This window comes from Streptomyces thermoalcalitolerans, assembly GCF_039525155.1.
GTDB classification, from domain to species: domain Bacteria; phylum Actinomycetota; class Actinomycetes; order Streptomycetales; family Streptomycetaceae; genus Streptomyces; species Streptomyces thermovulgaris.
In genome coordinates, this window is sequence record NZ_BAAAHG010000047.1 from 1 (window position 1) to 49,631 (window position 49,631).

At 72.1% G+C, this 49,631-nt stretch carries 42 protein-coding genes, 1 tRNA gene and 1 pseudogene; 29 read left to right on the forward strand and 15 right to left on the reverse strand.

The genetic code is table 11. The annotated features are described in order from the left end of the window. Positions 1–180 precede the first annotated feature (180 nt). The 5 genes from paaA to paaE are packed head-to-tail and all read left to right on the forward strand — an operon-like array spanning position 181 to position 4,009. The gene (gene paaA / locus ABD224_RS22755) at positions 181–1,194 is read left to right on the forward strand and encodes a 1,2-phenylacetyl-CoA epoxidase subunit PaaA (protein WP_344052839.1); all 1,014 of its coding nucleotides are present in this window, start codon (positions 181–183) and stop codon (positions 1,192–1,194) included. Beyond that, entirely contained in the window at positions 1,191–1,493 is a 303-nt protein-coding gene (paaB, locus tag ABD224_RS22760; protein ID WP_344052841.1) for a 1,2-phenylacetyl-CoA epoxidase subunit PaaB, read from the forward strand. Before paaA ends, paaB begins: the two co-directional genes overlap by 4 nt. Positions 1,494–1,515: 22 nt before the next feature. After that, complete coding sequence (gene paaC, locus ABD224_RS22765) at positions 1,516–2,382, forward strand: 1,2-phenylacetyl-CoA epoxidase subunit PaaC (protein WP_344052843.1); 867 nt, start codon at positions 1,516–1,518, stop codon at positions 2,380–2,382. Beyond that, complete coding sequence (paaD, locus tag ABD224_RS22770; RefSeq protein WP_067390987.1) at positions 2,376–2,888, forward strand: 1,2-phenylacetyl-CoA epoxidase subunit PaaD; 513 nt, start codon at positions 2,376–2,378, stop codon at positions 2,886–2,888. The genes paaC and paaD overlap by 7 nt, the downstream gene beginning before the upstream one ends. Then, positions 2,888–4,009 (forward strand): 1,2-phenylacetyl-CoA epoxidase subunit PaaE, encoded by a 1,122-nt coding sequence (gene paaE / locus ABD224_RS22775; RefSeq protein ID WP_344052849.1) that lies wholly within the window; start codon positions 2,888–2,890, stop codon positions 4,007–4,009. Before paaD ends, paaE begins: the two co-directional genes overlap by 1 nt. A 112-nt stretch (positions 4,010–4,121) precedes the next feature. On the opposite strand, the gene ABD224_RS22780 is transcribed toward paaE, so the two are convergent. After that, a complete protein-coding gene (locus tag ABD224_RS22780; RefSeq protein ID WP_344052852.1) occupies positions 4,122–5,765 on the reverse strand; it encodes an adenosine deaminase family protein in 1,644 nt (547 codons plus the stop codon). A gap of 213 nt (positions 5,766–5,978) precedes the next feature. Here ABD224_RS22780 and ABD224_RS22785 point away from each other — a divergent pair, with 213 nt between their 5' ends. Then, positions 5,979–6,536: a DoxX family membrane protein gene (locus ABD224_RS22785; protein WP_344052854.1), complete on the forward strand. Its 558-nt coding sequence runs from the start codon at positions 5,979–5,981 to the stop codon at positions 6,534–6,536. A 42-nt stretch (positions 6,537–6,578) separates the two neighbouring features. On the opposite strand, the gene ABD224_RS22790 is transcribed toward ABD224_RS22785, so the two are convergent. Then, entirely contained in the window at positions 6,579–7,976 is a 1,398-nt protein-coding gene (locus ABD224_RS22790) for an FAD-binding oxidoreductase (RefSeq protein ID WP_201450828.1), read from the reverse strand. A gap of 438 nt (positions 7,977–8,414) precedes the next feature. Here ABD224_RS22790 and ABD224_RS22795 point away from each other — a divergent pair, with 438 nt between their 5' ends. The 9 genes from ABD224_RS22795 (at position 8,415) to ABD224_RS22835 (ending at position 17,712) form a co-directional block, all read left to right on the forward strand. Further along, positions 8,415–9,893 carry a glutamate-cysteine ligase family protein gene (locus ABD224_RS22795; protein ID WP_344052858.1) on the forward strand — a complete coding sequence of 493 codons (1,479 nt, stop codon included), beginning with the start codon at positions 8,415–8,417 and terminating at the stop codon, positions 9,891–9,893. A 247-nt stretch (positions 9,894–10,140) separates the two neighbouring features. After that, positions 10,141–10,446, forward strand: coding sequence for a hypothetical protein (locus tag ABD224_RS22800; RefSeq protein ID WP_344052860.1), 306 nt, complete (start codon positions 10,141–10,143; stop codon positions 10,444–10,446). A 771-nt stretch (positions 10,447–11,217) separates the two neighbouring features. Further along, entirely contained in the window at positions 11,218–12,399 is a 1,182-nt protein-coding gene (locus ABD224_RS22805; protein ID WP_344052862.1) for an ATP-binding protein, read from the forward strand. Further along, on the forward strand, positions 12,396–13,241 hold the full coding sequence (locus ABD224_RS22810) for a roadblock/LC7 domain-containing protein (RefSeq protein ID WP_344052864.1): 846 nt from the start codon (positions 12,396–12,398) through the stop codon (positions 13,239–13,241). The genes ABD224_RS22805 and ABD224_RS22810 overlap by 4 nt, the downstream gene beginning before the upstream one ends. Continuing rightward, complete coding sequence (locus ABD224_RS22815; protein ID WP_344052866.1) at positions 13,238–13,621, forward strand: DUF742 domain-containing protein; 384 nt, start codon at positions 13,238–13,240, stop codon at positions 13,619–13,621. The genes ABD224_RS22810 and ABD224_RS22815 overlap by 4 nt, the downstream gene beginning before the upstream one ends. Before the next feature lie 3 nt (positions 13,622–13,624). Beyond that, complete coding sequence (locus ABD224_RS22820) at positions 13,625–14,185, forward strand: GTP-binding protein (RefSeq protein WP_344052868.1); 561 nt, start codon at positions 13,625–13,627, stop codon at positions 14,183–14,185. A gap of 12 nt (positions 14,186–14,197) precedes the next feature. Next, on the forward strand, positions 14,198–15,571 hold the full coding sequence (locus ABD224_RS22825) for a cytochrome P450 family protein (RefSeq protein ID WP_344052870.1): 1,374 nt from the start codon (positions 14,198–14,200) through the stop codon (positions 15,569–15,571). Positions 15,572–15,676: 105 nt separating this feature from the next. Continuing rightward, complete coding sequence (locus tag ABD224_RS22830) at positions 15,677–16,909, forward strand: cytochrome P450 (protein WP_344052921.1); 1,233 nt, start codon at positions 15,677–15,679, stop codon at positions 16,907–16,909. Continuing rightward, positions 16,906–17,712 carry an enoyl-CoA hydratase/isomerase family protein gene (locus tag ABD224_RS22835; protein ID WP_425581035.1) on the forward strand — a complete coding sequence of 269 codons (807 nt, stop codon included), beginning with the start codon at positions 16,906–16,908 and terminating at the stop codon, positions 17,710–17,712. Before ABD224_RS22830 ends, ABD224_RS22835 begins: the two co-directional genes overlap by 4 nt. A gap of 264 nt (positions 17,713–17,976) precedes the next feature. On the opposite strand, the gene ABD224_RS22840 is transcribed toward ABD224_RS22835, so the two are convergent. The 3 genes from ABD224_RS22840 to pgm form a co-directional block, all read right to left on the reverse strand. Continuing rightward, entirely contained in the window at positions 17,977–18,660 is a 684-nt protein-coding gene (locus tag ABD224_RS22840; protein ID WP_344052874.1) for an adenosylcobinamide amidohydrolase, read from the reverse strand. A gap of 302 nt (positions 18,661–18,962) precedes the next feature. Further along, positions 18,963–22,337 carry a pyruvate carboxylase gene (locus tag ABD224_RS22845; protein WP_344052876.1) on the reverse strand — a complete coding sequence of 1,125 codons (3,375 nt, stop codon included), beginning with the start codon at positions 22,335–22,337 and terminating at the stop codon, positions 18,963–18,965. A 255-nt stretch (positions 22,338–22,592) separates the two neighbouring features. Next, positions 22,593–24,233, reverse strand: a complete 1,641-nt coding sequence (pgm, locus tag ABD224_RS22850) for a phosphoglucomutase (alpha-D-glucose-1,6-bisphosphate-dependent) (protein WP_344052878.1) — start codon at positions 24,231–24,233, stop codon at positions 22,593–22,595. Positions 24,234–24,611: 378 nt separating this feature from the next. Between pgm and ABD224_RS22855 the strand changes: the two genes are divergently transcribed. Continuing rightward, positions 24,612–24,806: an antitoxin gene (locus tag ABD224_RS22855; protein ID WP_344052880.1), complete on the forward strand. Its 195-nt coding sequence runs from the start codon at positions 24,612–24,614 to the stop codon at positions 24,804–24,806. Between the two features lie 100 nt (positions 24,807–24,906). Here ABD224_RS22855 and ABD224_RS22860 read toward each other — a convergent pair whose 3' ends face one another. From ABD224_RS22860 to ABD224_RS22890, 7 genes are all read right to left on the reverse strand, one after another. Beyond that, complete coding sequence (locus tag ABD224_RS22860; RefSeq protein ID WP_344052882.1) at positions 24,907–25,275, reverse strand: cytochrome C oxidase subunit I; 369 nt, start codon at positions 25,273–25,275, stop codon at positions 24,907–24,909. Next, a complete protein-coding gene (locus ABD224_RS22865) occupies positions 25,272–25,394 on the reverse strand; it encodes a hypothetical protein (protein WP_344052884.1) in 123 nt (40 codons plus the stop codon). Before ABD224_RS22865 ends, ABD224_RS22860 begins: the two co-directional genes overlap by 4 nt. 209 nt (positions 25,395–25,603) lie before the next feature. Further along, complete coding sequence (locus ABD224_RS22870) at positions 25,604–28,294, reverse strand: SpoIIE family protein phosphatase (protein WP_344052886.1); 2,691 nt, start codon at positions 28,292–28,294, stop codon at positions 25,604–25,606. Between the two features lie 47 nt (positions 28,295–28,341). After that, complete coding sequence (locus ABD224_RS22875) at positions 28,342–29,574, reverse strand: GDSL-type esterase/lipase family protein (RefSeq protein WP_344052888.1); 1,233 nt, start codon at positions 29,572–29,574, stop codon at positions 28,342–28,344. A 4-nt stretch (positions 29,575–29,578) separates the two neighbouring features. Further along, the gene (locus ABD224_RS22880; protein ID WP_344052890.1) at positions 29,579–30,181 is read right to left on the reverse strand and encodes a TetR/AcrR family transcriptional regulator; all 603 of its coding nucleotides are present in this window, start codon (positions 30,179–30,181) and stop codon (positions 29,579–29,581) included. Positions 30,182–30,626: 445 nt separating this feature from the next. Next, positions 30,627–31,835, reverse strand: a complete 1,209-nt coding sequence (locus ABD224_RS22885; RefSeq protein WP_344052923.1) for an FAD-dependent oxidoreductase — start codon at positions 31,833–31,835, stop codon at positions 30,627–30,629. A 302-nt stretch (positions 31,836–32,137) separates the two neighbouring features. Then, positions 32,138–32,359 (reverse strand): hypothetical protein, encoded by a 222-nt coding sequence (locus ABD224_RS22890; protein ID WP_344052892.1) that lies wholly within the window; start codon positions 32,357–32,359, stop codon positions 32,138–32,140. A gap of 546 nt (positions 32,360–32,905) precedes the next feature. Between ABD224_RS22890 and ABD224_RS22895 the strand changes: the two genes are divergently transcribed. After that, complete coding sequence (locus ABD224_RS22895; protein ID WP_344052894.1) at positions 32,906–33,067, forward strand: hypothetical protein; 162 nt, start codon at positions 32,906–32,908, stop codon at positions 33,065–33,067. A 134-nt stretch (positions 33,068–33,201) separates the two neighbouring features. On the opposite strand, the gene ABD224_RS22900 is transcribed toward ABD224_RS22895, so the two are convergent. Further along, positions 33,202–35,187, reverse strand: a complete 1,986-nt coding sequence (locus tag ABD224_RS22900; RefSeq protein ID WP_344052896.1) for a DUF1996 domain-containing protein — start codon at positions 35,185–35,187, stop codon at positions 33,202–33,204. A gap of 538 nt (positions 35,188–35,725) precedes the next feature. On the opposite strand from ABD224_RS22900, the gene ABD224_RS22905 reads away from it, so the two are divergent. The 11 genes from ABD224_RS22905 (at position 35,726) to ABD224_RS22955 (ending at position 47,669) form a co-directional block, all read left to right on the forward strand. Further along, positions 35,726–37,393: a multicopper oxidase family protein gene (locus tag ABD224_RS22905; protein WP_344052898.1), complete on the forward strand. Its 1,668-nt coding sequence runs from the start codon at positions 35,726–35,728 to the stop codon at positions 37,391–37,393. 178 nt (positions 37,394–37,571) lie between these two features. Further along, entirely contained in the window at positions 37,572–37,784 is a 213-nt protein-coding gene (locus ABD224_RS22910) for a ferredoxin (protein ID WP_344052900.1), read from the forward strand. Then, positions 37,774–39,168, forward strand: a complete 1,395-nt coding sequence (locus tag ABD224_RS22915; RefSeq protein WP_344052902.1) for an NAD(P)/FAD-dependent oxidoreductase — start codon at positions 37,774–37,776, stop codon at positions 39,166–39,168. Before ABD224_RS22910 ends, ABD224_RS22915 begins: the two co-directional genes overlap by 11 nt. Before the next feature lie 54 nt (positions 39,169–39,222). Next, the gene (locus ABD224_RS22920) at positions 39,223–40,479 is read left to right on the forward strand and encodes a cytochrome P450 (protein ID WP_344052903.1); all 1,257 of its coding nucleotides are present in this window, start codon (positions 39,223–39,225) and stop codon (positions 40,477–40,479) included. Positions 40,480–40,706: 227 nt separating this feature from the next. Then, the gene (locus ABD224_RS22925; protein ID WP_344052904.1) at positions 40,707–40,901 is read left to right on the forward strand and encodes a hypothetical protein; all 195 of its coding nucleotides are present in this window, start codon (positions 40,707–40,709) and stop codon (positions 40,899–40,901) included. A gap of 40 nt (positions 40,902–40,941) precedes the next feature. Next, positions 40,942–41,415, forward strand: coding sequence for a hypothetical protein (locus ABD224_RS22930; protein ID WP_344052906.1), 474 nt, complete (start codon positions 40,942–40,944; stop codon positions 41,413–41,415). Between the two features lie 126 nt (positions 41,416–41,541). Further along, positions 41,542–41,823: a hypothetical protein gene (locus ABD224_RS22935; protein ID WP_344052908.1), complete on the forward strand. Its 282-nt coding sequence runs from the start codon at positions 41,542–41,544 to the stop codon at positions 41,821–41,823. 30 nt (positions 41,824–41,853) lie between these two features. After that, complete coding sequence (locus tag ABD224_RS22940) at positions 41,854–43,017, forward strand: carboxylate-amine ligase (protein WP_344052910.1); 1,164 nt, start codon at positions 41,854–41,856, stop codon at positions 43,015–43,017. A 255-nt stretch (positions 43,018–43,272) separates the two neighbouring features. Continuing rightward, positions 43,273–45,057, forward strand: coding sequence for an N-acetylglutaminylglutamine amidotransferase (locus ABD224_RS22945; protein WP_344052913.1), 1,785 nt, complete (start codon positions 43,273–43,275; stop codon positions 45,055–45,057). Continuing rightward, positions 45,030–47,192 (forward strand): S9 family peptidase, encoded by a 2,163-nt coding sequence (locus ABD224_RS22950; RefSeq protein WP_344052915.1) that lies wholly within the window; start codon positions 45,030–45,032, stop codon positions 47,190–47,192. Before ABD224_RS22945 ends, ABD224_RS22950 begins: the two co-directional genes overlap by 28 nt. 87 nt (positions 47,193–47,279) lie before the next feature. Then, positions 47,280–47,669, forward strand: a complete 390-nt coding sequence (locus ABD224_RS22955; RefSeq protein WP_344052917.1) for a hypothetical protein — start codon at positions 47,280–47,282, stop codon at positions 47,667–47,669. Between the two features lie 260 nt (positions 47,670–47,929). Here ABD224_RS22955 and selD read toward each other — a convergent pair whose 3' ends face one another. Continuing rightward, the gene (gene selD / locus ABD224_RS22960) at positions 47,930–48,952 is read right to left on the reverse strand and encodes a selenide, water dikinase SelD (protein ID WP_344052919.1); all 1,023 of its coding nucleotides are present in this window, start codon (positions 48,950–48,952) and stop codon (positions 47,930–47,932) included. Positions 48,953–49,124: 172 nt separating this feature from the next. Between selD and ABD224_RS22965 the strand changes: the two genes are divergently transcribed. Further along, positions 49,125–49,217: transfer RNA gene (locus ABD224_RS22965), tRNA-Sec, on the forward strand. Positions 49,218–49,264: 47 nt separating this feature from the next. Here the strand turns inward: ABD224_RS22965 and ABD224_RS22970 are convergent. Next, positions 49,265–49,549 (reverse strand): annotated as a pseudogene (locus tag ABD224_RS22970) (SelB domain-containing protein); the annotation flags it as partial. Between the last annotated feature and the right edge of the window lie 82 nt (positions 49,550–49,631).

Below are 49,631 nucleotides of genomic sequence, written 5' to 3' on the forward strand. Positions count from 1 at the left end.
CGGGACCTGTGCGGCGGCTTTCGGGGCCGGGCGGCGCGTCGGCCACGGGCCGGCGCCGGAAGGCCGGGCCGGGGACGGCGGCCGGGCGGCTCGGGCGGGCCCGGACCAGGGGTTGCCGGAGCGGCAGGAATCAGACACACTAAGTACCGAACGAACGGTCGGTTGGGGAGCTGGTTATCGATGACCACGTCACAGGGCGTCCGGTCGGACGGCGGGAGCGCGGAGCCGGGGCTCCAGGAGCAGTTCGACGCGACGATCGCGAAGGACCAGCGGATCGAGCCCCGGGACTGGATGCCCGAGGGCTACCGCAGGACGCTGATCCGGCAGATCGCGCAGCACGCCCACTCGGAGATCATCGGCATGCAGCCGGAGGGCGAGTGGATCACCAAGGCGCCCTCGCTGCGCCGCAAGGCCATCCTCTTCGCGAAGGTCCAGGACGAGGCCGGACACGGTCTGTACCTGTACTCGGCGGCCGAGACCCTGGGAGCCGACCGCGCGGACCTCACCGAGCGTCTCATCGAGGGCCGGCAGAAGTATTCGTCGATCTTCAACTACCCGACGCTGACCTTCGCCGACGTCGGTGTGATCGGCTGGCTCGTCGACGGGGCGGCGATCTGCAACCAGGTGCCGCTGTGCCGTACCTCGTACGGCCCGTACGCCCGCGCCATGGTGCGGATCTGCAAGGAGGAGTCGTTCCACCAGCGCCAGGGCTACGAGCTGCTGATGACGATGATGCGCGGCACCGACGCCCAGCGCGAGATGGTGCAGGACGCGGTGAACCGCTGGTGGTGGCCGTCCCTGATGATGTTCGGCCCGCCCGACCACGACTCCCCCAACTCCGCGGCCTCGATGGCCTGGAAGATCAAGCGGCACAGCAACGACGAACTGCGCCAGCGCTTCGTCGACATGACCGTCCCTCAGGCGGAGAAGCTGGGCGTCACCCTGCCCGACCCCGAGCTGCGCTGGAACGAGGAGCGCGGCCACTACGACTTCGGCACCCCCGACTGGGCCGAGTTCAAGTGTGTGATCAGCGGCGACGGACCCTGCAACGCACAGCGCATCGCGCGGCGGCGGGCGGCCCACGAGGAGGGCGCCTGGGTGCGCGAGGCGGCGCTCGCCCACGCGGCCAAGCAGGCCGCCCGGGCCGGGCGGACCCGCGGGGACCGGAGCCCCCAGGAAGGAGCGGCGGCATGAGCACCACCGGGAGCACGAGGAACGACTGGCCGCTGTACGAGGTGTTCGTCCGCGGCAAGCGCGGCCTGAACCACGTCCATGTGGGCTCGCTGCACGCCGCCGACGACGCGATGGCGCTCAGCCACGCCCGCGACCTGTACACCCGGCGCAACGAGGGCGTGAGCATCTGGGTGGTGCGCTCGGAGCACATAGCCGCCTCCACCCGCGACGAGAAGGACCCCTTCTTCGCTCCCAGCGCCGACAAGGTCTACCGCCACCCCACCTTCTACGGCATCCCCGACGACGTCCCCCACATCTAGAAGCAGGTAGGAGCAGAACGGCATGAGCGACGTCACCGACGACCACGTCTTTCTGTCCCTGACCGCGGACCACGGGGACGCGGACGCCCGCTGGGCCTTCGGCACCGGGTTCGAGGACCCGCTGCACGGCGTCGACACCACCGTGCCGGCCACGGTCGACGCCGCCGAGCTGGCCGCGTGCTGCCTGGCCCTCGGTGACGACGCCCTGGTCGGTGCGCAGCGCCTGGCCCAGTGGTGCACCCGGGCGCCGGAGCTGGAGGAGGAGATGGCCCTGGCCAACATCGGCCTGGACCTGCTCGGCCAGGCACGGCTGCTGTACTCCCGCACCGGGCAGGTGGACGGCAGCGGCCGGGACGAGGACGCCTACGCCTACTTCCGTGACGCCGAGGACTTCCGCAACGTCCGGCTCGCCGAACTCCCCAACGGGGACTTCGCGTTCTCCATCACCCGGCTGCTGGTCCTGTCCTGCTGGCGCCTGGCCGTCTTCCAGCGGCTCGCGGCCGGCGCACCGGACCCGGTCCTGAAGGCCGTCGCGGCCAAGGGGGTCAACGAGCTCGCCTATCACCGCCAGTTCGCGGCCGACTGGGCGGTGCGTCTGGGCGACGGCACCGAGGAGTCGCACCGGCGGATGTGTGCGGCCCTGGCCGGCGTCGCCCCGTACCTGGCCGAACTCTTCGCCTCCCGGCCGGGGTTCGGCATCGACCCGGCGGAGGTGCGGGAGGAGGCGACGACCGTGCTCCGGCAGGTCCTCGACGCCGCCGGGCTGGAGCTGCCCGAGGCCGAGGCCCTGCCCGGACAGGGCCGGGAGGGCGACCACACCGAGCACCTGGCCCCTCTGCTGGCCGAGCTGCAGAGCGTGGCCCGCGCCCATCCGGAGGCGACATGGTGACCACTCTGGACGAGCGGCGTGCCCGGCATGTGGCCGGACAGGTCCCGGACCCGGAGCTGCCGATGCTCACCCTGGCCGACCTCGGCGTCCTGCGCGGGGTCGAGCTGCTGCCGGACGGCACGGTCGTCGCGAGCCTGACCCCCACCTACTCGGGCTGTCCCGCGATGGCGGAGATGCGCGCCGACGTCGCCGCGCGGCTGCGGGCGGCCGGCTTCGCCCGGGTGGAGATCCGCACGGTGCTCGATCCGCCGTGGACGTCGGACTGGATCACGCCCGAGGGCCGCCGCAAGCTCGCCGAGGCGGGCATCGCGCCGCCCCTCGCCGCACCCCGGCGCACCGGCGGGCCGGTGCCGCTCAGGCTGTCGGCCACGCGCCGCGCCGTGGCCTGCCCCCGCTGCGGGTCCTCGGACACCGAGGAGACCTCCCGCTTCTCCGCCACCTCCTGCAAGGCGCTGTGGCGCTGCCGCGGCTGTCTGGAGCCGTTCGAGTACGTCAAGGAGATCTGATGGGCCCGACTCCCACGACGACGGACACCTCCGTGTCCGCCGCCCCCGCGCGTCCGCGGCGCCGTCCGGCCTTCCATCCGCTGCGGGTCGCCGCGGTGCAGCCGCTGTGCGCCGACGCGGCCGCCATCACCTTCGACATACCCGACGAGCTGGCGGAGGAGTTCGCCCACCGGCCCGGCCAGACGCTCACCCTGCGCCGCGAGATCGACGGCCGTGACGAACGCCGCTCGTACTCCATCTGCTCCCCCGTCGGCGCCCGCCCCCGCATCGGTGTGCGGGTCGTGCCCGGCGGCCTGTTCTCCTCCTGGCTGGTCCACGAGGTGCGCCCCGGGGACGTCATCGAGGTGATGGCGCCCACCGGTGCCTTCACCCCCGATCTCACCGAGCCGGGCCACCACGTCCTGATCGCCGCCGGCTCCGGCATCACCCCGATGATGTCCATAGCCGAGTCCGTGCTGGCCGCCGACACCCGCTCCCGGGTCACGCTCTTCTACGGCAACCGCCGCGCCGACACGGTGATGTTCGCCGACGAACTCGCGGACCTGAAGGACCTCTACCCCACCCGCTTCCAGCTCGGGCACGTGCTGTCGCGGGAGCCGCGCGAGGCCGAGCTGCTGTCGGGGCGCCTGGACGCCGAGCGTCTCGCCGCGCTCATCGACGGGTTCGTGGACGTGCGCGGCGTGGACCACTGGTGGCTGTGCGGTCCGCACGAGATGGTCCAGGGCGCGCAGAAGCTCCTCGGGGACCTCGGTGTGCCCGAGGACCGCGTCCACCGGGAGCTGTTCTTCGCCGACGACGAGCCGGTCCGCACCGTCCGTCACGAGGACTCCGCCGTGGAGGGTCCGGTCAGCCAGGTCACCGTCACCCTCGACGGCCGCTCCACCACCTCGCCGCTGCCCCGCGGGACGACGATCCTGGACGGGGCGAGCCGGGTGCGCCCCGACCTGCCGTTCGCCTGCAAGGGCGGCGTGTGCGGCACCTGCCGTGCCCTGGTCACCGACGGCGAGGCCGACATGCGCCGCAACTACGCGCTCGAGCCCTCCGAGGTCGCCGCCGGTTATGTGCTGACCTGTCAGACGTTCCCCGTCTCCGAGACGCTGACCGTCGACTTCGACAGCTGAGGGCCGCAGCCGGAACGGTGTCCGGACCGGGACGGCGGTCCGGAGCAGAACCGGAGCAAAGGGTGTGCCCGGCGCCCCCTGCGGGGTGCCGGGCACGACAGGCGGCAGGGCTTCAGCGCACCGCGCGTGTGTACCTGCGCTCGAAGGCGTCGAAGGCGGCCTCCTGCTGCCACTGCGCCTTTGCCTTCGGGCTGTCCTCCAGCAGGCGCCGGCAGGCCGGTGCCCGGACGGGTTCGCCGGGGCGTTCACCGCGGCAAGCCGCGGCGAAGCGGTAGCCCTGGGCCGTGGGATTGCCCTGCCACAGGCTCCGGCCCGGCAGGAACGCGTACTCCAGCGAGGCGCGGGCCAGGTCCTTCAGCTCGGGATAGCCCAGGCCGTAGGTGGTGGCCGCGTACGCGTACTCGTGGCTGATGTCGGTCCGGGACACACCGGGGTCGTCGGTGGCCAGGACCACCGGGACGCCGTAGCGGCGGTAGACGGGGAAGGGGTGGTCGGCCCCCTTGACCCCGAGGATCTGGGCGTTGCTGGTGAACGGCACCTCGACGGCGATCCGGCGGGCGGCCATCGCACGGGCCGTCCGCTCCCAGTCGTCCTCGTGGACGAGGTCGACCCCGTGCCCGACGCGCTCGGTGCGGGCGACGCCGACGGCCTCCTCGATGTGGAACCTCAGGTCCTCCGGCTTGACCAGCCCGGGCCACAACTCGCCCGCGTGCAGGGTGACATGGGCCTTCGGGTACTGGGTGCGCAGATAGCCGACCATGCGCATCTGCAGGCTGTAGTCGCGCAGGGCGGCCTCGGAGTCCTCGGGCTGGACGAGGTTGACCGCGACGAACCGCGAATCCTTCTCGGCCAGCCGCATCCCCAGCGCCAGCTGCGTGAAGACCCGCTCCGGGGCGTTGCCGCGGGACGCCTGGGAGATCCAGCGGACGGTGAGCCGGCAGGCCGGCCGCGGCCGTTCGGTGCCGCAGCGCGCGGCGGCCCGGAACTCGGCGTCGCCGTCGTCGGCCTCCTTGCGGGCCTCGGCCACCAGCTTGTCCAGCTTCCCGCCGGCCACCAGCTTCCGGTGCAGGGCGGCGAGGTCGTCGTCCCAGCCGACTTCGCCGGCCAGCCGCCGGGCTCCGTCGGACGCCGGTGTGACCATGGTCTCCAGATAGAACTGGTTCTGGCGTACGACGCCGTCGGCGACCTCGGCGAGCAGTTTGCCCCGGTGCCGCCCGGTCACCGCACCGAACTTCCCGAAGGTGGCGAAGAAGTGGTCGTGGCCGCTCTGGCCGGGCGGGAAGCCTTCCATGGACCAGGCGCGTACCAGCGCGTCGTGGAAGGCGCGGTCGGTACGGGCGTCGGCGGCGGGGCGCGTACCGGGGCCGCACGGCGGGGTGACGGCGGTCGTCGTCGCGGTGTCGATGCACAGCCCGTCCTCGGCGGCCAGCTCGACGAGGTACTCCGTGGACACCGCGCCGGAGAGGTGGTTGTGCAGGTCACCGCCCTTGGGCAGCCGCACGAAGAAGTCCCGCAGCGGCCCGGGGCGGTTGCGCACCGAGTTCAGGTACGCGTCCGTCCTGGCCTCGGCGGCCGTCACTTCCCTCGGTGCGGGGGCGCCCTGCCCGGCGGCCGGCTGTGCGGCGGCGGGTACCGCGGCCCCCGCGGCCAGCGCGGCCAGCGCGGCCAGCGCGGCCAGCGGGGACAAGGCACCGGCGGCGCCCAGGGTGGCCGGAACGAACCGGCGGCGTACGGTGTTGCGGCGATTCGGATTCACCCGCGCATGATCCCGGGGCGATCATGCGCGGAATCGATTTTCTCGAGTGAACCTCCTCGGCGCTTCACCCGTTCGGCCGGTGCGAACCCGGCGTCGTGCCACCGGCCGCTCCGGCCGCCGCGCGCCGGGATGCAGGGGCGGCACCCTTGCGAAAGCCTGACAGAGGGGACAGGCGCGGCTGCCGCGTCTTCCGGCGTTCTTCGGAGTATTCACATGGTTGGAAAAAACATTCTGCACCGGACGTCGGTCGCCCCGGAACCGACGGTGCGGCCCACTGCCGCTCCCTGGTCGTCGGCCTCGGACTGGGGGCTTCTGCTCCTCAGGCTGACCTTCGGCCTGCTGATGGCCGGCCACGGCGCCCAGAAACTGTTCGGCCTGTTCGGCGGTGGCGGCCTGTCGGCCACCGGCAGGGGGTTCGAGGCCCTGGGCTATCGCCCGGGGGAGGTCTACGCCGTGTTCGGCGGCCTGTCCGAGCTGCTCGGCGGCCTCGGCCTGGCCCTGGGACTGCTCACCCCGCTGGCGTCCGCCGCCCTGATCGGCGTGATGATCAACGCCATGGTGACCGTGACCGGGAGCCGCGGTCTGTGGGCGGCCGACGGCGGCCTGGAGTACAACGTCTCCATCGCCGTCGTCGCCCTGGCGATCGCCGCCATCGGCCCCGGCCGGCTCGCCGTCGACCGGATCTTCCCCTGGGGCAAGGGGGGATGGCCGGAGGCCGGTCTCGCCCTCGGCCTCGGCGGTCTGGGCGCCGCCGTCACCCTGAGTCTGTGACCGGCCGCCGTCGCGGGAGCGGGGCGGCCCCGCCCGCCGCCGTCATCCGGCCGCGGGCGGGATGTTCTGGTTGGCGCGGAAGAAGTTGCCGGGGTCGTAGGTGCGTTTGACCGAGGCCAGACGGTCGTAGTTGCCGCGGTAGGTGGTGCGGACGCGTTCCGCGCCCTCCTGCCGGCCCAGGAAGTTGATGTAGGAGCCGCCCATCGAGTGGGGGTGCAGATCGCTCCAGTAGTCGACGCACCACTGCCGGATGAGGCCGGCACGGTCCGGTTCGGGGTCGACGCCGACGATCACCCCCGACCAGACGGCGTCCCGGTACGCCCAGGCGGTGTCGTCCGCTCCGAGCCGGTGGGCGGCGCCGTCCACCGGGTACAGGTGCATCGTCGACAGGCCGGTGGGGAGGCTCTGCCCGTACCGGAGATGGACGTCGATCGCGGCGTCGGAGATCGTGTCGAAGAAGGCGCCGCGCCAGTACCACTGCAGCCCCTTCGGATACAGGGGGTCGAACATGCTCTGCAGGGCGGTGTAGGGCATGGGGGCGGAGAAGTGGAAGGCGGGCGGGGCCGGGTCGTTCACGACGGTCAGCGTCTCGGCCAGCCGGTCCTCGTCCGGGCCGCCGGTGTGGCACCACAGCACGCCGCACATCCGCTGCCCGTGGAGGGGCTCGGGGAACGGCGGTCCGGGCGGCACGACCAGCAGGGCGAAGAACCCGTAGAGGTCCTCCGGCGCGGCGGGCAGGAACTCCCGGTACCAGCGGAGCACCTCGGGCGTGCGGTCGACGGGCCACACCGTGACGGCGAAGCCGACCGTGTGCACCGGATGCAGCCGGAAGGTGAACGAGGTGACCACGCCGAAGTTGCCGCCGCCGCCCCGCAGGGCCCAGAACAGGTCCGGGTGGTCCGTCTCGGAGGCGGTGACGAAGGTGCCGTCGGCGAGGACGACGTCGGCGGACAGCAGGCTGTCGATCGTGAGTCCGTACGTGCGGGTCAGGTATCCGTGGCCGCCGCCGAGCGTGAGACCGCCCACGCCGGTGGTGGAGTTGATGCCCGTCGGGATCCCGAGGGAGAAGGTGTGGGTCGCGTGATCGAGGTCGCCGAGCCGGCAGCCGCCGCCCACCTGTGCTGTGGCGGTCGCCGGGTCGGCCCGCACCCAGCGCATCGGGGACAGGTCGAGGACGAGGCCGTCGTCCACGAGGCACAGTCCCGGTCCGCTGTGGCCGCCGCCCCGCACCGCGAGGTCCACGCCCCTGTCCTGGGCGAAGGAGATCGCGGTCCTGACGTCCGCGGCGTCGACACAGCGTGCGAGGACGGCGGGACGCCGGTCGATCATCGCGTTGTAGATGCTGCGGACCTCGTCGTAGCCGGGGTCCTGGGGCGCGACCACTGGTCCGCGCAGCGCCTCGCGCAGGCCCTCCAAGGCCGTTCCGTTGATGCCGCCCATGGCCGGACACCTCTGTGGGATGGGGGACGTTCGGTGGTCCGCGGACGGGCGGGAGGTGTCATGAGCGACGCGCAGAAGACCGCTGCGGACGCCGTGCCGGATCCGTCCGCGCTGAGCCGGGAACCGGCCGGCCGGGGCCGGTTCGACGGGCTTCGGTCGCGGTGCGGCGGGCCTGACCCACCAGCCTCAGTCTGCTGCCGGCCACCACCTGCCGCAACCGGGCACCGCGCCCGGCCCGCGGCGGCCGGTCGCCGGTCCTTCCGTGTTCTTCCGGGCCGACGGGCGGCGTCGCGGGCCGTCCTGGCCTTTCCCGGGCTCCTCCACGGGGCCGTCGCGTGCCGTGCCGCCGCCGGCCCCGCCTCGCCCGCCTGGTCAGGTTCGCCCGGTGGTGCGACGCTGGGGAGATGAGGTGTCCCCGGGAGGAATCCGGGAGGGCCGATGGGACGTGACGTCCCGGCGATGGTCTTCACCCGTGAGGACCGCCGCCGGTACCGGATCAAGATGCAGGAGTGCCTCGAGGTGCTCGCGCAGATGCTGCGCGAGTCGCGGTTCGAGTCCGAGCGGCCCCAGGTGGGACTGGAGATCGAACTGAACCTGGTCGACGACGAGGCGGAGCCGGCGATGCGCAACAGCGATGTGCTCGAGGCGATCGCGGACCCCGCCTGGTCCACGGAGCTGGGCCGGTTCAACCTCGAGATCAACATTCCGCCCCGCCTGCTGACGGCGGGCGGCCCCGACGCCTGGGAGTCGGAGATCCGCGCCGCGCTGAACCACGCGGAGGAGCGCGCACGGTCGGTCGGCGCGCATCTGATCATGATCGGCATCCTTCCCACCCTGCGGCAGGAGGACGTCGGCGAGGCGGCGCTGTCGGAGAATCCGCGCTACCGGCTGCTCAACGACCAGGTGTTCGCGGCCCGGGGCGAGGACCTGCGCATCGAGGTGGACGGCGAGGACCGGCTGCGCACCTACACGGACACGATCACTCCGGAGGCCGCGTGCACCAGCACCCAGTTCCACCTCCAGGTGTCCCCGGAGGAGTTCGCCGACTACTGGAACGCGGCGCAGGCGATCGCCGGCGTCCAGGTCGCGCTGGCGGCGAACGCGCCGTTCCTGTTCGGCAAGGAGCTGTGGCACGAGACCCGTATCCCGCTGTTCGAGCAGACCACCGACACCCGCCCGGAGGAGATCAAGGTGCAGGGGGTACGGCCCCGGGTGTGGTTCGGGGAGCGGTGGATCAACAGCGTCTTCGACCTCTTCGAGGAGAATCTGCGCTACTTCCCGGCGCTGCTGCCCCTGTGCGACGAGCAGAGCCCGACGGAGACGCTGGACCGCGGCGACGTCCCCGAGCTGGCCGAGCTGACCCTGCACAACGGCACCATCTACCGCTGGAACCGCCCGGTCTACGCCATCGCCAACGACAAACCGCACCTGCGGGTGGAGAACCGTGTACTGCCCGCCGGTCCGACCGTCGCCGACATCCTCGCCAGTGGAGCCTTCTACTACGGCCTCACCCGCGCCCTGGTGGAGGAGGACCGGCCGGTGTGGTCCCGGATGTCCTTCTCGGCCGCCGAGGAGAACCTGCACACGGCGGCCCGGCACGGCATCGAGGCACGGCTGTACTGGCCCGGGATGGGCGAGGTGCCGGTGTCCGAACTCGTCCTGCGGCGGCTGCTGCCGCTGGCGCACCGGGGGCTGGAGCTCTCCGGGATGGACGCCGCCTGGCGGGAGCCCCTGCTGGGCATCATCGAGCAGCGGTGCGTCACCGGCCGCAACGGAGCGGTCTGGCAGAAGGAGATGCTCCACCACCTCGACGACACCCTCCACTGCGGCCGTCACGAGGCACTGCGGCGCATGACGCAGGTGTACAGCGACTACATGCATCTCAACGCCCCGGTCCACACCTGGCCCGTCGAATGACGGGACCGGCGGCCACGGCGGTCTTCTCAGCCGCGGAAAAACACAACTATGATGAGGGGTTCGCTGCCGGCACGGAGGAGGTGAGTGACATGGATTCCAGTAGTAGTAGTCCGGGCCCCGTCGGGTCCCGCGCTCCCATGTCCCCCTGCTCCCCGGGCATCCGGTAGCCCTCTTCCCGGCCTCCCGCCGCGTCGACGGCTGCCGTGCCCCCGGTCCGCCCCGCCCTGCGCGGGGCGAGGAGGTTCCCATGGCGAACGTGACCAGCCGCAGCGACGTGAACACCCTCGCCCAACTGCGCGCCCGCCGCGCCGTCCGCCTGGCGGCCCGGCAGTTGACCGAGGACGCCCCCAAGCTCGCCCGTGCCTCCGCGGCCGCGTACCAGGCCGGCCTCGCCGCCCGTGCCGCCGAACTGCGCAGAGCGGCTCTGGTCGCCTGGCGCGCCGGTGTACCCGCCGAGGTCATCGCCGCCGACGGGCGTCTGCCGCAGGCCGTCGTGCACCGGTGGATCACGGGCCGGTGCGCGCCCAAGCGCCCGTGCGAGAGGCGGCCCTGACCTTCGGCGCCGCCCTTCGGCCCCGGCCGTTGGCGGTTCTCGGCCGGAACGCCCCGGGGCGCTCATGTCACGGTGCTCGTCCCGGTGGCGCTTTGCAGCACCTCCCGCCCCTCGGAACGCCCGCCCGGCCGGTGGGACCGCCGAGGAGCGGAGGCACTCTCCCCTGGGAGGGCACTCTCCCTGTACCTCCCTGTACGTCTCCCCCTGTACGGTCACGCCCCTCGTGCCGCCGCGCTCTCACCGGTCGGCACGGGCACGGCGGCAGGGCGTGCGCGACGGCGACGGCGCCTGCCCGGCGTGACGCCGGCTCCCTGCCCCGACCGTGAGGTCACGGCCCCGCCCGGACGCACGGCGTCCGGGCGGCAGACCCGGCCGGAGACCTTCCGCGCCGCGCCGGCTCCCGGCGGACGGAGGCCGCCCTCGGCCACGGGATTGTGAAAAAGCAGCCAGCGGTTGTGAAGCTCGTGCACTCTTCAAGCAATGATCATCGTCGCTGCCCTAGACAAAATGACCGTATAAGTAGCGTATGCCGCACGGTCAGGGGAGGCTTACGGGGGCGATCGAGAGCGATCCCACACACTTGCGAATGGATGCCCTATGTGAGTGATAGCATCCCCCACGTCTGTGACCTCGGCCCACTCGGCCGGGCGCTGCATTGAAGTCGGCTCGCGCTCGGCGCAACGGCGGCGAGTCGTTCCGAGTGGTTGTGCCGCGGAATCCCGCGAGGTACATCCGCCGACGGCGGCAGGCAACACGCCAGGAAAGGTTTCCATGAATCAAGACGCACTTGTTTGGTGCCTGGCTGCAGCGGTGGTGGTCGCCGTTGCGGCGGCCCTGGTGCTCAACCACCGCAACAGAGCCATAACGGCGAAAAAGAACCAGATCGAGGCCGAACTGATACAGAAGCTCAGCGAGGCCGAGGGACAACTCGCCAATTTAAGGGGTGAGTTGCAGCAGCACAAGGCCCAGCAGGCCGAGGCCATCCGGCAAGCCGAGGAGGCTGCGGAGGAGAGCACCAAGGCCGTCCTCAAGGGTTCCGCACGCTTTTTGCAGAGCCTTGCCGCGGAACAGCTGACACTCCTCGAGGAAATCCAGCGCAAATACGGTGGACACGCGGTCCTGGGCGATCTGCTGGAAGTCAACCACGCCAATGCGCAAATGGCGCGCAAGGCCCAGGGCATTGCGGTGATGTGTGGTGCGCCGCTGGGTCGCCGCACCAAAGCCGCAAGCGTATATGACGTCGTGCGCAGCGCACAGTCGCAGATTCGCAATTTCCGGCGTGTTGAGATCATGCAGCAGACCGGTTTTGCGTTGAAGGCGTCCGCTGTTTCTCCTGTTGCGCTCGCCGTGGCGGAGCTTCTCGACAATGCCGCCAGTTTTTCCCAGCAGGGGTCGCCGATCGAGGTGACTTTCCAGCGGGTGCAGAACAACCTGTGCATCGTGATCGACGACGCCGGTGTCGGCATGAGCGACGAGGACCGGCAGAAGGCGACCGCGCTGCTCTCCGGTGAGCACCTCCCCCGTCTGTCGCAGCTGGGCACCCAGCCGAAGTTCGGCTTCCCCGTGATCGGTCTGCTGGCACGGCAGTACGGCTTCCGTGTGGACGTCACCGGCGTCTCCCGCTACGGCGGTGTCCGGGCGGTCGTGCTGCTGCCCGAGGAGCTGTGGACCGAGGAGGAGATCACGCCGTCCGAGACGACCCCGCTCAGCACCGTCCGCAGTACCTCGGCCCGGTCGGAGTCCGTCGCGCGCACCGCGCACGGTCTGCCCAGGCGAGGGGCACGCCAGGTGCCCATCGCAAGTGTTCCCGATCCCGAGGACACCTCGGAGCCGCCCGCCGCGTCGTCGGAAGAGGCCGGCCGCGCCGGCCGCAGTCTGGGGGCCTTCCAGCGCGGCACGCTCTCGGGCCGGAACCTCGCCTCGGCACCGTTCGAAGGGTCCGAAGACTCATGACCACAGACCTGTCGTGGATGCTCGATGACATCGTGAACAACGTGCCGAAGGCCCGGCACGCCGTTCTGCTGTCCGCGGACGGCCTTCCCCGCGGGGCGACCGAGGGCATGTCCCGGAAGGACGTGAGCACCATCGCCGCCGCCATGGCGGGGATGCAGTCGCTCAGCCGGGCGACCGCCCACTTCGCCGGGCCGGGGGAGGACAGGCAGTGGAACCAGACGATCATCGAGTTCTCGCACGGCTGGATCTTCCTGATCGGTGCGGGGCAGGGGGCGTACCTGGCCGCGGCGGCTGAGCCCGACGTCGACATGCAGCAGATCTCCTTCCGCATGCACCGGCTCGTCGCCCGGCTCGGCAACAACCTCACCTCGCCTCCCCGCGTGGACGCCCCGGCCCCGGCCGAGCGGCCCGACCGGGACGAGGGCAGGCAGAAGGCCGCCGGCGGGACAGGGGTCGCCATCGCCGAGCTCGACGAGGCGGTCAAGGACGTACGGGGGGCCCGTCACGCCGTGCTGCTGGGCTCCGACGGACTTCCCCGGGGCACGACCACGGGGATGAGCCAGGACCTCGCGGACACGATCTCCGCGGCGATGACGGGAATCCACGCCTACAGCCGTGCCACCTCGCAGTTCGCCGGTGTGCAGGAGGGCGCGCGCTGGAAGCAGACCGTGATCGAGTTCCAGCACGGCTGGATCTTCCTCATCTCGGCGGGCCGTGGCGCCTTCCTCGCCGCGGCGGCCGAACAGGACGCCGACATCGAGGAGTTCACGACCCGCCTGCATCAGGCGGTACCCCGGCTGGACGCATACCTGGCACCCCGTGGGACGGTGAGCAGCAAGTGAAGGACGAGTCGGACCAGGACCTGGAGCTGACCTCCCCCTTAGTCCCTCTCTTCGTGATCACGAATGGGCGTTCCCTGCCCCCGGACCACGCGTATGAGCGCACCACCCTCGTGTCCGCGCACGAGGGTGCCTCCGCCAGGGCTCGCACGCTTTCCCCGGAGGCCCGCCAGGTTCTGGACTTGGTCTCGGACGGTTTTCTGTCCGTCGCCGAGGTGGCCGCCCATACGCACCTGCCTCTGGGGATCGTCCGGATTCTTCTGGCGGAGCTGGAGGAGAACGGTCTCGTCCTCACGAGGAAGCCCGTCCCCCGTGCCGAACGTGTCGATCGAGAACTCCTCAGCGCGGTACTCGACGGCCTCAAAGCCCGATTCGGAGCGTGATTCGTGTACCTGGATTCAGGCGTCTCCACCGCAGTGAAGATCCTCGTGGTGGGGCACTTCGGGGTCGGGAAGACCACGTTCATCGGAAGCATCTCCGAGATCGAGCCGCTGCGGACCGAAGAGGAAATCACCGAAGCCAGCATAGGATTTGACGATCTTTCTGGAACTCCGGACAAGACCACCACGACGGTGGCGATGGACTTCGGCCGGCTGACTCTCAGCGACGAGATCGTGCTCTACCTCTTCGGCACGCCCGGCCAGGAGCGCTTCAAGGAGATGTGGGAGGAGCTGTCCCGGGGCGCGCTGGGAGCTCTGGTCCTCGTCGACCCCGAGCGGCTGTCCGAGTCCTTCCCCGTCCTGGACCTGGTCGAACGGTTCGGCCTGACGTACGCCATCGGCGTCAACCACTTCGACGGCACCCCCGTCTACCCCCTCTCGGAGGTGCGCGAGGCGTTGAACCTGCCGGCGAACACGCCCGTCGTCTCCTGCGACGTACGGGACCGGCGTTCCTCGGCGCAGGCTCTCATCACCCTCGTGAACCACCTTCTGTCCCTCACCGACTAGGAGCCACCCACCATGCAGCAGCCCCCCGACATAAAAGAGCCACCGCCCGGCTGCCCCGCGCACGGAAACATCCAGCTCTACGGCCCCCGGTTCGGCTCCGACCCCGACAGCCACTACGAGCAGCTGCGCGCCCTGGGCCCGAGCGCGCCGGTCGACATCGCCCCCGGGGTACAGGTCGAGCTGGTCACCAGCTATGACGCCGCCCTGTACATCCTGCAGAACCCCGCTACGTTCGTCAGGGACTCGCGGCGCTGGAACGCGCTGAACGAAGGGCGCGTTCCCAAGGACAGTCCGGCCCTGCCGATGATGGGCTACCGGCCCAACGCGCTGTTCAGCGACGGTGCCGCGCACGCCCGGCTGCGTCAGGCGGTCACCGACAGCCTGGCCAGTGTCAACGAGCTTCAGCTGGTGCGGCAGACCCAGCAGTCCGCCGACTATCTGATCAGCCGGTTCAGCACCGACCGCCTCGGTCAGGCCGAGCTGATGGCCGACTACGCCCGTCCCCTGCCGCTGCTGGTCTTCAGCGACCTGTTCGGGTGCCCGCCCGAGATCGGCGACCGCGTCATCATGGGAATCAGCGGCATCTTCGACGGCACCCCCGACGCCGACCAGGTGCTGGGCAGTGCGCTCGCCGAGCTGATCGCCCTCAAGCGGCGCCGTCCCGGACAGGACCTGACGACCCGTCTGATGGAGCACTCGGCGCAACTGACCGACGAGGAGGTGCTGCACCAGCTCGTGACGCTGCTCTCCGGCGGCACCGCGCCGTTGACGGCGACCATCGGCACCAGCAGCGCCCTGATCCTGGACGACGACTGGCAGCCCGGGCTGCCGGTGGAGGACGCGGTCACCCGGGTCCTGTGGAACTACGCGCCGATCGCCAACTACGCGGCCCACTACCCCACGCATGACGTGGAGTTGGGGGACAGGACGCTCAAGGCGAACGACCCGGTGCTGATCTCCTTCGCGGCGGCCAACACCGACCCCCGGCTGGCCGAGCACCGCGAGCAGCTCAGCGCCAAGGCCCATCTGGCCTTCGGGGCCGGTCCGCACGCCTGTCCCGCCAGGGACGCCGCGTTCATGATCGCCGTCACCGCCGTCGAGTCACTGCTCAACCGGCTGCCGGACATCGAAGTGCGCGTGCCGTTCAAGGACCTGAGCTGGGTTCCGGCTCCGTGGAGCCGCTCCCTGGTGTCCCTCCCGGTCCGGTTCACCCCTCGTCAGGTGACGCCGATGCCCCCGCAGCCGCAGCCCCGGGTGCCGGAGACGGCCGCGTCCCCCGCCCCGGCACCCGCGCCGGCGCCCGCGCCGAGGCCTGCGACGACGTCCGCGTCCAAGCCCAAGGCGGGATTGTTCAGCCGATTCCTGGCATGGACCCGAGGGGAGTGACGTAGGCAACTCTCAAACGGAATAGTCACCTTGTATGTTCCGGCCATCGTCAGGGTAAGCATGGCGGCTGGTACTCAGGAAGGAGCCGTCGTGGAGACTGCGGTCATGCCGCCGCCCGACAGACGATTCGCCGTTTCGCTGTTCTCACGTCTACGGACGGCGAAAGGCCAGGCCAACCCCTTTCCGATCTACGAGGAGCTGAGATCGAGGGGTGATGTCGTAGCAGCGCCCTGGGGCGGGTATCTGGTCACCGGATTCGACCTGTGCGACCGGATCCTGCGCAGCCGTGACTGGCTGGAGCCCGATGCACGGTGGCGGGAACAACAAGGAAGCGGAACGCGCTGGACAGCACCGTCCTCGCGCGAGATGAGCCGGACCCTGCCCGCGCTCAACCCGCCCGAGCACACCCGGGTACGCCGGTCGGCAGGCATGTTCGACCGCAGCACTCTGCGGGAGATCGGCGGGACGGTCGAACGCATCACGACCGGACTCCTCGACAACCTCGGCGAGCGTCTGCGCGACGGCGAGGCCGACTTCAACGCCCTGGTCAGCGAGGAACTGCCGATCGCCACCATCGGACAATGGCTCGGCCTGCCGACGGCGGACTTCCCCCGGTTGCGGAAACTGACCCACGACCAGGTCTTCACCCAGGAGTTGCTGCCCTCCGCCAGTCAGCTGGCCATCTCCGACGCGGCCACGGCGGAGCTGCGCACCTACTTCACGGAGCTGGTGCGTCACCGGCGTGCCCACCCGGGTGAGGATCCGGTGTCACGCTGGATCGCCACCTGGGACACCCTGGAGAGCGACCGGGACAAGGCGGACGAAGCCGTCTACTACCTCGCCCTGTTCGTGCTGCTGGCGGCGCTGGAGACCACGACCACGCTGCTGTCGACCATGACACTGCTGCTCCTGGAGCACCGCCGGTACTGGAACCAGCTCCTCGTCCAGCCCGATCTGGGCCCCGCAGCCATTGAAGAATCGTTACGCTACGACCCGCCGGCCCATGTGATCAGCCGCGTCGCCTCCCGGGACTGCGTCCTGGGCGGCGTCGAGATACGCAAGGACGAGATGGTCCACCTCATGGTGGGGGCGGCCCATCGCGACCCCGCCAAGCACAAGGATCCCGACGTGTTCGACCCGCACCGCAAGCAGGCGCACATCGCCTTCAGCGGGGGCATCCACTACTGCCTCGGCGCACCGCTCGCCCGGCTGGAGGCCCAGACCCTCCTCCGTCAGCTGACCGAGCGGTTCCCCCGTCTCACTCTCGTACGCCGTCCGGCGTGGGCACCGCGGGTGGCCTTCAGACGCCCGCTGAACCTGGATGTCGCTCTGACATGACCGAAATGACCAACGATTTCGCCGACTTCCCGTACAAGGCGCTGAGCGTCGACCAGAAAGGGCCGGTCATACAGGTCCGCCTCAACCCCTCGGGGCAGGACAGCACACTGAACAACGCGGCCCTCGACGACCTCATCGCCCTGCTCAACAGCCTCCATGAGCGGCCCGACGTCCAGGTGCTGGTCCTGTCGTCCCTGGGGGACGACTTCTGCCTCGGCGCCGACCGCGACGAGTACCAGGCGGCGCTGGCCGGGGATCCGACCGGGACCGCCACGCGCCGTATCGTCGACAAGGCGTACCGCGTGTGCGACGCCCTGGAGAACACCCATGCGGTCACCATCGCCCGGCTGCACGGCAGGGTGGTCGGCGCCGGTATCGCACTCGCCTCCTTCTGCGACCTTCGCGCGGGGGCGGACACCTGCCGGTTCCGCATGCCGGAGGTGGGGCTGGGCATTCCCCCCGCGTGGGGAGGTGCCATGGGCCGCCTGGTCGCCGAGAACGGAGCCGCCAGGATCCGCGAACTCATGCTGACCTGCGAGCCCTTCGACGCGGCCACCGCCCACCGGATCGGCCTTCTGCACAAGGTGGCCCCCCTCGACGAACTGGACACGGTCGTCGACGCCTGGGTCAGGCCACTGCTGCGGCGCTCCCCCGAGGCGCTCACGCTCACCAAGCGCATGCTCGCCGGCTATGCGCGAGCGGACCGCACCGCCGATGTGGCACTGCTCGACGCCCATCTGCTCGCCGCACAGCTCAGCCGGCCCCGGCCGCAGCCCTCCGCCGCCTCGGCGAGCGGCTCATGACGGCACATGCGCGGACAACCGTGCGCGCGTGCGCCGGCGCGAAGGTGCGGCGCTGACGCGGGCGACGGGCCGTCCACGGCGGTGACCGTGGACGGCGCCGCGGCCCGGACGGCGCTCGGCGCACCGGGTATCCGGGCACGGCGCCGCTGAGACCGGTGGGACCGTCCGCCGACGACCGGCGGGCGGTGCCACCGGCGTTCTCGTGCTCGGCGTGGGCACCGGGCCGCTCCTCGTCCTGGGCCGGTCCCCGTCCGGGGCCGGTCCTCATCCGCCGGAAACCGGTGTCGCCTCGCGCACCGCCCGGTGCACGGCGCGGGCCAGACGGGCGCCCCACAGCGAACGGGGACCGGCGAAAGTGTGGAGTTCCTCCCCTTCGCCCGGCACCCGGGCGGCTATGCACACCGCGTCGGTGGGGGTGCCCGAGCAGTCGTAGCCCGCCTCCAGCAGCGCCTGCGTCTTGGCCTCGGTGGCCGTCATGACGGCGTTGACCAGAGCGGCGTCCGACAGCGCGACCGGAAGCGCGGCGATGACGTTGACCGTGCCCGGCGCCTGCGGACCGCACTCCCCCGGTTCCGGCGAAGCGGCCCATCCGCGCACTCTGACGCCCGCGGTGGCGACGGCAACGGCACCGCCGTCGCACGCCCGGCCGTGGGCCTCGACGTCGGCGGCGGTCATCAGGCCGACTCCCTCCCCGTCCAGGCCGGCCGCACCGGCCAGTTCGGCGAGGTGGTGTCCGGGGTCGGTACGCCGGTAGCCGTGGGCCACCTGCGCGTTGAGCACCCAGCCGCGTTCGCCGATGCCACCGCCCAGCACGGCGTTGCTGATCATCCGCCATCCCGGGCCGGCTGGCCACACCAGTACGGGCAGCCGCATCCCGTCCTCGGTACGGGTCAGCAGACGCGGGCGCAGCAGACCGGCGTCCGTGGCCGGTACGACGGCGGAGGTCACAGGCGGGGGCTCCTTGGTGTCGGGGTGCCCGCCGATGGTACGTGAGGGGCGGCCGGGGCCGAGGGGACGGGTCCGCCGGGAAAGGGCCGGGTCCCGGGGGTGCGTCCGGGTCGTGCCGTGGGGCACGGGACCGGCCCGGGCGGCGAGGACGCACGGCCGGGGATGCGCGGGGAGGGACGAGGGCATGGCGGTGTTCCCCGCGCCACCGGCCGTTCCGCGTTCCGCTGGCGCAGGCCCTCCCCGCGCGTGTGCGGTGGTCTCCCCGCCGGGCCGGCGAGGAGACCACCGCACCTGGTGTGCCGTCAGTCCAGCTCGACGAGCAGGTCGCCGCCCTCCACCTGCTGGACGCGGCCGATGGCCAGCCGGGCCACCCGGCCCGCCTTCGGAGCGGTGATGGCGGCCTCCATCTTCATCGCCTCGATGGTGGCCACGGTCGCGCCGGCCTCCACCTCGTCGCCCTCGGCGACCGCGAGGGTCACCACACCGGCGAACGGGGCCGCGACATGGCCGGGGTTGGACCGGTCGGCCTTCTCGGTGGCGGGGATGTCGGAGGCCGCGGCGGCATCGCGTACCTGGATGGGACGGAGCTGGCCGTTCAGCGTGGCCATCACGGTGCGCATCCCGCGCTCGTCGGCCTCGCCGATCGCCTGGAGCTCGATGAGGAGCCGCACCCCGGGCTCGAGGTCGACGGCGTACTCCTTGGCGGGGCGCAGCCCGTAGAAGAAGTCCTTGCTGTCCAGCACGCTGGTGTCGCCGTAGGCCTGGCGGTGGGCCTCGAAGTCCCGGGTCGGGCCGGGGAACAGCAGCCGGTTGAGGGTCGCGCGGCGGGACTTCTCCAGGCCCTCCCGGTCCTCGGCGGTCAGCTCCGTCACGGACTTGCCCGGCGCGCGGCCCTTGAGCGCCTTGGTGCGGAACGGCTCCGGCCAGCCGCCGGGCGGGGTGCCCAGCTCGCCGCGCAGGAAGCCGATGACGGAGTCGGGGATGTCGAAGCGCTCCGGGGTCGCCTCGAAGTCCTCCGGTGACACGTCGGCGCCCACCAGGTGCAGGGCGAGGTCGCCGACCGCCTTGGACGAGGGGGTGACCTTGACCAGGCGGCCCAGGATGCGGTCGGCGGCGGCGTACATCTCCTCGATGTCCTCGAAGCGGTCGCCCAGTCCCAGCGCGACCGCCTGGGTGCGCAGGTTGGACAGCTGGCCGCCGGGGATCTCGTGGTGGTAGACGCGTCCGGTGGGCGAGGCCAGACCCGCCTCGAAGGGAGCGTAGATCTTGCGGACGCTCTCCCAGTACGGCTCCAGGTCGCTGACGGCCTGCAGGTCCAGGCCGGTGGGGCGGTCGGAGTGGTCGGTGGCGGCGACGATCGCCGACAGCGACGGCTGGGAGGTGGTGCCGGCCATCGACGCGACCGCGCCGTCCACGGCGTCGGCGCCGGCCTGGACGGCGGCGAGGTAGGTGGCGAGCTGGCCGCCCGCGGTGTCGTGGGTGTGCAGGTGCACCGGCAGGTCGAACTCGCGGCGCAGCGCCGACACCAGGGTGGCGGCGGCGGGGGCGCGCAGCAGTCCCGCCATGTCCTTGATGGCCAGGACGTGCGCCCCGGCGGCCACGATCTGCTCGGCCAGGCGGAGGTAGTAGTCCAGGGTGTAGAGGCGCTCGGCGGGATCGGAGAGGTCGCCCGTGTAGCACAGGGCGACCTCGGCGACGGCCGTCCCGGTCTCGCGTACGGCGTCGATGGCCGGCCGCATCTGGTCCACGTCGTTGAGCGCGTCGAAGATCCGGAAGATGTCTATGCCGGTGGCGGTGGCCTCCTGGACGAAGGCGTCGGTCACCTCGGTCGGGTACGGCGTGTAGCCCACGGTGTTGCGTCCGCGCAGCAGCATCTGCAGGCAGATGTTGGGCACCGCCTCGCGCAGGGCGGCCAGCCGCTCCCAGGGGTCCTCGGCGAGGAAGCGCAGGGCGACGTCGTAGGTGGCGCCGCCCCAGCACTCCAGGGACAGCAGCCGGGGCAGGGTCCGGGCCACCACCGGGGCGGCGGCCAGCAGGTCCTTGGTGCGCACCCGGGTCGCGAGCAGGGACTGGTGCGCGTCACGGAAGGTGGTGTCGGTGACGCCGATGGTCGGCGACTGGCGCAGCCAGCGGGCGAAGCCCTCCGGACCGAGCTCGATCAGCCGCTGCCGGGAGCCCGCGGGCGGCTCGCCGTCGGGCAGCGGCGGCAGCTTGGTGACCGGGTCGACAGTGTCGGGCCGCTCGCCGTGGGGCTTGTTCACCGTGACGTCGGCGAGGTAGGTGAGCAGCTTGGTGCCGCGGTCGGCGGAGGAACGGGCGGTCAGCAGGTGCGGGCGCTGCTCGATGAAGGACGTGGTGACGCGGCCGGCCTGGAAGTCGGGGTCGTCCAGGACGGCTTGCAGGAACGGGATGTTGGTCGCGACACCGCGGACGCGGAACTCGGCCACGGCACGCCGGGCCCGGACGATCGCGGCCTTGAGGTCCCGGCCCCGGCAGGTGAGCTTGACGAGCATCGAGTCGAAGTGGGCGCTGATCTCCGTGCCGGCGTGTGTGGTGCCGCCGTCCAGACGGATGCCCGAGCCGCCGGGCGAACGGTAGGCGCTGATCCGGCCGGTGTCCGGGCGGAAGCCGTTGGCGGGGTCCTCGGTGGTGATGCGGCACTGCAGGGCGGCCCCGCGCAGGGTGATGCTCTCCTGGGAGAGGCCGAGGTCGGCCAGGGTCTCGCCGGCGGCGATGCGCATCTGGGCCTGGACCAGGTCGACGTCGGTGACCTCCTCGGTCACCGTGTGCTCGACCTGGATGCGCGGGTTCATCTCGATGAAGACGTGGTTGCCGTCCCGGTCGAGCAGGAACTCCACGGTGCCCGCGTTGCGGTAGCCGATCTCCCGGGCGAAGCGGACCGCGTCGGCGCAGATCCGCTCCCGCAGCCCGGGGTCGAGGTTCGGCGCGGGGGCGAGCTCGATGACCTTCTGGTGGCGGCGCTGCACCGAACAGTCGCGCTCGAACAGGTGGATGACGTTGCCCTGCCCGTCGGCGAGGATCTGCACCTCGATGTGGCGCGGGTCGACGACAGCCTTCTCCAGGAAGACGGTGGGATCGCCGAACGCGGACGCCGCCTCGCGGGAGGCCGCCTCGATGGCCTCGCGCAGTGCGGCCGGGTCCTCCACCCGCCGCATGCCCCGCCCGCCGCCGCCGGCGACCGCCTTGACGAACACGGGGAAGCCGATGTCCTCGGCGGCACGGACCAGTTCGTCGACGTCCGTGGAGGGCGCCGAGGAGCCGAGCACCGGCACACCGGCGGCACGGGCGGCCGCCACCGCGCGGGCCTTGTTCCCCGTCAGCTCCAGTGTGCCGGCGTCCGGGCCGATGAAGGTGATGCCCGCCTCCTCGCAGGCGCGGGCGAGTTCCGGATTCTCGGACAGGAACCCGTAGCCGGGGTAGACGGCGTCCGCGCCCGCCCGGCGCGCGGCGCGGATGATCTCCTCCACGGAGAGATAGGCCCGCACCGGGTGCCCCGGCTCGCCGATCTGGTACGCCTCGTCGGCCTTGAGCCGATGCAGGGAATTGCGGTCCTCGTAGGGAAAGACCGCGACGGTTCGCGCGCCCAGTTCATAGCCGGCGCGAAAAGCGCGAATCGCGATTTCGCCGCGGTTGGCGACGAGCACCTTGCGGAACATTCTCCATCCCTTCGGCCTGCCGGTGGAATGACCATGGTGTCGGCCATGCCCCCGTCACGCCATGTGAGGCGGGCCACTCTCCCGCATGTCCCGCGGGGGATCTCCGGTCTCCCTCGGCACCGGCCCCTGAGCGGTGACCGCGGGAGACGGTGGCGGCCGGGGCGGTGACCGGGAGGCGGCGGTGGCCGCCGCGGCCCCGGTGGGGACCGCGGCGGCCGAAGCGGCCGCGTCGCCGGCGGGTCCGCCCCGTGCGGATCAGCCGGCGAGTGCCGCCAGCACCACCTGCTTGGCCTCGTCCTGCACCTGGGAGAGGTGGTCGGGACCCCGGAACGACTCGGCGTAGATCTTGTAGACGTCCTCGGTGCCCGAGGGACGGGCCGCGAACCAGGCGTTCTCGGTGGTCACCTTGATGCCGCCGATGGGTGCGCCGTTGCCCGGGGCCTCGGTGAGCACGGCGGTGACCGGCTCCCCGGCGAGGGTGTCGGCGGTGATCCGGGCCGGGGACAGCCTGGCCAGGCGGGCCTTCTCCTCGCGGGAGGCCGGGGCGTCGATGCGGGCGTAGGCGGGTTCGCCGAAGCGGGCGGTGAGGCCGGCGTAGTGCTCGGACGGCGTCCGGCCGGTGACGGCCGTGATCTCGGCGGCGAGCAGGGCCAGGACGATGCCGTCCTTGTCGGTGGTCCACACCGAGCCGTCCCGGCGCAGGAACGACGCCCCGGCGGACTCCTCGCCTCCGAAGCCGAGCGAGGCGTCGATCAGCCCGTCCACGAACCACTTGAAGCCGACGGGCACCTCGACCAGCCGGCGGCCGAGATCGGCGGCGACCCGGTCGATCATGCCGGAGGAGACCAGCGTCTTGCCCACGCCCGCCTCGGCGGGCCACCGGGTGCGGTGGGTGTAGAGGTAGGAGATGGCCGCGGCGAGGTAGTGGTTGGGGTTCATCAGCCCGGCGTCCGGGGTGACGATGCCGTGCCGGTCGGCGTCGGCGTCGTTGCCGGTGGCGATCCGGAAGCGGTCGCGCTGCTCGATGAGCGAGGCCATCGCGTACCGCGAGGAGCAGTCCATGCGGATCCTGCCGTCCCAGTCCAGCGTCATGAAGCGCCAGGTGGGGTCGGTGAGCGGGTTGACCACGGTCAGGTCGAGCCGGTGCTGTTCGGCGATGCGGCCCCAGTAGGCGACGGAGGCTCCGCCGAGCGGATCGGCGCCGATGCGGATGCCCGCGGCCCGGATCGCGTCGAGGTCGAGGACGCTCGGCAGATCGGAGACGTAGGCGTCCAGGAAGTCGTAGCGGCCGGTGCCGGGCGCGGCCAGTGCCCGGGAGTACGGGATGCGGCGCACGTCCTTCAGACCGCCCGCGATGATCTCGTTGGCCCGGTCCTGGATCCAGGAGGTGGCGTCCGAGCCGGCCGGGCCGCCGCTGGGCGGGTTGTACTTGAAACCGCCGTCGCCGGGCGGGTTGTGCGAGGGAGTGACCACCACACCGTCGGCGAGACCGGTGGTGCGGCCGCGGTTGTGCGTCAGGATCGCGTGGGAGACCGCCGGGGTCGGGGTGTAGCCGTCCGCGGTGTCGATGAGCACGGTGACGTCGTTGGCCGCGAACACCTCCAGCGCGGTGGCCCGGGCCGGCTCGGACAGGGCGTGGGTGTCCGCGCCGAGGAAGAGGGGTCCGTCGATGCCCTGCTGTGCGCGGTACTCGCAGATGGCCTGGCTGGTCGCGGCGATGTGGTCGTCGTTGAACGCGGCCGCCAGGGACGACCCGCGGTGTCCGGACGTCCCGAACGCCACTCGCTGTCCCGCCTCGTCCGGGTCGGGGTGCAGTGTGTAGTACGCCGTCACCAGCCGAGCGACGTCGATCAGGTCCTCGGGCCGGGCCGGCTTGCCTGCTCGCTCGTGCCGCATGGCGCTCACGCTCCTCCGCTCGCTCCTGTGTCCGCTGTCCACTCGCGTTCTCATCCTTCCCTGTGCCGGAGAAGAGAGTCGTCGTACCGGGGAGGGGAACCGTCCCCGGCGCCGTCTCCGCGTCCTCCCCGGACCCGGGAGTGCGGATCGGGACATTGCGGGTGTGAAGGGGCAGTGTCCGGATCAGCCGGTCCCCTGCTCAGACGGACGGCCGACACCTCTGCTCACTCTTTCTCCCCATTTCTCCTCTTTCACCCCTTCCTTCCTTCCCTTTCTCTTCGCCCTCTTCCGCCCCTTTTTTCCTCCCGGCTGCTGCGGATGCAGTCCCCACAGGGGTCGGCCATTCTGGGAGGGAACGACGGCGCGAAGGAGTATGCGATGAGCATGATGGACAGGCTCAGGGGCCTGCTGAAAGGGCACGAGGAACAGGCCGGCAAGGGCGTCGACAAGGCCGGTGACTACGTCGACGAACGGACCCAGGGCAAGCACAGGAAGCAGGTCGACACCGCCCAGGACAAACTCAGGGAGCAACTCGGCGGGCAGGACCCCGGCCAGGACCAGCCGCCGCGCTGATCCCCGCGGGGAAGCGACCGCCTGCGAATCGGCTTGGGCCGTCCCCCGGGGGACGGCCCAAGCCGATTCGCATGTGCCACCGTGGTGGGGGCAGTCCCGCTCAGGTCCGGGCGACGGCGAGGGCGAGCACCCATGCCGCGGCCAGGACGGCCAGGGCGGCCAGCACGAACGCCAGGCACCGTGCCCGCAACTGACGGTAACGCTCCTCGTACTCGTCGCGCAGCGCCCGGCACCGGTCGGCGACCCGTTGCAGGTCCCCCCGCGCCCGCAGCAGGCAGTCGCGGACGTAGTGCTTCTCGATCTCCTCGCGCTGCGCGCTGGTCAGCCACTGCATCGGCTCGGTGAAGGCACGGGCCCGCTGCTCGGCCTCGGCGACACGCGCCTGCCACAGCAGATAGCCCTCCACCTGGTTGATCATCTCGGCGGGCCTGAGCGGTCTGCCGTCGGGCTGGTCGGCCGTGCCCGTCATGGAAGGACCTCGCCGAGTGCCGTGGCGCCGTCGGCCACGGGAGGGCCGGCGCACCGGCGCGGCATGCCCTCCGCGCCCGGCCGGTGCCGCACCGGGAAGGTGATGATCAAGTCGGTCATGCGGCCCGTGCACACGCTTTCTCCCGGAAGACGGATACGCGACGGGTCCGCGCGGCGTCCCGCGCGGCCCGGGAGCATCCTTCCGTCTCGTGCCGCCGCACCCACGGCTGTCGTCGCCCCGGCGGAGCAACATCCGGCCCATTGCACCCGATCGGCCCACGTCTCGCGGTGCACGGGCTCGTGCGGCCGGCGGACGCCGGCTGCCCCCGTCAGCAGGGGGAGCCGGCCCCCGGGAGGGAGAGTTCCGCCCAGATGACCTTGCCCTGGGGCGAATAGCGGGTGCCCCAGCGTTCGGTCATCTGGGAGACCAGGAACAGGCCCCGGCCGCCCTCCTCGGTGGTGGCGGCATAGCGCAGATGCGGTGAGGTGCTGGTGCCGTCGGAGACCTCGCAGATCAGGGTGCGGTCGTGGATCAGACGGACGTGGATCGGCTCGCAGCCGTGGCGGATGGCGTTGGTGACGAGCTCGCTCAGGACGAGTTCCATGCTGAAGCCGAGCTCGGTCAGGCCCCACTCCTCGAGCTTGCCGGCGGCGGCGAGGCGTATCCCGGCGACGGCGGCCGGATCGGGCGGTACGTCCCAGTCGGCGACCCGGTCGGGCGGCAGCGCGTGGGTGCGGGCGATGAGCAGGGCGACGTCGTCCTTGGGCCGCGACGGCAGCAGTGCGTCCAGGACGGCCTGGCAGCTCTGCTCCGGCGGCCGGTCGGGGTGGCCGGCGAGGGCCTGGCGCAGCAGGTCCATGCCGACGTCCAGGTCGCGCCTGCGGTCCTCGATCAGGCCGTCGGTGTAGAGGACGATCTGGGTGCCCTCGGCGAGTTCGAACTCGGCCGTCCTGAAGGGCATGCCGCCCAGGCCCAGGGGCGGCCCGGGCGGCAGGTCGGGGAAGGTGACGCTGCCGTCGGGGGCGACCAGGGCGGGCGCCAGATGACCCGCGCGTGCCATGGCGCAGCGGCGGGTCACGGGGTCGTAGATCGCGTACAGACACGTGGCCCCGACGACGGCCGCGGCGGCGTCCGTGCAGGGCTCGTCCTGGTCGATTCTGCCGGCCAGGTCGTCCAGGTGGCTCAGCAGTTCGTCGGGCGGCACGTCGAGCGTGGAGAAGTTGTGCACCGCGGTCCGCAGCCGGCCCATCGTGGCGGCGGCGTGCAGTCCGTGTCCCACCACGTCGCCGACGACGAGCGCCACCCGGCCGCCCGGCAGCGGGATCACGTCGAACCAGTCGCCGCTGACGCCCGACTGGGCGGGCAGATAGCGGTAGCCGACCTCCAGGGCGTTCTGCTCGGGCAGGGCCCGTGGCAGCAGACTGCGCTGGAGAGTGACCGCCAGTGCGTGCTCGCGGGCGTACCGGCGGGCGTTGTCGATGCTGACCGCGGCCCGGGCGACCAGTTCCTCGGCCAGGGACAGCTCCTCCTCGTCGAAGGAGCCGCGCTCCTTGGAGCGCCAGAAGTTGACCATGCCCAGCACGACTCCGCGGGCCTGGATCGGGGCCGCGATGAGCGAGTGGATGCCGTAGTCCACGATCGCCGCGGCGCGCTTGGGGTCCTGCGCGTGCCAGCCCTGCTCGGCGGACAGGTCCGTCACCAGCTCCAGATGGCCGGTGTCGTAGCCGCGTGCCTGGGGCGTGGAGGGCAGGAAGTCGATCAGCCGGCCCTCCTCGTACAGGGGCGAGTCCTCCTGGATGCCGCGTACGGCGACGCGGCGCATGCCGGTCGCCGTGGTGGCCGGCTCCTCTCCGCGCAGGACGCCGTCGGCGAGGTCCACGGAGACGAAGTCGGCGAAGCGGGGGACGACGACCCGGGCGAGCTCGTCGGCGGTACGGGTCACGTCGAGGGTGGTGCCAATGCCCAGTCCGGCGTCGTAGAGCAGTTCAAGCCGTTCCCTGGCGGTCTCGGCCCGGCCGGAGAGGGCCTGCAGCTCGGTGGAGTCGCGCAGCGTCACCACGGTGCCCTTGGGGCCTCCGTCGCGGTCCGTGGGCCGCTGGTTGACCGCCAGCAGCCGGGCTCCGGCGAGGTGCACCTCGTCGGAGGCCTCCCGCCCGGAGGTGAGCAGCTCGACCATGTCCGCTTCCAGTCCCGGCAGCTGCGTCACCAGCTTGCCCTCGGCGTCCGGCGGCAGGTCCAGCAGCCGCCTGGCCTCGTCGTTGACCAGCAGCAGCCGTCCGTCGTCGTCGACGATGAGCACGCCTTCGCGCACGGAGTGCAGCACCGCTTCGTGGTGCTCGTACATCCGGCGCATCTCGTCCGGTGCGAGACTGCGGGTCTGCCGTCGCAGCCGCCTGCCGACCAGCGCCGTCACCCCGGTGGCCACGCCGAGGGCCGCCGCTCCGCCGATCAGGATGATCGGGATCTGCCGCTTCACCAGGCTGGTCACGTTCTTGACCTTCATCCCGGCGGAGACCAGGGCGACCACACGTCCGCCCTCGTTCCGGACGGGAACGGTGGCCTGGACTTCCTGGCCGAGCGGCCCGTGGACGCTTTCGATGTAGGTCTTGCCGGCGAGCGGCGGCCCGATGGTCCCGACGAAGCGATGGCCGATGCGGTCGGGCAGCGGATGGGTGTACCGGATGCCCTTGGTGTCCATGACGACGATGAAGTCGATCCCCGCCGCTGTGCGTCCCGCCTCGGTGAGCGGCTGGAGCACCTTCGACGGGGAGGGGGTCCGCAGCGCGTCCAGGACGCCCGGTGAGTGCGCGAAGGTCTGGGCGACGGCGAGGGACCGGCGCTCGGCCTCGGCCCTGGTGTCCCGCTGCGACTGCAGCACCAGGGCGATGACCGCGGAGGCCACCAGCAGCACCACCAGCGCCACCTGCAGCACGAACACCTGTCCGGCAACGCTTCGCGGACTCTTTCCCGCCAGCGAGCGCCAGGGTATGCGCCGCAGGCGGGTGGAAGCTTCAACCATTTGGCCTTTGTAGCATCAACCCCCATGAATAGTCACGACTCGGACATCTACTCGATCGTCGCGAGGTCGTTTCCGCAGGTCGTGCGGCAGTGGCTCGAGGGCTGTGCGGCACCGAAAGGACCCTCGGCGGCGAAGGCCCGGGCGGCGAAGCGTTCGCCGATGCGGCGGTGGGTCTCGGCGTCCGGGTGCAGGCCGTCCGGCAGCGGCAGCTCGGCGTGGTCGGCCTCGCCGTAGAGATCACGGCCGTCGAGATAGTGCAGATGGGGGTCCTCGGCCGCGCGCTGCCGGACGATCCGGGCCAGCTCCTCCCGGATGACGGCGAGGGCCAGTTTGCCGGCCGCCCGTTCCGCGGGGTCGCCCGCGGCCCGGAACCGCAGCCGCCCGGCGCCCAGGGCGGCGAGGTCCGGCACGCTGGGGCCGGGGGTGTCCTCGTGGAGGGGACAGTACAGGGGCGAGACGACCAGGAGAGGCGTGGTGGGGCGGCCCTCCCGGATGATGTCCAGGAAGCCGTGGACCGCGGGCGCGAAGGCGCGCAGGCGCATCAGATCGGTGTTGACCAGGTTGATGCCGATCTTGATGCTGATCAGATCGGCGGGGGTGTCGCGCAGAGCGCGGGCGGTGAACGGGTCGAGCAGGGCGCTGCCGCTCAGCCCCAGGTTGATCAGGTCCACGCCGGCCAGGGAGGCGGCGAGAGCCGGCCAGGTGGTGGCCGGGCTCGCCGCGTCGGAGCCGTGGCTGATCGAGCTGCCGTGGTGGAGCCACACCCTGCGGCCCCGGTCCGGTACGGGCTCGACGGGGGCATCGGTGCGCAGCGCGACGAGTTCGGTGGTCTCGTTGTGCGGAAGCCAGATCTCGACGTCCTTGAGGGTGCCGGGCAGACCGGTGAAACGGAGGGTGCCCACCGGGCCGGGCCGGTGCTCGGCGGTGCCGGTGACCATGTCGACGGTCAGGGTGTTGCCGCCCGTCACACTGCCCCGGCCGGCCGGACGCCCGTCGATGATCAGGTCGTACACGCCGTCCGGGCGGGGCGGGGCGCCGGCGTAGCGCCGCTTGGTGGGCAGGGTGTCCAGTTCCACGGCGGTGGCCCGGGTGCGCAGGACCAGCCGTACGCCGGAGGGCTGGGACTCCGCCATGGCGAGCTGCGGGTCGGCGCACTGGGCGCGGGCCCGGGCGGGCAGCCGGTGCGGCAGGAGGCCGTGCGCGGTGCGTTCCAGGTCGAGGGCGCCGCGCAGGAGGTCGGCGGTGAGGGGGGTGGTGATCCAGTCGCGCTCGGTGTTCATGTCCTCAAAAGGTCGACGGGGGTGCGGGGTCATGGGGCGCGAGCCGGGGCCAGTCGCGCAGCATCGCGTCGAGGCGGTCGAGGATCCACACCCAGGTCTCCTGCGAGTCGGGGGCGCTGTGGCTGAAGCCTCCGGCCAGCTCGAGGCTGACGAAGCCGTGGAAGACGCTGCCCAGCAGGCGGACGGCGTGCGTCTGGTCCGGTTCGGTCAGGTCGTAGCCGCGCAGGATCGCGCGCATCATCTGCGCATGCCTGCCCCCGGCGCTCGTGGCCGCCGTCTCGGGGTCGAGCCGGAGCCGCGCCGCGGCGTAGCGGCCGGGATGTTCACGGGCGTAGTCGCGGTAGACACCTGCGAAGGCGATCAGGGCGTCCCTGCCGGCCCGTCCGGCCAGCGCGTCGGCGGCCCGGTCGGCGAGTTCCTCCAGGGCGAGCAGGGCGATCCTGGTCCTGAGGTCCTGCGAGCTCTTCAGATGCGAGTACAGGCTCGCGACCTTGACGTCGAACCGCCGGGCGAGCGCCGAGAGGGTCACCTGGTCGAAGCCGACCTCGTCGGCCAGCTCCGCTCCGGCCCTGACCAGGCGTTCGGTGGTCAGCCCCACGCGCGCCACACCGCCTCCTTCCGTGCGTCCTTCATCTGCCTTGAAGCATTCAACACCTGCCTAATGACTTTAGGCAAATGCCATCTCCGTATAGCCCGACGGGGATGTCCGTCCGGTCCGGACCGGCATCCGGTCGTCCGGTCCGGCCGAGCCGCTTCCCGGAACCGGACGCGCGGCTGTTCCAGACCGCTGCACGGCGCGTCGCGCATCGCACGGGGAATGACGCACGAGAACGGCAAAGGGCGCCGGAACGCCGCGGCCGGACCGGACGACCGGATGCCGGTGGCCGGGGCGGTTCCCGCTCATGCGTCCCCGGCGTCTCCCGCGCCGGCGGCGACCGGACGCAGGGCAGCACCCTCGTGGACGGAGCGCCCGCTCCGGCCGCGAGGGACCCGGTTCCAGCCGGGCCGACGGGTTCCTCACCCGCTGCGGCCCGGCCCCGCGCACGGCGGGGTCAAGGCGTGACCGCACGGCGCGCCGCGTCCCGGGCGAGGCGGGCCGCGGCGTACTCGGTGCCGGCGACGAAGCGCATCATCGGCCCGAACATCGGGGCGGCGAGCGAGCCGACGAAGTACAGGCCGGGCACCGAGGACTCGAACCCCGCACTCAGGTGCGGGGCCCTCGAGCCGGGCACCTGCCGCAGCGCACGCCGTACCTCCGGGGACAGGAAGGGGAGCGCGTCCAGGTCGAGCCGGTATCCGGTGGCGGCCAGCACATGGTCGACCTCGAGGACCTCCGTGCGGCCGCCCGGCCTGGCAACGGTCAGCCGTACGGCGTCGCCGGACGTCTCGGCCCGTACGACGCGGCGTGATGTGCGCACCGGTACGACGCCCTCGACCCGGTCCCGCAGCCACCATCCGCCGGAGGGCCGCAGCGCGCGCCGGAACAGCAGCAGCCGGGCCGCCGGGGGCAGAAGCCGCACTCCGCCGGGCGCCCGGCAGACCGCGGCCAGGATCCAGCCGGTGCCCAGGGGCGAGCGGGGCCTGCAGATCCGCCGTGCCCAGGACCGGGCCGGTTCCGGCACCGTCCCCCACAGCACGCTCTTCTCCCGGACCAGCACCTGCGTCCGGGCGCCGGCCTCGTGCAGCAGCGCGGCGCTCTCCAGTGCGGACTGACCGCCGCCGATCACGGCGATGCGCCGGCCGGCGTACCGGGACAGGTCGGTGTGCTGGCTGGTGTGGGACACCGGGGCTTTGACGCCCGGACCCGTGGGTGCGAGCCGCCGCAGCTCCTCGGGGATGTGAGCCAGTCCGTTCAGACCGGTGGCCACGACCACGGCTTTGGCCGTGAGTTCCCGGCCGTCGTCCAGCCGTACGGTGAACCCCGGGCCGGACGGGTGCGGCCGGACGGACACCACCCGTACCGGCTCCACCTCGCCGACGTACCGTTTCTGGAACCACTGCCCGTAGCGGACGAACACCTCGCACGGGATCGGCGTCAGCTCGGTCAGCTCCGGCTCGCCGTGCATCCGCAGGAAGTCCGCCAGCCGCCCGCCGGGCTCCGGCGCGGACAGGTCGACGGCGTCGGGCGTCGACTTCAGGAACATCCCGGTCGCCATGGCGTGCCGCCAGCTGCCCATGACCTCCCCGAACACACGCACCGGAACTCCCGCGTCCCGCAGATGCGCGGCGACCGACAGCCCGTACGGCCCGGCGCCGATCACCACGAACGGAAGCGTCCGGCTCCCCGCCGGCGCTCCTCCGGAGGCAGGCCGCTGCCCCGGAAACGACTGCGTCATGCATCCCCCCATCGGTCCCCGCCGCCCCTCCCCATGGCCGGCGTGACACTCCGGACGGGCGCGCCGGCAAGCACCGTCGCGCACCTCCCCCTTCCGCCGCTCAGTGTTACCCATGGGCGGGTGCCGGAATGCGGCATTGGGGCACGTTGCCGAAAAACGGTCGGGCTGTTCTCATGCGGACTCCCGCCGTCCGGGCGGAGCGGCGGGAGTCGGCGGTCGGGTTCCGGTCAGTGGTCCGTGGCGGCCGGGGAGCCGACCGCGGGGGGTGCGGTCATCAGCTTCCCGAACAGGGCCATGCAGGTGGAGCAGTGCCCAGCCCGCTGTGCGCTCGCGCCGTCGACGTGCTGACTGAGGGTCTGGCCGCACAAGGTGGTGGTCGTCCGTTTGGCCATGACGTGCCAGACCAGTGTCCCTCCGGGCTTCTCGGCTCCTGCACACATCTCGTACATGATCGGCTCCACTCCCTCGATGGACGCCTCTCTCGCTCCAGGAGACCCCGGAGGGGCCATTCGTACGTCGTTACGAACGGCCATTCAGGTGAAAAGTCCGCCGGGGAACGGACCCGGCCGCCGGGCCCGGTGTCACCGCTTCGTGCCGTTGTGCCGGGCGATACGGGTGATACGGGCGGCACTGCGCTTGCCCACCGGGCCCCATCGCACTCCGGACCGCTCCGTGACGGTCCTCACGGTCTCCGGGCCGCGCCGGCCCGTCCGGCCGGGACCGCGGGCCCGCGCGCCCTCGCCCCTTGCCACCGGTTTCTCACCCTTCCCACCGGGTTTCCGCCGGGCGCGCCTTTCGCGTGGGTGTCTAACGCATCACACGAAACCGGGGACGGCATGCCGTATCGCGCCATGAACCGCCCGATCTCGTCGCAGAGCGTTGCCGGACGCCGTTTTTCGCTACCGGCAGTAACATGCTCAACTTTGACGCAGGTGCTTCCTACTGACGAGTAGGGCCCACCTCGCTGTCAGACACCTCTCTGCGAAGGATCCCTCATGTCGTCTTCGGATGATGCTCTGCAGCAAGCACGTTTCGACTACGAGGAACACAGGCGCACCTGCCGCCAGTGCCATGCCCACGGCGCCCAGTGCGCCGTGGCCAAGCACCTTCTGCGCATCTACAACAACGCCCGCAGGGGTCTCAGCCGCGCCCAGTAGACGCCCAGTGGATGACGAGATGCCCAGTGGATGACGAAAGGGCGGCGGCAGGACCGGAAAACCGGTTTTCCGGTCCTGCCGCCGCCCCTTTGTCTCACGGCCGGTGGAGCGCCCTCCTCACGGCCGGTGGAGCGTCACGCGGCGCTGCGCCTGATCCGGCGGAGCAGGACGAAGCCCACGATCACCAGCACCGCTCCGGCGGCAGCCGGCCACAGCTGGGCTCCGGTCGAGGCGAGACCGCCCCTGACGGCCTGGGGCTCGGTCTGCGCGCCCGCGAGCAGGTCGCTGTTGCCGGGGTTCGGCGTCTGGGTGGGCGTGCCCGCCTCGCCGCCCGCGGGCGCGGCGTCCGCGGTGTCCTGGACGGCCGGACGGGAGGTGTCGGCCTTGGGCTCCACGGCACCGGGAGCGGTGGACGCCCCGCCGTTCGCCGGCTCCTCGGCCGGCTGCTCGCCGCCCGCCTTGCCGTTCTGGCCGTTGTCCTTGTCGCCGTTGCCCTTGTTGCCGTTGTCGCCGTTGCCCTTGCCGTCCTTGCCGGCACCCGCGCCGTCGTTGCCGCCGGTCGACGGCTCGGTGGTCTGGGTCGGCTCGTCCTGCGGCTCCTGCGGCTGCTCACCGGGCTCGCCGCCCTGGCCGGCGCCGGCACCGCACTGCTTGCCGCTGTTGATGCAGTCGACCACCTCACGCATCAGCTCGTCGTCGAAGACGTTGATGAAGTCGCTGTGGTCCGTGATCGGCTTGTGCAGCTGCTCGGGGAAGGAGTCCACGGCGAACAGCGGAGTGGTCTTGCCGCCGTCCTCCAGGCTCGGGGCGTCGACGTCGTAGACGATGCGCTGCACCAGCTGCGGGATGGCCCGGAAGCCCTCCGGGCAGTTGCCCTCGGCGTCGGCGAACGCCACATGCGTGCGGTGGTTGGCGCTGTCGGTGTTCCGGCCGTCCCAGCAGCTCTGGAACTTGAAGGTGCGCACCACGTCGCTGCCCTGCGGGCACAGCGGGTACTTGTCCTTCAGCTGCCGGTCCTCGAACCCGGTGCAGGACCAGGAGGCGTTGGCGTTGGCTGGGCCGTTGACGAACGACTTGGCGTCACCGGTGATGATGCGCAGGAAGCGCGGCATGGCCGTCACCTTGCTGCGCGGGTTGCCCTCGAAGGTCAGCGTGACCTCCTTCGGCGTCACGATCCTGCCCACGTTGCCCTCGAGCCCGCCGCCGGGCGAGTTGGCGTCCCGCTCCTGGGTGCCGTCCTGCAGGCGCAGCACGGGCCAGAAGTAGCTGGACTTGTCGCGCTGGTCCTGGCAGGTCGTCTCGGCCTGGGCCAGGTCCTCGTCGCTGGCGAAGGCGGTGTTGGCCTGGTTGCCGACGTAGTCGTGGAAGTGGTGGGCGCCGTTGGCGACACCGGGGGCGACGATCACGTTGTCGGAGTTGAACAGGCCGTTCTCGTTGACTCCGCAATCGGTGCTGAAGGTGCCGCGGGAGGCGTTCTCCCCCTCACGGGGCTTCGTCACATTGGGCTGCACGGTGGTGATGTCCGCGTAGTCCGCGACGACGGGGCCGTTGCCGGCCTGTCCACCGTTGCCGCCCTGCTGCCCGTCTCCTTGCTGACCCTGGTCCTGGCCGTTCTGCCCCTGGTCGTTCTGCCCCTGGTCCTGGCCACCCTGGTCCCCGCCGGACTGCTCGCCCCCGTTCTGATTGCCGCCGTTCTGATTGCCGGCGTCCCGCAGGGTGCAGGCCGCGAGGTCGTCGAGTCCCTCCGGACGGTCCCCGGCACGGTCGATCGCGTCCGCGATACGCCCGATCGTGCCGGCCCGCTCCTCCTGGAGCGGTTTCATGATCTTGCTGTTGACGGTGGCGGCGTCCATCCGGCCGTCCTGGACCGCGCTCTGCACCTGCTGGTACGCCTTGGCGATCTGCTGGTCCAGTACCGCGAGTTGCTTGTCGACCTCTGCCCTGGCCTCGTCCGGCACCTCGGTGATCCGGGTGCTCACGTCCGGGCAGTTGATCGTGGCGCCTGCCGCCGCCCAGGTCTGAGCGGAACCCGACTCGGACTGTCCGCCGAGGACGCCTTCGGTGGCGGAGGCATACACGTTGGCCGCCATCAGCCCGCCTCCGCCCAGGATGAGCGCCATCGCTCCAAGCGTGGCGCGCCTCGGACCTTTGGGTCGTCTGCGCGTGTTGCGTCTCACCGAAGTTCTCCTACGCGTTGTGGACGGGCATGGGAATCCCCCGTGCCTCATACGGAGTCGAGCGCGGGAGTGTTCAACGACCCCAAAAAACTTCATGGACATCTCATGTCACACGGATGTCACACGGAGCGGGGACGGCCGGAGCGACAAGACGAAAGCCCCGCATCCGGGGGGAGGCGGGGCGTGTCCACGAGCGTTGGGCAGGCCTTGCACCTGCATCTCCCCGCAGGAAGCGGGGCGTCTTTCCTTGGACGACCAACGCACGGCCGAGTCCCGGGAGTTCCGGCGGCTCGCTCGGGCCGAGCATAGTCCACGGGCACGGATCCGGCGTGCCGCCGCACGGGCCCGAGGCGTATCGGGAGGGGTTCACCCGGGTGGCGGACCACCCTGCGGCCCCGTTTTCGGACTTCGGTTGCCGGGATCGGCTGACGCGCCGTCGCGCTTCTCCCACATACCGTCATAAAGCGTGTGTTATTCACTCATGAACACATATACGCGGCGCACCCTGCTCAGTGCCTCGATCGCGGCTGCCGGTGCGGGACTCCTGTCCGGTTGTTCCGGGTCCGGCTCCTCGGAGTCCGGCCCGCGCACGGGGTCCGCGCGAAGCTCGGAGCCCGCACGGAACTCCGGGCCCGAACGGAACTCAGGTCCCGGACGGAACTCCGGGCCCGCGGAAGGCGGTCGTGGCTTCGTTCCCAAGGGGCCCGAGGGGTATGTGAACCCGTCCGACCCCGAGGTCCTGGCCGTTGAGAGGGAGCGCGGGTCCGGACCGGTGCGCACCTTCAGGTTCACGGCCGCCGAGACCTCGGTCGACCTGGGCGGAAAGACCGTCAGAACCTGGACGTACGGCCATGATGTGCCCGGCAAGGAGGTCCGGGTCACCGCGGGCGACATCCTCGATCTGACGCTCGTCAACCATCTGCCCGTCGGCACGACACTGCACACCCACGGGGCGCGGCTGCGCTGCGACATGGACGGCGTGCCCTGGCTGACCCAGGCGCCCATCGAACCCGGCGCGGATTTCAGGTACCGCTTCGCCGTGTCCCACCCGGGCACGTATCTGCTGCACTCGCACGAGGGCATGCAGCTGGACCGCGGCCTGTACGCGCCGCTGATCGTGGAGGACCCCAAGGAGCCCCTGTCGTACGACAGGGAATGGGTGGTGGTCCTGGACGACTGGCTGGACGGCGTGGCCGGCTCCACCCCGGACGGCGTACTCCTGCAGCTGCACAAGGGCAAGGCCCCCCGCATGGACATGGGCGGGGGACCCTCGGGGCACGCCCACCACGACACGCCCGCCCGTGGCCCCTCCCGGATCCTGCGGCACTCCCACAGCACGCTGCTGGACGGCATGGGCGGCAATGTCGCCTACCCCTACTACCTGGTCAACGGCCGTCTCCCCCACGCCCCGTCGGTCTTCCGGGCCCGGCCGGGCGACCGCATCCGGCTGCGGATCATCAACGCCGGCGGCGACACCCCCTTCCGGGTGGCCCTCGGCGGCCACGAGCTGACGGTGACGCACACGGACGGCTATCCGGTCAAGCACCGTACGACGGACGCGCTGCTGCTGGGCATGTCCGAGCGCTACGACGTCCTCGTCACCGCCAAGGACGGGGTGTTCCCGCTGGTCGCGCTGGCCGAGGGCAAGAACGCCCGCGCGCTGGCCGTGCTGAGGACCGACCGGAGCAGGGGCCTTCCGCCGCCCTCCGTCCACCCCGACGAGCTGGACAGGCGGGTCGTGCCGGCCCGGCGCATGGCCCCCGACGACTCGGTGGCCTACTCCGACCGCGAGCCGGACCGGCACATCCGGATCAAGTTGACCGGCAACATGAAGCAGTACAACTGGGCGTTCGACCACCGGCCCTACTCGGTCGAGCAGCGCCATCCCGTCCGCCAGGGCGAACGGGTCCGGCTCACCCTGATCAACGCCACCGACATGTGGCATCCCATCCACCTGCACGGCCACACCTTCGCGCTGATGGGTTTCGGCGACACCGGCACCCGCAAGGACACCGCGATCGTGCTGCCGCACCGCAAGCTGGTGTTCGACTTCTACGCCGACAACCCGGGTCTGTGGATGCTCCACTGCCACAACCAGTACCACTCCGAGTCCGGCATGATGACCATCCTCGGCTACCTCAAGAATTGACACGGGTGCCGCCGCCCGCGGGCGTCCGCCGCGCCGGCGGGCGCCGTCACTCCTTCGGAGGGTTCCGGCGCGCGGGGACGGTACGGGGCCCCGAAGCTGGGGTCGGACGACCGCCGTCCGAGGGTGCCCGCCGAACGGGTGATTCCGAGGACCTGGCCGCTGGGAGGGCCGATCACCGATGAGGCTTGTCGTCGACCTCAACAAGTGCCAGGGATACGCGCAGTGCGCGTTCCTCGCGCCGGACGTGTTCACCATGCACGGCGAGGAGTCGCTCGTCTACAACCCGCGGGTGGGCACGGAGCAGCGGGAGAAGGTGGCGCGCGCCGTCGCGGCCTGCCCGGTGGGCGCGATCGCGGTGGAGGGGCTGCGGGAGGCGCCCGATGCCGGGTGAGGAGTTCCACGAGTGGCTCCGGCGCGAGGGGCGGATCGTGATCGTGGGCGCCTCGCTGGCGGGACTCAGGGCCGCCGAGGCGCTGCGCGCCGGGGGGTTCGCCGGATCGCTCACCCTGATCGGGGACGAGCCCTACGAGCCGTACGACCGTCCGCCGCTGTCCAAGGCGGTGCTGCTCGGCAAGGCCTCCCCCGAGCACACCGGGCTGCCCCGGCTCCGGGAGATCGACGCGACCTGGCGGCTCGGGGTCGCGGCGACCGGACTGGACATGGCGGCCAAGCGGGTGCGGCTGGCCGACGGCGAGGAGGTGCCCTACGACCGGCTGCTGATCGCGACCGGTGTACGCGCCCGGCCCTGGCCGAAGGAGGACGAGGCCCAGCTGGACGGGGTGTTCGTGCTGCGCACCCGGGACGACGCCGTACGGCTGCACCGGCGGCTGGCGGCCTCGCCGCACCGGGTGTTCGTCATCGGTGCCGGTTTCACCGGGTCGGAGATCGCCTCCGCCTGCCGGGCCCGGGGCCTCGCGGTCACCGTGGCCGAACGCGCGGACGGGCCGCTGGTGGGCGCGCTGGGCGGGGTGATCGGCGCGGTGGCCGCGGATCTGCACCGCGACAACGGGGTGGACCTGCGCACCGGGGTCACGGTCACCGGCCTGGAGGGAGATGCGACGGGGCGGGTGCGGGCCGCCCATCTGTCCGACGGCTCCGTCGTCGAGACGGACGTCGTGGTGGTCTCGCTGGGCGCGATCCGCAACACCGACTGGCTGGCGGGCTCCGGGCTGGGCGCCGGGCCGCGCGGCATCGCCTGCGACGCGGGCTGCCGGGCCTTCGACTTCCGGGGCATCGTCACCGACGACATCTTCGTCGCCGGCGACGTCGCCCGCTGTCCGCATCCGCTGTTCGGCTATCAGTTCCTCTCCCTGGAGCACTGGGGCAACGCGGTCGCGCAGGCCGAGGTGGCCGCGCACAACATGATCAGCGCCGGTACCGACCGGCGCCCGCACCTGTGGATGCCCGCGTTCTGGTCCTCGCAGTTCGGTGTGAACATCAAGTCGGTCGGCGTGCCGACCATGGGCGAGGAGATCATGATCACTCAGGGGTCGCTCGCCGAGCGGCGGTTCGTCGGGGTGTACGGCCACCAGGGCCGGGTGATCGCGGCCGTGAGCTTCGACAACTCGCGGTGGCTGGAGTTCTACCAGCGGCAGATCGAGACGGGCGCGCCGTTCCCGGTGGAGTACCGGACGGTGGACCGCCGGCCCGAGGGCCGCACGCCGATGCCGGCCGACTTCCCCGACCCGTCGCTGCCGACCCACGGTCCGACCGTGACGCTCAGCGGTTACTCCCCGGCCGACCGGCAGCTGGTCTTCACCCCGGCCCGCCACTGACCGGCCACACGCCCTGCCCGGCCCTCTCCGCCCGGACCATCCCGAGGACCCGTCATGACGCAAGCTCCGCTCCTGCGCCGTATCACCGACCACGCGAGCCGTGCCCATCCCTATCCGCTGTACGAGGAGCTCCGCAGGACCCCCGTGCTGCAGGAGGAGGAAGGCGGTCCGTACGCCGTCAGCTCGTACTACGACATCCTGGGGCTGCTCCACGACCCTCGGGTCAGCTCCGACGCCGCCCATCTCACCGCCCCGGACGACGACGAGCTGTCGGAGCCCGAGGTCACGGGGCTGCCGCCGAGCTTCATCCGGCTGGACCCGCCCGAGCACGACCGGCTGCGGCGGATCGCCAACAGATCCTTCGGTCCGCCGCACCGGCCGCACCGGATCGACTCCCTGCGCGGGGAGCTCGCCCGGATCGTCACCGGGCTCATCGACGGCCTCGGCGACGCCCGGCAGATCGACGTCGTCGACCAGTTCGCCTATCCCTTCCCGGTGACGGTCATCTGCCGGCTGCTCGGGGTGCCGCGCGAGGACGAGTCGCGCTTCCGCGGCTGGGTGGACCGGATCGTCGCCGCCCTCGACCCGGACATGCGGCAGAGCGGCGACTCCGGGTTCCTGCGCACCGCGCAGGAGGCGCGGATGCAGCTGGGCATGTATCTGGCCGAGCTGGTCGAGCAGCGCGCCAGGGAGCCCCGCGACGACATGCTGTCCGACCTGATCGCCGACCACGGCCCGGACGGGGCCATGTCGACGATGGAGGTGCTCAGCACGGCGGTGCTGCTGCTGATCGCGGGGCACGAAACGACGGTCAACCTGATCGCCAACGGCATGCTCACCCTGCTGCGCCACCCGGAGTTCCTGCACCGGCTGCGCGAGGATCCCGCGCTGTCCGTCCGGATCGTGGAGGAGCTGCTGCGCTACGAGCCCCCGGTGCAGCTGCTGCCGCAGCGCACCTGTGTCGCCGACATCGAGCTGCGCGGGATCACGATCCCCAAGGGCTCGAGGATCTGGCTGGTCCTCGCCGCCGGCAACCGGGACCCGGAGCGCTTCCGGGACCCCGACCGGTTCGACCCCGACCGCGAGGACCTCGGGCACCTCGGCTTCGGCAGCGGCATCCACATCTGCTTCGGCGCACCGCTGGCCCGTCTGGAGGCCCAGTTCGCGCTGGCCGAGCTGGCTCGCCGTCTGGACAACCCCCGCCTGGTGGAGGATCCGCCGCCCTACCGGCGGAACGCGGTGCTGCGCGGCCCGCGCCATCTGCGCATCGCCGTCGACGCGGTACGTCCGAGCGAGGCGGTGCGTCTCTAGAGGTGCGCAGGTGCGCTTCCGCATCTCCAGGAGTGCGTTTCCAGGGGTGTGCCTCCCTGTCGGGGGATGCGCCTCCCATCGCCCCGAGGGGACGTGTCTCCCCGGCGCCCCGCACAAGGACGTCGGCCGCGGAATCCTCTGAATGTTCTCCCCAGGCTAGACATTTTCCTAAAATCGGACAAAATGGCATATGTTTGTCCAGCGATTGCAAGGAGCCGCACCCTCTTATGGCGCATGGAGCCTCCTCCAGCCCCACCCCGCCTCCTCGTCCCGACCTGAATCTGGCCCGCACCTGCGACCACTGCCTGGGCTGGGGAACCGTCGTCACCCGCGACGGCAGGCACGACCTGTGCGAGGCGTGCCAGCGGGGTCCCGGCGACGGCTCCTCCGCACGAGTGGTGCGCCGCCCGCCCCAGCCGTAGCGTCGTGCATGAGTCACGACGCCGTCGGCCGGGAGTGAACATGGGCGGACAGTCAGTGAGGACAGCGGTCACGCTCTGCGCCGCGGGCCTGCTCGCCGCGAGCATGAGCACGGCGGTCACCGCATCGGCCTCCCCCGCGCACACGCGTCCGGCGCATCCCACGGGGCAGCCGGACGACAAGCCGGTGCTCGTGGACTGTTCCTTCGAGCCCCGGACCCGCCCCGACACCTTCATCCTCGCCTGCGGTGACGGCAACAGCCGTCTGTCCTCCCTGCGCTGGTCGCAGTGGAACGGCGAGTCCGCGGTGGCCAGGGGGGTCAACTCCGTCAACGACTGCAAGCCGTACTGCGCGGCCGGCACGTTCCACTCGTACCCGGTGATCGTGCGGCTCGACCGCCCGGAGCCCTGGAAGAAGCGTCCCGGCACGCAGCACTTCACCCGGCTGAGCCTGGTCTTCCCGGCCGCGCGGCCGGACGGCTACCAGCGGACGACGACCTATCCCCTCTGGGGCTGAGCCCCGTCCCCTCCGGCGCCGAGGACGTCCGCTGAGGACGTCCTCGCTCCCGCTCACTTGTTTCACGGCGGTGTCACGGGGGACTCGGAGGACCCGTTCCGGCTCGTCCCCGAGGAAGTGCTCCGTATGCGCCCAGTGACCCAGGGCCTGCCGGCCGGTGCCGCGGACACGCCCGCGGCGGACCCGGCCGCCTGCGGGGACATGCCGCTGCGCGGCTCCAGCGGGGTGCCGGACCGGGTGGCCGGACCGGTGCCCGGCACCGCTGCCATGACAGGCAGTGACGTCCCGGCCACCGCCCTGGGGGTGACCGGTCCCGCCTCGCGGGGCCGGAAGCCGTGGGCGTCAGACGTCGTACCGCATCCGGTGTACGGCCTTGCCACCGCCTCGGTGCACCGGGCCCTGCGCTGAGCGGACGGATCGCGAGAGCAGAGGAAGACCGTGACCTTGCGCATCGGGGCAGAGGAAGAGTTCCACGTGCTGGACGTGGAGAGCGGCCGGCTGGTGCCGCGCGCCCGCGCCGTACTGGGCCGGCTGGAGGGACCCGGGTTCACGGCCGAGTTGCAGCCGTCGGTCGTGGAGAGCAACAGCGGGGTGCACGACACCCTCGACGCCCTCCACGCGGACCTGGCCGCCTCCCGGCGCAGGCTGGACGCGGCGGCCTCCTCACTGGGCCTGGTGTCGGTGGCCGCCGGCACCGTGCCGCTGGCCCGGGTGACCCCCGGCCAGGTCACCGCGGGCCGCCGCTACCGGCACATGGCCGACGAGTACCGCAGGGTCGCCGACGAGCAGCTCATCTGCAGTGCGCAGGTGCATGTCGACGTACCCGACCGGGACACCGCCGTGCGCGCCATGTGCCTGGTCTCGCCGTGGCTGCCGCCGCTGCTGGCGCTGTCCGCCAGCTCGCCCTTCTGGCTCGGTGCGGACACCGGCTACGCGAGCTGGCGCACGATGCTGTGGCAGCGCTGGCCCACCGCCGGGCCGGCCGGCCACTACCCGGACGCCGCCGCCTACGACGCCGCGCTGGAGGAGCTGATCCGCATGGGCGTCATCAGCGACAGCGGCATGATCTACCACGACGTACGGCCCTGTGCGCACCAGCGCACGCTGGAGCTGCGGATCTGCGACGCCTGCCCGCGCGTGGAGACGGTCGTGCTGGTCGCGGGACTCTTCCGGGCCCTGGTGCGGGACGCGTGCGACCGGCTGGCCCGGGGGAACGGCCCCTGGTGCGACGGCCGCCACGCGTGGCTGCGGGCCGCCACCTGGCGGGCCGCCCGCTCCGGCCTCGAAGGCCCGCTGATCGATCCGGTCACCCGGCGGGCCGCCCCCGCCCGGGTGGTGCTGCACGGCATGGCGGCCCGGCTGCGCCCGGCGCTGGAGGCGTCCGGCGACTGGGAGACGGTGCAGGAACTGCTCGCCCGGGCCCTGGCCGACGGCAGCGCCGCGCACCGGCTGCGGCGGGCGGCCCAGGCCGAGGACCTGCTCGCCGGCGTCGACCTGCTGGTCGCCGAGACCCGCGGCGTGCCCGCCCCGCGCCCGGCCGCGCCGGCCGGACCCCCCCGTGCCCACCGCCCCAGGCCGGTCGCCGACGGGGCCGGAACCTGACGGGCGGCGCCCGCCGCCCGGTGTCCGCCCGCCCGGCCCGCCGCACCGCCCGTCGCCCCCAGGGCCGCACAACCGTTCGAGGAGAGGCATTTCCGCCATGTCCCACGCCCCCGCTTCCCCCACCGCCTCCGACCGCCCGGCCGTTCCCGGGGCCTGTCCAAAACGCCCCGTCGTCCGTCCGCAGGACGGGCGCCGTGACGCGGGCGCGAGGCCCCGGACGGGCTCCGGCGCCGCCGTGGAAGGGAGGGCCGTCTGATGTGCGGGCTCAGCGGCGAGATCCGCTTCGACGGCAGCAGGCCGGATCTGGCCGGGGTCGAGCGCATGACCGACCGGCTCGCCCCCCGCGGACCCGACGGACGCGGGCTGTGGTCGCAGGGCCCCGTCGCTCTCGGACACCGCCGGCTGAAGATCATCGACCTGTCGGACAGCGGGGCGCAGCCGATGGCCGATCCGCGGGCGCGTCTTGTGGGCGTGTTCAACGGGTGCATCTACAACTACCGGGCCCTGCGGGCCGATCTGACGGCCCGCGGGCACCGGTTCTTCTCGGACTCCGACACCGAGGTGGTGCTGAAGGCGTACCAGGAGTGGGGCGCGTCCTGCGTCGAGCGCTTCCACGGCATGTTCGCCGTCGTGATCGTCGAGCAGGACAGCGGGCGGACGGTCCTGATCCGCGACCGGCTGGGCATCAAGCCCCTGTATCTCGCCGGGTCCCCCGGCCGGCTGAGGTTCGCCTCCTCGCTGCCCGCGCTGCTGGCAGGCGGCGGCGTGGACACCTCGCTCGACCCCGTGGCGCTGCACCAGTACCTCAGCTGGCACGCCACCGTGCCCGCGCCCCGCACCGTGCTGGGCGGCGTACGCAAACTGCCGCCGGCCACGGTCCGGGTCGTCGAGGCCGACGGCACCTGCCGCGACCACTGCTACTGGCAGCCCCGCTACACCCGCCGCCCGGAGCACGCCGGTCTGACCGCCCAGGACTGGACGGACGCGATCCTGCAGGCCCTGCGCACCGCCGTACGCCGCCGGACGGTCGCCGACGTGCCGGTGGGCGTGCTGCTGTCGGGCGGCCTGGACTCCAGCCTCATCGTGGCGCTGCTGGCCGAGGAGGGGCAGGAGGACCTGGCCACCTTCAGCGTCGGCTTCGAGTCCGAGGCCGACGAGGAGGGCGACGAGTTCTTCTACTCCGACCTGGTGGCACGTCACTTCGGCACGGACCACCACCAGCTGATGGTCCCCTCCGACCGGATCTCGCAGGCCCTCGACGGGGCCGTGCTGGCCATGAGCGAGCCCATGGTCAGCCATGACGTGGTGGCCTTCCACCTGCTGTCCGAGCAGGTGGCCAAGGAGGTCAAGGTCGTGCAGAGCGGCCAGGGCGCCGACGAGGTCTTCGCCGGCTACCACTGGTATCCGGCGATGGCACGGGTGCCGCGCCGGCGGGCGGCCGAGGCGTACGCCGAGACCTACTTCGACCGGTCGCACGCCGACCTCGCGCGCATGCTGGAGCCCGCCGTGCTGCCCGCGCGCGACGTCTCCGGCGACTATGTGCGCGCCCACATGGACGCCCCGGGCGCCGAGACCGCGCTCGACGCGGAGCTGCGGCTGGACACGCACGTGATGATGGTCGACGACCCGGTCAAGCGGGTCGACAACATGACGATGGACTGGGGGCTGGAGGCCCGGGTGCCGTTCCTCGACCACGAGCTGGTCGAACTGGCCGCCGCCTGCCCGCCCGGACTCAAGCTCGCGGACGGCGGCAAGGGCGTGCTGAAGGCCGCGGGCCGCAGGATCCTGCCGCGGGAGGTCGTCGACCGGCCCAAGGGCTACTTCCCCGTCCCGGCGATCAAGCACATGGCCGGGCCGGTGCTGCAACGGGTCCGCGAGGCCCTCTCCGCCCCCGAGGCGAGAACCCGCGGCGTCTTCCGCCGTGCCTGCGTCGAGGAACTCCTCGCCGCTCCCGACACCCACCGCACCCGGCGCGGAGCCAACGCGCTGTGGCAGGTCGCCTTGCTGGAGATATGGCTGCAGACCCACGGGATCCGGTGACCGGCACCTTTCTGCCGCCGCCCCCGGACCGGGCCGGCGGTCCGCAGGACCGGGCCGCGGCGGACGGGGCGGGAACAGCCCGGGCAGAGGGTGCGGACCCTTTTGTGCACCCCTGTGTGCGTGCGGTCGCCACCGAGCTGCCCGGTGGGGTGTGGCCCGTCGAGGCGCAGCCCTCGCCCGAGCCCGTGCTCCTGCCGGACGCGGCCGTCCCCGTGGACGCGCTGCCGCCGCTGCTGGTCTCGCACGGGTGCTGGTACCCGTCGGTGGATCCCGACGGACGGCACGTAGCCTTCGTGTGCGACCGGACCGGTGTCCCCCAGCTGTGGACGGGACCGGTCGACGGCGACGACGTGCACCTGCTGGACGCCGACCCGCATCCGGTCGTCGAGGTGGCCTGGTCGCCCGACGGGCAGTGGATCGCGTACACCACCGCTCCGGGCGGCGGCGAGCACACACGCGTGCTGTGCGTACGCCCCGACGGCACGGAACGGAGAATCCTGGCGGGCGGCGAGCCGGGGGGCTCCGCCCACCTGGGCTGCTGGACGCACGACGGTTCGGCGCTCGCGGTGACGGTCGCCGGAACTCCCCGGGGCCGGGCCGTGCACGACGGCCGCACGGCCCTGCTGACCGCGCCGCCGCACCCGCCGGCCGCCGCCGGGGACCCGGCCGTGGCCGCCGAACCCCTGCCCAGGACCCTGTCGGCGTACCTCGTCGCCCCCGACGGCTCGGCCGCCCCCGTCCTGCTGGCCAGCGAACGCGACGCCGCCTCCCTGCGGGTGTGCGACGTGAGCCGGGACGGACGGCTGGTGCTGCTGCGCCGGGGGCCGCGCGGCCGGCGCGAGGCGCTCGTCGTCCGTACACGCGATCTGCGGGTGACCTGCGAGGTGCCGGTCGCCGACGGGGACCCCTGGATCGGCGCGTTCACGCCGGACGCCCGCACCCTGTGGCTGCGCAGCGACCACGCCCGGGAACACGCCGCCCTGTACGCGGTCGCCCTCGACCGGCAGGGCCGCCGGCTGAGCCTGACGGTGGCCGCCGGACGCGACGACAGCGGCCTGGAGCTGCTGGCCCTGGACCGCGACGGCCGCAGCGCCGTGCTGTCCTGGAACGTCCGCGGTGTCAGCGAGCTGGAGGTCGCCGCGCCGACCGCGCCCGGCAACGCCGGGCCGCCCCGCGCCGTACCGCTTCCCCACGAGGTCGTCACCAAGGTGGCCGTCACCCCCGACCCGGACGCCCCCGTCGTGGCGCTGTCCGGATCGCTGCGCCGGCCCGGTGTGTGGTGGCTGCCCCAGGGCACCGCCCTGCGCACCGCGTGGTCCTCCCGCGACGAGGACGTCGCCCCGGGATCCCACCCTCCCGTACGGCCGGTGCCGATGCGCCCGGTCGCACGGGACGGGCTGGACCTGGGCGGCTGGTACTACCGGGCACCGGGCCGCCCGCCCACGGAGCCCGCACCGTGCGTGCTGCATCTGCACGGCGGTCCGGAGGAGCAGGAGCGCCCGGTGTTCGACCCGCTGTACCACGAGCTGCTGGGCCGGGGACTGGACGTCTTCGCCCCCGATGTGCGCGGCTCCTCCGGGTACGGCCGCTCCTTCGTCGACGCGGATCTGGGCAGGGGGAGGTTCGCGGCGATCGACGACGTCGCCGACTGCGCCTCCCACGCCGTTCTGGAGGGCCCGGCCGACCCGCACCGGCTGGCCGTGATGGGCCACTCCTACGGCGGCTATCTGGTGATGGCGTCCCTCGTGTGGCATCCGTATCTGTTCCGCACCGGCGTCCCGGTGTGCGGCATATCGGACTTCACGACGTTCTTCGCCGGCACCGAGCCGTGGCTGGCCCGGTCGGCCGCCTACAAGTACGGACACCCGGAGCGCGACCGCGAGCTGCTGCACGAGCTGTCGCCGATGAGCCGTGTCGACGCGCTGCGCGTCCCGGTGCTGGCCGTGCACGGCGAGCACGACAGCAATGTGCCGCCGAGTGAGTCCGAACAGTTCGTACGGGCCGCGCGGGAGCGCGGGGTGGAGGCGAGGCTTCTCGTCCTGCGCGACGAGGGGCACGACTTCCGGCGCTCGGACAGCCTCAGGACCTTCCGCAGGACCGCCGCCGACTGGATCCAGCGCCACCTGGCCGACTGACCGTCACCGCCTTCCGCACCGGGGTTTGGCCACCGGCTTCCACGGCTACTCCTATGATCTGACACATACCGCGCCCAGGAGCCCCCGATGTGGAAACGCAGGAAGCGGGCACGGCCATCCCGGCCGCTGCCGTCGGAGCTGTGCGATCTGTGCGGTGCGGTCTTCCCGGAGAACGAGGCGGTGCGCGGTCGTGTCGCCGACTCCTCCGCCGTCCATCCCACCGACGACTGGGCCGACGGCCTGCGCCGTGTCGTCGCCTGCTGCGAGGAGCACCTCGAGGCGATCCGGAAGAAGTACGAGGGCCGCGCGTTCGTGCCGGAGGAGCTGTGGGCCGCGAAGATCGGCCGTGCCCTGAGCGGCGGCACCCGGTCCCTCACCATGGGGCAGCTCGGCTGCCGCACCGGCCTGCAGGAGTCCCAGATCCGGCGTGCCATCGCCTGGCACAACGCGCATCTGAGGCAGCGGCCCGAGCCGTGAGCGTCCCGCAGCGGACCGGCCCGGGGACGGGCGGCGTCCGGACGGGCCTCCCCCGCCGAACGGGCCTCTCCCCTGCCGCGAGCCGGCCGTCCTTGCCCTCGCTTCCCTCTCCCGTCCTTCTTTTTTTCTTCTCTTTTCCTTCTCTTTCTTCTCCTCCCTCCCTTCCCTCGCTTCCTCCTCTCGTGCTTCTCTTTTCCTCCCCCGTACGGGGAGCTGGGTCCTTCCCCCCGTACGGGGGCCGGCCCTCGCCGGCCGGCCGGTCACCTCAGGACGATCGAATGGGGCCCCTGGGGGACGAGTTCGCCGATCACCGGATAACCGGGGATCTCCCCGGCGACGAGGAGACCGCCGGAGGTCTGGGCGTCGGCCAGGAGGAGGCGGGTGTCGGCGTCCGTGCCGCCGAAGTCGGTGTGCGGGGCCACCCACTGGAGGTTGCGCCGGGTGCCGCCGCTGACGTAGCCGTCGCGCACGGCCTCCCGGGCTCCGTCCAGGTACGGCACGGCGGCGGTGTCGACCACGGCCGTCACGCCCGAGGCGCGGGCCAGCTTGTGCAGATGACCGAGGAGGCCGAAGCCCGTCACATCGGTGGCGCAGGCGGCACCGGCGGCCAGGGCGGCGGCGGAGGCGTCGCGGTTGAGGGCCGTCATGGTGGCGACGGCCTGGGCGAACCGCTCGCCGGTGGCCTTGTGACGGTTGTTCAGCACCCCCAGGCCGAGGGGCTTGGTCAGGGTCAGGGGCAGTCCGGGGCGCCCGGTGTCGTTGCGCAGCAGCCGCGCCGGGTCCGCGAGACCGGTGACGGCCATGCCGTACTTGGGTTCGGGGTCGTCGACGCTGTGCCCGCCGCCCACGTGGCAGCCGGCCTCGGCGGCGGCCTCCAGCCCGCCGCGCAGCACCTCGCGGGCCAGGTCGAGGGGCAGGACGTCACGCGGCCAGGCCAGCAGGTTGACCGCCACGACGGGACGGCCGCCCATCGCGTACACGTCCGACAGCGCGTTGGCGGCGGCGATGCGCCCCCAGTCGTAGGGGTCGTCGACGACCGGGGTGAAGAAGTCGGCGGTGGCGACCACGGCCTGCGCGACGCCGCTCTGCGCGGGCAGCGTGACGACGGCCGCGTCGTCGCCCGTGGCCGGCCCGACCAGCAGCGGGGTGTCGCCGGCGGCCGGGAGCGCGGCCGACAGCCCGCCGAGCACGTCCTCCAGCTCGCCCGGCGGGATCTTGCAGGCGCAGCCGCCGCCATGGGCGAACTGTGTGAGTCGTACGGGGGTGTCGGCGGTGGCGGTCATGCCGGGTCTCCTGCTCTCACGTCGGTTTCCGTCATGGTTCCGTGGTCCGGCTCCGCGGTCCTGTACGGCGCGCCGGGTGCCGTCGTACGGGTGCCGTCGTACGGGCTGCTCCGGCGCGCCGGTGTCCGCCGGCGTGCCGTGCGGGGCCCTTGCGCATAGCCTGTCGGGCGGTGGAGGCGTGTGGGTGCCTGGTGGCCCTCCCGGTCTTCAAAACCGAGGTGCCCGAGGATCTCGGGCAGGCGGGTTCGATTCCCGTCCGCCTCCGTCTCCCGCGGTGTCCGTCCGGCAGCGTCTGTACCGGTCGTCCACCCGTTCGGTGTGGCCGTGCGCGTCGAGGAACTCCAGCAGCGGCACGGCGACCCTGCGGGTGGTGCCCAGCGCCTTGCGCGCCTCGCTGAGGGTGAAGGGCTGCGGCAGGCGGCGCAGCACCTCGGCGGCCCGGACGTCCGCTCCCGGAAGCAGCACGATTCCGTCGCCGATGCGCAGCAGCGCGCCCGCGGAGACGGCCGCGGCCAGGGCCCTGCGGTCGAGCCCGAGCCGGGCGAGGCGGTCCGCCTCCGGTGCGCGGAACGGTGCCCGCTCCAGCTCGCGCCGCACCGCGTCGACGGCCGCCCGGACCGGCGGGGGCAGGGTGGGGCCGGGGCCGGCGGGGCCGTACAGGCGTCCGGCGCGGCGCCGC

Excerpts from the sequence above, each read along its gene's own strand:
- paaA (WP_344052839.1), top strand. The coding sequence starts at position 181 with ATGACCACGTCACAGGGCGTCCGGTCGGACGGCGGGAGCGCGGAGCCG.
- paaB (WP_344052841.1), top strand. The coding sequence starts at position 1,191 with ATGAGCACCACCGGGAGCACGAGGAACGACTGGCCGCTGTACGAGGTG.
- paaC (WP_344052843.1), top strand. The coding sequence starts at position 1,516 with ATGAGCGACGTCACCGACGACCACGTCTTTCTGTCCCTGACCGCGGAC.
- paaD (WP_067390987.1), top strand. The coding sequence starts at position 2,376 with ATGGTGACCACTCTGGACGAGCGGCGTGCCCGGCATGTGGCCGGACAG.
- paaE (WP_344052849.1), top strand. The coding sequence starts at position 2,888 with ATGGGCCCGACTCCCACGACGACGGACACCTCCGTGTCCGCCGCCCCC.
- ABD224_RS22785 (WP_344052854.1), top strand. The coding sequence starts at position 5,979 with ATGGTTGGAAAAAACATTCTGCACCGGACGTCGGTCGCCCCGGAACCG.
- ABD224_RS22790 (WP_201450828.1), bottom strand. The coding sequence starts at position 7,976 with ATGGGCGGCATCAACGGAACGGCCTTGGAGGGCCTGCGCGAGGCGCTG.
- ABD224_RS22795 (WP_344052858.1), top strand. The coding sequence starts at position 8,415 with ATGGGACGTGACGTCCCGGCGATGGTCTTCACCCGTGAGGACCGCCGC.
- ABD224_RS22800 (WP_344052860.1), top strand. The coding sequence starts at position 10,141 with ATGGCGAACGTGACCAGCCGCAGCGACGTGAACACCCTCGCCCAACTG.
- ABD224_RS22805 (WP_344052862.1), top strand. The coding sequence starts at position 11,218 with ATGAATCAAGACGCACTTGTTTGGTGCCTGGCTGCAGCGGTGGTGGTC.
- ABD224_RS22810 (WP_344052864.1), top strand. The coding sequence starts at position 12,396 with ATGACCACAGACCTGTCGTGGATGCTCGATGACATCGTGAACAACGTG.
- ABD224_RS22825 (WP_344052870.1), top strand. The coding sequence starts at position 14,198 with ATGCAGCAGCCCCCCGACATAAAAGAGCCACCGCCCGGCTGCCCCGCG.
- ABD224_RS22830 (WP_344052921.1), top strand. The coding sequence starts at position 15,677 with ATGCCGCCGCCCGACAGACGATTCGCCGTTTCGCTGTTCTCACGTCTA.
- ABD224_RS22835 (WP_425581035.1), top strand. The coding sequence starts at position 16,906 with ATGACCGAAATGACCAACGATTTCGCCGACTTCCCGTACAAGGCGCTG.
- ABD224_RS22845 (WP_344052876.1), bottom strand. The coding sequence starts at position 22,337 with ATGTTCCGCAAGGTGCTCGTCGCCAACCGCGGCGAAATCGCGATTCGC.
- pgm (WP_344052878.1), bottom strand. The coding sequence starts at position 24,233 with ATGCGGCACGAGCGAGCAGGCAAGCCGGCCCGGCCCGAGGACCTGATC.
- ABD224_RS22855 (WP_344052880.1), top strand. The coding sequence starts at position 24,612 with ATGAGCATGATGGACAGGCTCAGGGGCCTGCTGAAAGGGCACGAGGAA.
- ABD224_RS22860 (WP_344052882.1), bottom strand. The coding sequence starts at position 25,275 with ATGACGGGCACGGCCGACCAGCCCGACGGCAGACCGCTCAGGCCCGCC.
- ABD224_RS22865 (WP_344052884.1), bottom strand. The coding sequence starts at position 25,394 with ATGACCGACTTGATCATCACCTTCCCGGTGCGGCACCGGCCGGGCGCG.
- ABD224_RS22870 (WP_344052886.1), bottom strand. The coding sequence starts at position 28,294 with ATGGTTGAAGCTTCCACCCGCCTGCGGCGCATACCCTGGCGCTCGCTG.
- ABD224_RS22875 (WP_344052888.1), bottom strand. The coding sequence starts at position 29,574 with ATGAACACCGAGCGCGACTGGATCACCACCCCCCTCACCGCCGACCTC.
- ABD224_RS22890 (WP_344052892.1), bottom strand. The coding sequence starts at position 32,359 with ATGTACGAGATGTGTGCAGGAGCCGAGAAGCCCGGAGGGACACTGGTC.
- ABD224_RS22895 (WP_344052894.1), top strand. The coding sequence starts at position 32,906 with ATGTCGTCTTCGGATGATGCTCTGCAGCAAGCACGTTTCGACTACGAG.
- ABD224_RS22900 (WP_344052896.1), bottom strand. The coding sequence starts at position 35,187 with ATGGCGCTCATCCTGGGCGGAGGCGGGCTGATGGCGGCCAACGTGTAT.
- ABD224_RS22905 (WP_344052898.1), top strand. The coding sequence starts at position 35,726 with ATGAACACATATACGCGGCGCACCCTGCTCAGTGCCTCGATCGCGGCT.
- ABD224_RS22910 (WP_344052900.1), top strand. The coding sequence starts at position 37,572 with ATGAGGCTTGTCGTCGACCTCAACAAGTGCCAGGGATACGCGCAGTGC.
- ABD224_RS22915 (WP_344052902.1), top strand. The coding sequence starts at position 37,774 with ATGCCGGGTGAGGAGTTCCACGAGTGGCTCCGGCGCGAGGGGCGGATC.
- ABD224_RS22920 (WP_344052903.1), top strand. The coding sequence starts at position 39,223 with ATGACGCAAGCTCCGCTCCTGCGCCGTATCACCGACCACGCGAGCCGT.
- ABD224_RS22925 (WP_344052904.1), top strand. The coding sequence starts at position 40,707 with ATGGCGCATGGAGCCTCCTCCAGCCCCACCCCGCCTCCTCGTCCCGAC.
- ABD224_RS22930 (WP_344052906.1), top strand. The coding sequence starts at position 40,942 with ATGGGCGGACAGTCAGTGAGGACAGCGGTCACGCTCTGCGCCGCGGGC.
- ABD224_RS22935 (WP_344052908.1), top strand. The coding sequence starts at position 41,542 with ATGCGCCCAGTGACCCAGGGCCTGCCGGCCGGTGCCGCGGACACGCCC.
- ABD224_RS22945 (WP_344052913.1), top strand. The coding sequence starts at position 43,273 with ATGTGCGGGCTCAGCGGCGAGATCCGCTTCGACGGCAGCAGGCCGGAT.
- ABD224_RS22950 (WP_344052915.1), top strand. The coding sequence starts at position 45,030 with ATGGCTGCAGACCCACGGGATCCGGTGACCGGCACCTTTCTGCCGCCG.
- ABD224_RS22955 (WP_344052917.1), top strand. The coding sequence starts at position 47,280 with ATGTGGAAACGCAGGAAGCGGGCACGGCCATCCCGGCCGCTGCCGTCG.
- selD (WP_344052919.1), bottom strand. The coding sequence starts at position 48,952 with ATGACCGCCACCGCCGACACCCCCGTACGACTCACACAGTTCGCCCAT.